Origin of the sequence: Streptomyces sp. NPDC050085 (genome assembly GCF_044460595.1) — a bacterium.
GTDB lineage: Bacteria > Actinomycetota > Actinomycetes > Streptomycetales > Streptomycetaceae > Streptomyces.
In genome coordinates, this window is sequence record NZ_JBITJZ010000004.1 from 1 (window position 1) to 56,597 (window position 56,597).

The window sequence follows — 56,597 nt, forward strand, 5'->3', positions numbered from 1 at the left end:
GCCGATTTCCTCGGGGTCTTGCTTCGCTTTCCGGCCTTTCGGCTTTCCGGCGAGTCCGACTCTATCAGATCCTTTCGGGCCTGATTCCCAGTCAGCGGGCCCCGCCTTAGCGGAGATTGTTGCTCTGTCTTCCCGGCTGTTGGGCCGTTCCGACGTCCCAAACTTTAGCGGATCTGCAGAGCAGTTCCTAATCGACCTCATCGAATTGAATTCGAGCACGCCAAAGGGCACGTCGAATTCAGTCCCATGAAGGGATCGTGCTGTGGGTTGGGTGCCGCGTGAGCGGCGGAAGGTGCCGCCTCGGAACCTCCGGCTCCGCGACAACTCGAAGGAACTTACGCCATGGACGCTCGTAAGACAAAAGCGGGGTCCGGTGCAGCGCGCACCGGACCCCGCTGCCCGCAACCTCAGGCCCCGACAGGCGTCTTCGCCCCGCCGTCCCGCGGCGCGGGGACGTCCCCGTCGGCCGGCTCGGAGGAGTCGAGGAGGGTCCGCTCGTCGAAGGGGATGTCGCCCGCGAGCACCCGCTTGACCCGGTCCCGGTCGACCTCGCCGGTCCACGTCCCGATGAGGAGCGTGGCGACCGCGTTGCCCGCGAAGTTCGTCAGTGCGCGGGCCTCGCTCATGAACCGGTCGATGCCGACGATGAGCCCGACCCCGTCGACCAGCGCCGGCTTGTGCGACTGGAGGCCGCTCGCGAGCACCGCGATGCCGGACCCCGAGACGCCCGCGGCCCCCTTCGACGCGACCATCATGAACAGGAGCAGCCCGATCTGCTGGCCCACGCTCATCGGCTGGTCCATGGCGTCGGCGATGAAGAGCGACGCCATGGTCAGGTAGATCATGGTGCCGTCGAGGTTGAAGGAGTACCCGGTCGGCACGGTGATGCCGACGACCGGGCGGCTGACTCCCAGGTGCTCCATCTTCGCGATGAGCCGGGGCAGCGCCGACTCCGAGGACGACGTCGACAGGATCAGCAGGAACTCCCGGCCCAGGTACTTCAGCAGGGCGAAGAGGTTGAAGCCGGTCGCGAGCCGCAGGATGAGCGCCAGGACCACTCCGACGAACAGCGCGCAGGTGACGTAGAACCCGACCATGATCGTCGCGAGGGCCTTGAGCGCGTCGACGCCGGTCTCGCCGATGACGGCGGCCATCGCCCCGAACGCGCCGATCGGCGCCGCCCACATGATCATGCCGAGGACGCGGAAGACCAGCTTCTGGATGTGCTCGACACCGCGCAGGACCGGCTCGCCGGAGCGGCCCATCGCCTGGAGTGCGAACCCGACGAGGAGTGCGACGAGGAGGGTCTGCAGGACCTCGCCCTCGGTGAACGCGGAGACCAGCGTCGTCGGGATGATCCCGAGGATGAAGTCGACCGGGCCCTCGGCGGCGTCCTTGGCCGCGGTGTGGCCGACCTCCTTCGTCGCCTCGGTGAGGTGCATGCCGTCACCGGGGTGCAGGATGTTGCCGACGACGAGGCCGATGGCCAGGGCGACCACGGACATGGCGATGAAGTAGCCGAGGGCGAGCCCGCCGACCTTGCCGATCTGGGCGGCCTTGCGCACCGATCCGACGCCGAGCACGATCGTGCAGAAGATGATGGGCGAGATCATCATCTTGATCAGGGCGACGAAGCCGGTGCCGATCGGCTTGAGCTCCGTGGCGAAGTCGGGCCAGATGAAGCCGACGCCGATGCCGAGCAGTACGGCGACGATGACGGCGAGATAGAGATAGTGCGTGCGGTCCCTCTTGGCGGCGGGGGGCGGGGACGGCGTTGCGGCCCCGGTCCGGGTCTCGGCCACGGTTCCTCCTGACGACGACATCGGCGTACTGGCCGTGCGGCTCACGGTCTGCGGATCCCGGTGACTATCTCCCAGGGCGTGACCGCCGTCACCCTTCCGTTCATTTAGTTCGCACTTGAACGGCCAGGCAGACTGGGCGCCATGCGTCTCCCCCTCCCCCGCAGCCTGGCCGGCCAGCTCTTCGCGATGCAGGCCGTCCTCGTGGCGGTCGTGGTCGGGGGCTGCGCGCTGTTCGCGTACGTCAGTGACCGCGGCCAGGCGGAGACCGCGGCGCGGCGGCAGGCGACGGCCGTGGCCAGGGCGGTCGCCGACGCCCCCTCGGTGCGTGCGGCGATCACCGGCGCGGGCGATCCGACGACGCGCCTGCAGCCGTACGCCGATGACGTGCAGCACCACACCGGCGTCGACTTCGTGACGATCATGGATCCGCACGGCATCCGCTGGACGCACCCCAAGCCCGAGTACATCGGCGAGCGCTACCTCGGGCACATCGGGCCCGCGCTCGAGGGACGTACGTACGCGGAGACCTACACCGGCACCCTCGGCCCGTCCGTGCGTGTCATCACCCCGGTCCACGGGCCTGGCAAGCGGGTCATCGGGCTCGTCAGCGCCGGCATCACCATCGACGAGATCACCGCGCAGGCCCGCGGTCAGGTCCTCGCCGTCACCGGGGTGGCCGGTGCGGCCCTCGTGCTCGGCGGCATCGGCACGTACGTCATCAACGCGCGGCTGCGCCGCCACACCCACGGCATGAACGCGACCGAGCTGTCCCGGATGCACGCCTATCACCAGGCCGCCCTGCACGCCGTCCGCGAAGGGCTCGTGATGCTCGACGGGCAGCGGCGCATCGCCCTCATCAACGACGGGGCCCGCGAACTGCTGGGCGTCGGCGCCGACTCGGTGGGTCGCGGCATCGCCGAGCTCGGCCTGCCCGCACCGCTCACCGGCGCCCTGCTCGCCGCCGAGCCCCGCGTGGACGAGGTGCATCTGACGGCCGACCGGGTCGTGGTCGTCAACACCTCGCCGGTGGCCAGCGGCGAGCGGCGCGGCACGGTCGTGACCCTGCGCGATCACACCGAACTGCAGTCGGTGATGGGCGAGTTGGACTCCGAGCGGGGCTTCACGCAGGCGCTGAGGTCGCAGGCCCACGAGGCCGCCAACCGCCTCCACACCGTCGTCTCGCTCATCGAGCTGGGGCGCGCCGACGAGGCCGTCGACTTCGCCACCGCCGAGCTGGAGCTCGCCCAGGCGCTCACCGACCAGGTCGTCGGCGCCGTCAGCGAACCCGTCCTGGCCGCCCTGCTGCTCGGCAAGGCGGCGCAGGCCAACGAGCACGGCGTCGAGCTGGTCGTCTCCCCCGAGACCCGGATCGACGACGGGCTGCTGCCCGAGTCGCTGGCCGCCCGCGACCTGGTCACCGTCCTCGGCAACCTCATCGACAACGCGGTCGACGCGGCCCAGGGCTCCCCGCGCGCCCGCGTCACCGTGACCGCCCGCGCCACCGCCGAGGCGCTGCTGCTGCGGGTCACGGACACCGGCCCCGGCGTGGACCCGGAGCACACGGACGCCGTCTTCGAGCGTGGCTGGTCGACGAAACCGGCAGGGCCCGGCGGCCGGGGCCTCGGCCTCGCCCTCGTGCGCCAGGCTGTCCACCGCAACAACGGCACACTGAAGCTGGACCAACCTCCGGGCGGCGGCGCCGAGTTCAGGGTGACCCTGCCGCTCGAGGCCGCCGCGACCACTCTCCAGGACGGCTGATCATGACCCACCCGCACATCAGAGTCCTGGTGGTGGAGGACGACCCCGTCGCCGCCGACGCCCACGCCCTCTACGTGAACCGCGTGACCGGCTTCACCACCGTCGCCAAGGCCCACTCCGCCGCCGAGGCCCGTCGTGCCCTTGACGGCGCTGCCGTCGACCTGATCCTCCTCGACCTGCACCTGCCGGACGGCCACGGCCTCGCGCTCGCCCGCTCGTTGCGCGCCGCCGGGCACCAGGCGGACGTCATCGCCGTCACCTCGGCCCGCGATCTGACGGTCGTACGCGAAGGGGTGTCGCTCGGTGTCGTGCAGTACGTCCTCAAGCCGTTCACGTTCGCCACGCTCCGCGACCGTCTGGTGCGCTACGCCGAGTACCGCACATCGACGGGCGTGGCCACGGGGCAGGACGAGGTCGACCGCGCCCTGTCGCACCTGCGCTCCCCGGCCCCGGCCGCGCTGCCCAAGGGCCTGAGCGCGCCCACCCTGGAGCGGGTCACGCAGGCCGTGCGCGAGGCGGCGCCCGAGGGCGTGACCGCGATGTCGACCGCCGAGACGGTCGGCATCTCGCGCATCACGGCCCGCCGCTATCTGGAGCACCTGGTCGACGCGGGGCTCGCCGAGCGCAGCCCGCAGTACGGACAGGTCGGCCGTCCCGAGCTCATCTACACCTGGAAGTAGCCCGCGCCCCGGTCGGCTACGGGTGACTCCGGACGATTACGGCGTCGATAACAACGTTGTCTCCAATGCGACGTGGGACGTCGCACGCCCATTGACCTTGCTCGGAACAGGACCGTACGTTCACGGGCAGCCCCGCGAGTCGACGAAGCCCGCGGACGCTCCGTAGGAGGTCGTTCACGTGCGCCCCACCGCCCCGATCCTCGTCGCCACCGCCCTCTTGGCGGCCGGAACGCTGACCGCCTGCGGCGGCGGCTCCGGCAGCGACTCGAACACCATCAAGGTGTCCTACAAGCAGTCCATGGACAACTCGGTCAGGGTCCCGGACATCTACCTGGCCGCGATGAAGAAGCAGTTCGAGAAGGAGCACCCCGGCAAGAAGGTGGAGCTCGTCCCGATCAAGGCCCCGGACTCCGAGTACTACACCAAGGTCCAGCAGATGCTGCGCTCGTCGAAGACGGCGCCGGACCTCGTCTACGAGGACACGTTCCTCATCAACTCGGACATCACCAGCGGGTACTTGAGGCCCCTGGACCCGTATCTGAACAAGTGGTCGGACTGGAACCAGTTCATCGACACGGCGCGGACCGCGGCGAAGGCCGAGGACGGCAAGACGTACGGCGTCCCGGACGGCACGGACACCCGCGGCCTCTGGTACGACAAGGCGATCCTGGCGAAGGCGGGCATCAAGACGCCCTGGCAGCCGAAGAGTTGGGACGAGGTCCTGGATGCGGCCCGCGCCATCAAGGCGAAGGTGCCCGGCGTCACTCCGTTCAACATCTACACCGGCAAGCCGGCCGGTGAGGCCTCCGCGATGCAGGGCTTCGAGATGCTGCTGTACGGGACGGGCGACGGCACCGCCGACCCGCTCTACGACAAGGGCTCGGGCAAGTGGCTCGCGGGCACGAAGGCGTTCAAGGACGGCCTGAACTTCGTCCACACCGTGTACAGCGAGAAGTTGGGGCCCGACGTCGCCGACGCGCTCGACCCGAACATCGCGACGCGCGTGGCCGGCGAGATGCTGCCGAAGGGCAAGCTGGGCATCGCCCTCGACGGTTCCTGGCTGCCGCAGTTCTGGGGCCAGGGCAGCGGCCACGGCTGGCCCGACTGGTCGAAGAAGCTGGGCCTCGCCTACATGCCGACGCAGAACGGCCAGGCGCCCGGCAAGGTCTCCATCTCCGGCGGCTGGACCTGGGCGATCCCGACCAAGGCGGGCAACCCGGACCTCGCGTTCGACTTCATCAAGACGATGCAGACGAAGGCGAACGCCCAGCGCTGGTACCTCGCCAACTCCGGCATCTCGGTGCGCAAGGACGTCGCGTCCGACCCGTCGTACATCAAGGCGCAGCCGGGCATCAAGTTCTTCACGGACCTGGTTCCGACGACGCACTACCGCCCGGCGTACCCGGCGTACCCGAAGGTCTCCACGGCGATCCAGGAGGCGATGGAGTCGGTGACGACGGGTGACGCGTCGGTGGACAAGGCGGCGTCGACGTACGACGAGCAGCTGAAGACGGCCGCGGACGGCAAAATTGTCACGCGTCCGTAAGCAGGCGGGGCAGCGGGAGCAGGCGTCAATCGGCCTACGGCACAAGCCTGTTGGGCGCGCGGCCCTGCGCGCCCTGCCCATCGCCCCGGCGACGGTCATCATGGTCCTGTTCCTCGCGGGCCCGATCGCCTACTGCGCCTACATCGCCTTCACCGACCTCCAGCTCACGGGCCAGGCCCACTCGTCGTTCATCGGCTTCGACAACTTCCGCACCGCGTTCAAGGACGACGCGTTCCTGAACGCGGTCAGGCTCACGCTCGTCTTCACGTTCCTGTCGTCGATCGTCGGCCAGAACACGCTGGGCCTGGCCCTCGCGGCCCTGATGCAGCGCGCCTCGAAACCGGTCCGCACGATCACCGGCGCCGTCGTCGTCACGGCCTGGGTACTGCCGGAGGTCGTCGCCGGTTTCCTGCTGTACGCGTTCTTCCGCCGCGAGGGCACGCTGAACGCGATCCTCGACTGGCTCGGGCTTCCCGGCCAGAACTGGCTGTACACGCTGCCGATCCTGGCGGTGTCGTTCGCGAACATGTGGCGCGGCACCGCCTTCTCGATGCTCGTCTACTCGGCGGCGCTCTCCGAGATCCCCACGGAGATCACCGAGTCCGCCGAGGTGGACGGCGCGAACGCCTGGCAGCGCCTGTGGCACATCACGCTGCCGATGATCCGCCGCTCCATCGGCACGAACCTGATGCTCAACACGCTCCAGACCCTGTCGGTCTTCGGACTGATCTGGGTGATGACGCGAGGCGGTCCCGGCAACCGGTCGCAGACCCTCCCCCTGTTCATGTACGAGCAGGCCTTCCAGAAGAGCATGATCGGCTACGGCACGGCGGTCGCGCTGCTGCTCCTCGTGGTCGGCTCGCTGTTCTCGGTGGTCTACATGCGCCTGCTGCGCACGGAGGCATGAGTGAACGCCCGTATGAAGACGAGCCGTCGCACTCGCAGGCGGCTCACCGCGGACGCGGCCCTGGTCCTCGTCGCGCTGCTCTTCGTCCTCCCGCTGGCCTGGGTGGTCCTGTCGTCCATCGACAGCGAGGCCGGCCTGAAGGTGAAGCTGCCCTCGCATCCGACGTTCGACAACTTCGACGCCGTCCTCAAGCCGGACATCACCTACACCCCGCTGCTCAACTCCCTGATCCTGTGCGGCGGAGCGACCCTGCTCACGGTCGCCTGCGCCGCGCTCGCCGCGTACCCGCTCTCCCGCTACCGCTCGCGTCTGAACAACCCGTACCTGGCGACGATCCTGTTCGCGACGTGCCTGCCCATCACCGCGATCATGGTCCCGGTCTACGCACTGTTCGTACAGGTCAATCTGATCGACACGATGGCGGGCACGATCTACTTCTTCACCGCGTCGAACCTGCCGTTCGCGATCTGGCTGATGAAGAACTTCATGGACGGCGTGCCCAAGGAGCTGGAAGAGGCGGCCTGGACGGACGGCGCGAACACCTTCCAGTCCCTGGTGCGCATCGTGCTGCCGCTGATGGGCCCGGGGATCGCGGTCGTCACGGTGTTCTGCTTCGCGATGATGTGGGGCAACTTCTTCGTGCCGTTCATGCTGCTGCTCTCCCCCGACCAGATGCCGGCGTCGGTCAGCATCAACGACTTCTTCGGCAACCGCGGCCAGGTCGTCTACGGCCAGCTCGCCGCGTTCTCGATCCTCTACTCGACCCCGGTCCTGCTGCTGTACGTCCTGGTCTCGCGCCGCTTCGGCGGGGGCTTCGCGCTCGGCGGCGCGGTCAAGGGGTGACGTGCTCCCGCGTCCGTGCCGTCCCCATCGAAGTCCCTGACGCCCCCCATCGAAGTCCGTGCCGTATCCATCGATGGGCTGTACGTTCCTACGACATGTCACGCAAGACGAACGCACCGTAGCCAACTGGCCCGTACACCCCTACTTTGTGCCCGTGCAGCACACCGCCGCGGCGAACCAGCCCACCCCGCCGTTCAACGCCCCCGCCGCCCGCCGCCTCCGCGAGGCGCTCGGGATGGCCCCGGGCCATGTCGCCTACGGCATGCGCGCCAGCTACGGGCTCGCGCACGTCACCCCGGACACGATCATCGCCTGGGAGCGCGGCGACGCGGCCCCGACGGCCGGTGAACTGACCGCGCTCGCCGGGGCGTTGTGGTGCTCCCCCGGCGAACTCATCGGCGCACCAAGGACCCTGCGCGAGCACCGTCTCGCCCTGGGGCTCGCCCCGGAGGACGTGGCCCGCGACGTCGGTCTGGAGATCCACTCGTATCTGCACATGGAGGAGACGGGCGAGTGGCGCGGCAACGACCGCCAGTCGTCCGCGCTCGCCGGGATCCTGCGACTGCCCCCGCGCGCGTTCGCGACGGTGACGGGCCGGGACGGGCGGCTCGCGGACCTGCTGCGCAGCGCGGCGACCACCCGCTGGCAGGCGTACGTGCGCCCGCTGACCCGGCTCGTGCCGGTGCAGCGCCGTGAGGTGGAGGACGTCCTGCACGAAATGCACCTGGAATACCAGGCGTTGATGGCCGCGACCCTGAGCTGGGGCGGCGGTTCGTCACCGGAGTCGGGGGACGCGGGGAAGCTCTTCCTGGAGCGGATCCTGGACGAGTTCTGGTCCAGGATCCGTAATCCGTAGCCTCCGCCAGGCAGTTGGCCTAGAAGACCGACTCGGCCTCGTCCATGCGGTCCTTGGGGACCGTCTTCAGCTCGGTGACCGCGTCGGCGAGCGGCACCATCCGGATGTCGGTGCCCCGCAGCGCGGTCATGTTGCCGAACTCGCCGCGGTGCGCGGCCTCCACGGCGTGCCAGCCGAACCGGGTCGCGAGCACCCGGTCGTACGCGGTCGGCGTACCGCCGCGCTGGACGTGGCCGAGGATGACGGGCCGCGCCTCCTTGCCGAGGCGGGACTCGAGCTCGTAGGCGAGGGCGGTGCCGATGCCCTGGAAGCGCTCGTGGCCGAACTGGTCGATGGCGCCCTTGCCGTAGTCCATGGTGCCGTCGGCGGGGTGCGCGCCCTCGGCGACGCAGATGACGGCGAACTTCTTGCCGCGCGCGAACCGCTCCTCGACCATCTTGACCAGGTCGGCCGGGTCGAAGGGACGCTCGGGCAGGCAGATGCCGTGGGCGCCGCCGGCCATGCCGGACTCCAGGGCGATCCAGCCCGCGTGCCGGCCCATGACCTCGACGACCATGACGCGCTGGTGCGACTCGGCGGTGGTCTTGAGGCGGTCCATCGCCTCGGTCGCGACGCCGACGGCGGTGTCGAAGCCGAAGGTGCGGTCCGTGGACGAGATGTCGTTGTCGATCGTCTTGGGGACGCCGACGACGGGCACGCCCGCGTCCGACAGCATGCGGGCCGCGGTCAGCGTGCCCTCGCCGCCGATCGGGATGAGGACGTCGAAGCCGCTCTTCTCCACGAGCTCCTTGGCGTTGTCGCACGCCGCGCGGAACTTGTCGCGCTCGAGGCGGGAGGAGCCGAGGATGGTGCCGCCGCGGGAGAGTATGCCGCTGACCGCGTTGAGGTCGAGGGGGCGGTAGCGGCCGTCGAGCAGTCCCGCGTAGCCGTCCTCGAAGCCGAGCACCTCGTCGCCGTAGTGCGTGACCGCTCGGTGCACGACCGACCGGATCACTGCGTTCAGGCCCGGGCAGTCGCCGCCTGCGGTGAGAACTCCGATACGCATCGTGCTGTGTCTCCTGCTCGCTGCTGGTACGTGTGAGCCACTGGCGATTGTTCCACGCTCCAGGGGTCCGCGCGTTCGCGCGCGGCCACAAGGGGAACTTCGGCAGGCCACGAGCGGGCCCTAGGACCCTGTTGTCCAGGGCGTTTGTCCGGCGGGCGACCTAGCCATGCCCGGAGGTATTGTCAAGAGGGCACAGCTTCCATTACGGCCATTTTTTTCGGCCTCACGAGGGAAACGGAGAGCACGCGTGACGCGCAGCGTGTACGTGACCGGGATCGACCGGGGCGACGGCCGCCAGGTCGTCGAGCTGGGAGTCATGGAACTCCTGACCCGCCAGGTCGACCGGGTGGGCGTCTTCCGCCCGCTCGTCCACGACGGCCCCGACCGGCTCTTCGACCTGCTGCGGGCGCGCTACCGGCTGTCGCAGGACCCGGCGACCGTGTACGGCCTCGAGTACCACGAGGCGTCCGCCGTCCAGGCCGAGCAGGGCACGGACGAGCTCGTCTCGCGCCTGGTCGACCGGTTCCACGCGGTGGCCCGTGACTACGACGTCGTCCTCGTGCTCGGCACCGACTTCTCCGACACGCAGCTCCCCGACGAACTGGCCCTCAACGCCCGCCTGGCCAACGAGTTCGGCGCCTCCGTCCTGCCCGTCGTCGGCGGCAGGAAGCAGACGGCTGAGTCGGTGCGCGCCGAGGTGCGCAACGCCTACCGCGCCTACGACGGCCTGGGCTGCGACGTCCTCGCGATGATCGTCAACCGGGTCGCCCCCGAGGACCGGGACGACGTACAGGAGCGGCTGTCCACCCGGTTGCCCGTGCCCTGCTTCGTACTGCCCGACGAGCCCGCCCTCGCCGCGCCCACCGTCGCCCAGATCACCCACGCCCTCGGCGGCACGGTGCTCCTCGGCGACGACGCGGGCCTCGCGCGCGACGCCCTCGACTTCGTGTTCGGCGGCGCCATGCTGCCCAACCTGCTCAACGCCCTGACGCCGGGCTGCGTGCTCGTCACCCCCGGCGACCGGGCGGACCTCGTGGTCGGCGCGATGGCCGCGCACAGTGCGGGGACCCCGCCGATCGCGGGCGTCATCCTCACGCTGAACGAGCGGCCCGGCGAGGAGATCCTCAAGCTCGCCGACCGGCTCGCACCCGGCACCCCGGTGATCGCCGTCACCGGCGGCTCCTTCCCGACCGCGGCCGAACTCTTCGCCCTGGAGGGCAAGTTGAACGCCGCGACACCGAGGAAGGCCGAGACGGCGCTCGGTCTCTTCGAGCGGTACGTCGACACGGCCGGGCTGCTCAAGACCATCCAGGCCCCGTCCTCCGACCGCGTCACGCCGATGATGTTCGAGCACAAGCTGCTCGAGCAGGCCCGCGCGGACAAGCGCCGCGTCGTCCTGCCCGAGGGCACCGAGGAGCGGGTGCTGCGCGCTGCGGACGTGCTGCTGCGCCGGGGGGTCTGCGAACTCACCCTCCTCGGCCCGGTCGAGCAGATCCGCAAGAAGGCCGCGGACCTCGGCGTCGACCTGGTGAACTGCCAGCTCATCGACCCGGCGGTGTCCGAGCTGCGGGACCGTTTCGCCACCAAGTACGCGGAGCTGCGCGCCCACAAGGGCGTCACCGTCGAGCTCGCGTACGACGTGGTGGCCGACGTGAACTACTTCGGCACGCTGATGGTCCAGGAGGGCCTGGCCGACGGCATGGTGTCTGGCTCGGTCCACTCGACGGCGGCGACGATCCGCCCGGCCTTCGAGATCATCAAGACCAAGCCGGAGGCCGCGATCGTCTCCTCCGTCTTCTTCATGTGCCTGGCCGACAAGGTCCTCGTCTACGGCGACTGCGCCGTGAACCCGGATCCGAACGCCCAGCAGCTCGCCGACATCGCGACCCAGTCCGCGGGCACCGCGTCCCAGTTCGGCGTCGAGCCGCGGATCGCGATGCTGTCGTACTCGACGGGCACGTCCGGCTCGGGCGCGGACGTCGACAAGGTCCGCGAGGCCACGGAGATCGTCAAGGGTGCGCGTCCCGACCTGAAGATCGAGGGACCGATCCAGTACGACGCCGCGGTCGAGCCGTCCGTCGCGGCCACCAAGCTGCCCGGCTCCGAGGTCGCGGGCCAGGCCAGCGTGCTGATCTTCCCGGACCTCAACACCGGCAACAACACGTACAAGGCCGTGCAGCGCTCGGCCGGCGCGATCGCCGTCGGCCCGGTCCTGCAGGGCCTGCGCAAGCCGGTCAACGACCTGTCCCGCGGCGCGCTCGTCCAGGACATCGTCAACACGGTCGCCATCACGGCGATCCAGGCCCAGACCCCCACCGAAAAGGCATGACACCCGTGGCAGCGACCCGCATCCTCGTCCTCAACTCCGGCTCGTCGTCGGTGAAGTACCAGCTGCTCGACATGGCCGACCACTCCCGGCTCGCCGTCGGCCTGGTCGAGCGCATCGGCGAGGAGACCTCGCGCCTGAAGCACACCCCCGCCGGCGGTGAGTCGCGCGAGCAGAACCGGCCGATCGCCGACCACAAGGTCGCCCTGGAGGCGGTCGCCGACGAGCTGGCGGCGGACGGCCTCGGCCTGGACTCCCCCGAGCTGGCCGCGATCGGCCACCGGGTGGTGCACGGCGGCCTGTTCTTCTCGCAGCCGACGGTCATCGACGACACCGTGCTCGCCGAGATCGAGCGGCTCATCCCGGTCGCGCCGCTGCACAACCCGGCGAACCTGACGGGCATCCGCACGGCCCAGACCCTGCGCCCTGACCTGCCGCAGGTCGCCGTCTTCGACACCGCGTTCCACACGACGATGCCGGAGTCCGCGGCGCGCTACGCGATCGACGTGAAGACCGCCGACGAGCACCGCATCCGCCGCTACGGCTTCCACGGCACGTCGCACGCGTACGTCTCCCGCAAGACGGCCGAACTCCTCGGCAAGCAGCCGGAGGAGGTCAACGTCATCGTCCTGCACCTGGGCAACGGCGCCTCGGCGTCGGCCGTGCGCGGCGGGGTGTGCGTGGACACGTCGATGGGCCTGACGCCGCTTGAGGGCCTGGTGATGGGTACGCGTTCAGGAGACGTCGACCCGGCCGTCATCTTCCATCTGATGCGGGTGGGCAACATGTCCGCGGACGAGATCGACGTCCTGCTCAACAAGAAGTCGGGTCTGATCGGTCTGTGCGGCGACAACGACATGCGTGAGATCCGCCGCCGCATCGACGAGGGCGACCAGGAGGCGCAGCTCGCCTTCGACATCTACATCCACCGTCTGAAGAAGTACATCGGCTCGTACTACGCGGTGCTCGGCAGGGTGGACGCGATCGCCTTCACTGCCGGGGTCGGCGAGAACGCGGCGCCGGTGCGCGAGGCTGCGGTCGCGGGCCTGGAGGAGCTGGGTCTGGCGGTCGACGGGGAGCTGAATTCCGTACGTTCCGACGAGCCCCGGATCATCTCGCCCGAGTACGCCAGGGTGGCCGTCGCCGTGGTGCCCACGGACGAGGAGCTGGAGATCGCCCAGCAGACCTACGCACTGGTCGAGGGACCGTGACACCCGTCACACCTGAGCGCACATCCGCCCATTTGTAGATTCCGCCAGACGGAATATTCCGTAGCGAAACAAACCGATAGGATCGCCCCTATGCGCCGTTCCAAAATCGTCTGCACGCTGGGCCCCGCCGTCGACTCCGAAGAGCAGCTCGTCTCGCTGATCGAGGCCGGCATGAACGTGGCCCGCTTCAACTTCAGCCACGGCACGCACGCCGAGCACCAGGGTCGCTACGACCGGGTGCGCGCCGCTGCCGAGAAGACCGGCCGCGCGGTGGGCGTCCTCGCCGACCTGCAGGGCCCCAAGATCCGCCTGGAGACCTTCGCCGAAGGCCCCGTCGAGCTGGTGCGCGGTGACGAGTTCACCATCACCACCGAGGACGTGCCCGGCGACAAGTCGATCTGCGGCACGACGTACAAGGGCCTGCCCGGTGACGTCTCGCGCGGCGACCAGGTCCTCATCAACGACGGCAACGTCGAGCTCAAGGTGATGGACGTCGAGGGCCCCCGGGTCAGGACGATCGTCATCGAGGGCGGTGTCATCTCCGACCACAAGGGCATCAACCTGCCCGGCGCGGCGGTGAACGTCCCGGCCCTGTCCGAGAAGGACATCGAGGACCTGCGCTTCGCCCTGAAGATGGGCTGCGACATGGTCGCCCTGTCCTTCGTGCGCGACGCCGACGACGTCAAGGACGTCCACAAGGTGATGGACGAGGAGGGCCGCCGGGTCCCCGTCATCGCCAAGGTGGAGAAGCCGCAGGCCGTCGCCAACATGGAGGGCGTCGTCGCGGCGTTCGACGCGGTCATGGTGGCCCGTGGCGACCTGGCCGTCGAGTACCCGCTCGAGAAGGTCCCGATGGTGCAGAAGCGCCTCGTGGAGATGTGCCGCCGCAACGCCAAGCCGGTGATCGTCGCGACCCAGATGATGGAGTCGATGATCACCAACTCGCGTCCCACGCGCGCCGAGGCGTCCGACGTCGCCAACGCGATCCTGGACGGCGCCGACGCGGTCATGCTCTCCGCCGAGTCGTCCGTGGGCGCGTACCCGATCGAGACCGTCAAGACGATGTCGAAGATCGTCCAGGCGGCCGAGCAGGAGCTGATGGCCAAGGGCCTGCAGCCGCTCGTCCCGGGCAAGAAGCCGCGCACGCAGGGTGGTTCGGTCGCCCGTGCCGCGTGCGAGATCGCGGACTTCCTCGACGGCAAGGCCCTCGTCGCCTTCACGCAGTCCGGCGACACCGCGCGCCGCCTGTCCCGCTACCGCGCCTGCCAGCCGATCCTGGCCTTCACCACGGACGCCTCGACCCGCAACCAGCTCTCGCTGAGCTGGGGCGTCGAGACGTACGTCGTCCCGCACGTGGACTCCACCGACGCGATGGTCGAGCTGGTCGACGCCGAGCTGATCAAGCTCAGCCGCTTCGGCGACGGCGACACCGTGATCATCACGGCGGGCTCGCCCCCCGGCGTCCCCGGCACCACGAACATGGTCCGGGTGCACCACCTGGGCGGCGGCAACCGCGACTGACGGTCCGCTCACGGCAATGACTGAGGGCGCCCCCCTGATGGGGGGGCGCCCTCAGTCATGTGCGGCTCCCGGAACGGGTCTTCGGTGGTGCCGGTCAGCTGTCCTCGACCGTGGTGCGCAGTCCGGGTACATGCAGGTCGCCGCCGAACTGCGCGGCCTGCGTCACCTTCACGTTCGTGAAGTACAGGATCGGCAGGTTGATCGGCGGCGGGTTCTTGGCGTTGAACGTCAGCGGGATGAGCCCGAGCAGATTGCCCGAGAGCTCCTCCGTGTACATCGTCGTCTTCCCGTTGCGGATGGTGGACGTGGAGCCCTTGTCCGAACGGATGTGGAAGAACTTGCCGTTGGGGCCGGGGGCGATCTGATGCAGATCCCCGATGTCCGTCCCGTCCGAGATGATGTACTTCATGACGCGCTTGGTGGAGCCGTCCGCCATCTTGACGTCGACCAGGCCCTTGTAGTCCGCGCCCTTGAGCAGCAGCGAACTGGCCTCCAGCTTCCAGGACTTGTCCGGAAGCCGGACCGGGGTGGCCTCATCGGCCCCCTCGGCGTCGGTGGCGACCGGGCAGTTCTCCGGCACGTCACCGCTGGCACTCGGAGACGGCGTGGCCGCGTCCTTGACCTTGTCGGTGGCGTCCTTGGCCGTGTCCCCCACCTTGTCGGTGGTGTCCTTGACCGCCTCGCCTGCCTTGTCGGTCGTGTCCTTGACCGTGTCGCCGACCCCGTCGACGGTGTCCTTGACGGCGCCGCCCAGGTCCTTGGAGTCCGACGCCGAAGCCGAGGCCGAGGGGCTCGGGGTCGGGCTGGCCGACTCCTTCTCCTGCGGCGTGAACAGCTTCTTGAGCGCGTCACCGACACCCAGCGGGTCGAGCGGGTTCTTGGTCTCGGACGGCGAGGGCGACGGCGTGGCCGTGTCCTTGCTGTCGGCCGAGTCCGTGGAGCTCGACTTGGTCCCGGCGGAGGCCGAGGGCGTGGGAGAGGGCGTGGCCCCGTCCTTGCCCGCGTCCTTGTCGGTGGCCTTGTCGTCGGCCGAGTCCTTGGAAGCCGAGGCGGACGGCGACGGAGTCGACGACTCCTTCGCCTTGTCCTTGGCGTCCTTGGCGTCCTTGTCGGCGGTGGTCTTGCCGTCCCGTTCCGCCTCGACCGCGTCGGCGCACGCCTTGTAGTCGTCCACCGAGAACTTGGTCGGGTTGTCCTTGGCCGACGCCAGCGTGGGCGTGAGACCAAGTCCCATCAGTACGGCCGTGGGCATGGCCGCGATGGCTATCGCCTTGCCCGCGGGCATGTGCAGCCTGGTGAAAAGATGCTTCCTCGGCGCTGCATGCCGCGGCCCGGTTCTCGCACGGGACTCCCCCGCGGAGCCCTCGTGGTGCACCTCGTCAGCCGGCACGGTGCCTCCCGTTCGTCCCGTTGTCCGGGCTCGTCCCTGACTCGTCGTCGTTTGCGCCCGCGACCCGATAGGTGGCACCCGCGATGGGCGGCACGACGGCCGAGTCGTCCGATCCGGCGTGGTCACCACCCTGAGCGACCGGCTCTTCCTTCGGCTTGCCCGGAGCCCAGGAGACGCTGAGTGCGCCGCCGATGAGGGCCAGCAGGAAGCCGATGACGAATCCACCGAAGTTGGAGACCACCAGGGAGACAAGGGCGAGAAGAATCGCCGCCACACCCGCGAAGACCCGGGAGTGCGGCTGGAACCACATCGTCAGGCCGAGCACGACGAGCAGCACGCCGATGATGAGCGACCCGGCACCGGCCGTGGTCGACATCCTGATCGTCAGGGTGCCCATCGTCAGATTCGCGTACGGGAAGTACATGATCGGGATGCCGCCGAGGATCGACAGCAGTCCACCCCAGAATGGGCGCTGACCGCGCCACCCTCGGAACGATTGGCGCATGTGACCAAGCTTCGTGCCCAGTCCTGCCTGCGCTGCGGCGCTCATGTCGTACAGCTCCTCGGGTAAGGCGTTGTTCTGTGGTGATGGTGGCTGTCCGGATACGGGCACGGGGACGACTCGGAGCATGTCCCGTGCGCCCCCGCGCCCGGCCGTTCAGCACGTCAAGTGATCAGTTCCCGGCCCGAGTTCGGACCTGAGGGAACTAGAAGCACTCGATCTTGTCTCCACTGCCCTTCTTGACTGCCATGTGGAGACCGGACAGCTTGAACGAGGCCGCCGTGGTGGCCCACGCCTGCTGCCTGACGTTCTCGAAGTGCACCGAGTCGGCCTGCTGGGCGAACGAGTTCGGGTCGGCCTTGTCGCCCTGGTGCATACCGGGGCCCTTGCCACCCTTGCCATCGCCACGGTTCGTGTCGCCCGCGGCAACACCGATGTCGATGTTGTTGAAGGTGGCATCGGCGTCGAGCTTGTCGGCGTCGATGTAGATGTTGCCGGCCTCGACCGCCTTGCTACCACCGGCCTCGAGGCGCATCGTCACGTCGCCGAAGACGGGCACCGGGACGACCACGGACTGGCACAGGTCGTGGATGGTGGCCGACTTCATGCCGACGACGGCAACCGGGTGGGCACCCGTCTTACCGGTGTCCAGTGCGCCGTACTGGACGAAGTCGGTGCCGTCGATCGACGACGCTCCGACCTTGAACGACTGCCCCGAAACGCTGAACGACGCCGCGAGCGCACCCTGCGCCACGGCAACGCCTATCGCGGCGGTAGCCGCAACGCTCGGAACCATGACAACGGCGAACCGCTTCCATCTGGTTCCACCACGAATCATGGAATTCACGACTGTTCCTCCTTCTCGGACGTACATCTCCGGCCCTGACTGCCCCTTACGGCGGCTCAGCCGGGCAGGGATGGGAGAAGTGCTACGTCCTCGGGAAGGAGAGCGCCCGCATCGGAGGCGCGACTCAACCGCACCTTGATCACCGGCGATCACCCCCGAGCGACAACCACTGGTCGCACCTGAGCCATCACGCGCAACCTGCCGGACAGGCCCAGCCAGGCGGCTGAGACCCCCCTGTCCTGAGACCGACGGCGCTCCCCAAGGCTTCACCGTCGACCTGCTCGGTGGGGACCCTGAATTCCCGCTGTCCGAGTGGCTGTCGGACGGTGGGGAGAGGACCGAGCGTGCCCGATCGTGGTCCATTCCCGTCGCTCGCACAAGGGGGTTCGTTACTCACGGGTAACGGACGGATAACCGAACCACGACCGCCCGGCATCGGACAGCAACACAGGGTGCCGTCAAGCGAGTTGGCATAGCGGTGGAATCCGGTACGGAACGGGACAGAAGACAGCCCCTGACTTACTCCAAGTAACAGCGGCCGCGTTTACCAAGTTTTGGTAAAGCGCGGCCGCTGTGCGCCCCTGGGGGCAGAACTTTCACCCCGGCATCACAAGCCGTGGCGTTTAAGAACAGGTCACCGACGGCTCAGAAGAGAACGCGGGCCAAGGCCGTACGCGCGGTGGTCACGCGGGGGTCGTCGCCGCCCACGACCTCGAACAATTCGAGCAGTCGAACGCGCGCCGCGTCCCGCTCATCGCCAGCCGTACGGGCAACGGCATCGACCAGCCGCCCGAAGGCGTCGGCGACGTGCCCACCCACGAGATCAAGGTCGGCGGCGGCGATCTGCGCCTGCACGTCACCGGGGTTCTGCGCGGCCTCGGTACGCACCTTCTGCGGATCCATGCCCTGCACGCGCTGCAACAGCTCGGCCTGGCCGAGGCCGAGCTTGGCCTCGGTGTTGCCGGGGTCGTCCGACAGCACGTTCTTGTACGCCTGGACGGCGCCGCCCAGGTCACCCGCGTCGAGCGCCTGCACGGCGGCTTCGAGCAGCGCGTCGTACGGACCGGCCGGAGCCTCCACGACCGGGGCAGCGCCCTCCGCATCGGGGGCGACGGTGATGCCGGTGAGCCCGAAGCGCTCCTCGGCGACCTGGATCAACTGGTCGAGGGTGGCGCGGATCTGCTCGGCCGGGGCGGCTCCCTGGAAGAGGGGCAGCGCCTGCCCGGCCACAACGGCGAATACAGCCGGGATCCCCTGGACCCCGAACTGCTGCATCAGCATCTGATTGGCGTCGACGTCGATCTTGGCGAGCACGAAGCGCCCGCTGTACTCGACGGCAAGCTGCTCAAGCAGAGGACTCAACTGCTTGCAGGGCTCGCACCACTCGGCCCAGAAGTCGATGACGACGGGCACCTCGGTGGAGCGCTGCAGTACGTCACGCTCGAAGCCGGCCTCATCGACGTCGATGACGAGGCTCGACGGCGACACGGCGGCGGGCCCGCCACCCTGCCGGGCCGCTTCGGCGCGCGCCTGCTCCGCCTTGGCCTTGGCCTCCTGGGCCGCCTTCACCGCGGCGAGATCGACGACTCCGCTCATGGACATGTTCCGTGGCTGCATGCGTGCATTCTCCCCCTTCCGCGGTCGCTTGTGGGCCGGGTCCTCCCCGGACGCCTCCCGCCGGATTGCGAGACGTGCGGAGCGGACTCGGCCGGGTCACGCCGTGCCGGGTCCCCACCCGGCACCTGTGGTTGCCGCTCGTCGGGGCGACGCCGGGTGCAGATCGGTGCCGTGCCGTACGAGATCGAGCTTTCGCTACGGGTCGTAGCGTAACTGCCGACGCCGCCGCGTGGGGAGCCGCCCCGCACCTGGCTCCGGTGATCTGCCTCACGCAGGTCACACGGGTCACTCCTGGCCTACCGGCCGGTATGGTCCATGACCATGCAGAGCCGCACGCCCCTTCCCCGTACAGGCCGCCCCAGATCCGCCGCGGCGGACGAGGCGATCCTGGAGGCGACGCGTGCGGCACTCGTCGAACTCGGCTGGTCGAAACTGACGCTCGGCGACGTGGCAACGCGGGCCGGAGTCGCGAAGACGACCCTCTACCGCCGCTGGGCCGGCAAGAACGAGCTCGTGGTCGACGCGGTGGCGGTCCTCTTCGATGAACTCGAACTCCCCGACAGAGGTTCCCTCGCGGCGGACATCGAGGGCGTGGTGCTGCAATTCGCGGCGATCCTGGACCGCCCGGAGACGAAGACGGCCCTCATGGCGGTGGTGGCGGAGTCGACGCGGGACGCGCCTCTGCGCGAACGCATCCGCACGTCGATCGTGGACCGCCAGAAGCGCCTGGTCCTGGAGGGCCGAGCACGGGCCGAGCACCGAGGAGAGCTGCCCGCTGCGGAGGACCCGTGCGTCGCGGAGGCGACCGCGGACCTCATCTTCGACGTGGCGGCGGGCACGGTGGTGCACCGGACGCTGGTGAGTGCGGAGCCGGTGGATGCGGAGTGGGTACGCAGGTTCACGGCGCTGCTGCTGGGGGGACTGGCTGCGGCGTCGGACTGAGCAGCCCGGGCCGTGGGCCGCGCGAGAAAACCCCGCCAGGGATTACCCGGCGGGGTTCGACGCGGCCTCACGGATCCGCCGCGGTCACTCTTCGGTCAGGGCCGTTCGCAGGTAGGCGATCAGATCGGCGGTCGGTACGTCGGTCCAGACGTCTCCTGGGACGCCGACGCGCTTGACCTCGTAGCGTTCCCCGGTCTCCTCGGACACCAGAATCTGACGGCTCGTCGCATCCATCGGTGCGATCCGCAGGCGCACCGCTCCATGCGTGATCGTCGGAAACATTCGCCGCAGCACCTCATCCGCGTACAGGCGGCGCAGAAGTGCCCATCGCTTCCGGTGGAAGTCGGACGACAGGAGCTCGCTCCGCTGCGAAGCGAATTCATCGAGCTCCAGGAACTCGAAGCGTTCCGCCAACACGTCGAGCGGAAGGCCTTCGCGCCAGGCGGCGACGGCCTCCACAAGCAGCCCGAGATCCCCCGCCGCTTCCACGAAGCTGCGCCTCCGTCCTCATGGCGGAGGCGAGATCTCCCGAGGCGGTCACGTCCGGATACAAGCTCGGCCCGTTCCGCTCAGGTCTGGTCTGGTCTGGTCCCGATTCAGACCTGGTACCGCCCCGGCGCGAACAGCGACAGATTATCCGCCACCCACTCCGACGTCCGCTCAAGACCCTCCCCCAGCGTGAACTCCGGCTCCCACCCGGCCCATTCGCGTGCCCGGGAGTTGTCCGACAGGAGCCGGTGGACCTCGCTGCCCGACGGGCGCAGGCGGGACGGGTCGACCACGACGCGGGCTTCGCGGCCCGACGCCGCGATGAGTGCCTCGGCCAGGTCGCCGATCGCTATCTCCTGGCCCGTGCCGAGGTTGACCACCTCGCCGAGCGCCTTGTCGCACTCGGCCACCGCCATGAAGCCGCGGGCCGTGTCCGTGACGTACGTGAAGTCGCGCGTCGGGGTCAGCGAGCCGAGCTTGATCTCGCGGGCGCCCGCGTGGAGTTGGGCCAGGATCGTGGGGATCACCGCTCGGGCGGACTGGCGCGGGCCGTACGTGTTGAAGGGGCGGACCACCGTCACCGGCAGTTCGAAGGCGTGCCAGTGCGACAGCGCCATCATGTCCGCGCCGATCTTCGAGGCGGAGTACGGAGACTGGGGCTGGAGCGGGTGGGATTCGGAGATCGGGGCCGTGAGCGCCGTGCCGTAGACCTCGCTCGTGGAGGTGTGGACCAGGCGGCGGACGGAGTGGCGGCGGCAGGCCTCGGCGATGTTCTCGGTGCCGACCACGTTCGTCTGGACGTACGCGCCCGGGGAGTCGTACGAGTACGGGATGCCGATCAGGGCGGCGAGGTGGAACACCGTGTCGCAGCCCGCGACGGCGTCGGAGACGCGGCCCGGGTCGCGGACGTCGCCCGCCACCATCTCGACCCGGGGGTCACCGATGAGGTGCGCCAGGTGGCCCTTCTCGGCGTACGGCTTGTAGTGGACGAAGGCGCGGACGTGCGCGCCCGCGTCCAGGAGCAGGTCGACGAGGGTCGAGCCGATGAAGCCCTCCGCGCCCGTGACGAGGACCGTACGGTCCGTCCAAGTGCTGTTCATGTCTACCGCGCTCATGCTTGCTGCAACTCCCTTTTCATGTGGGCCAGTTCGAGTACGTGGTTCGCGAGGAGGTCCGCCGCTCGCGCGTGCGGGCCGTGGGGTGCCGACGCCGACATCGCGGCCAGCCGTGCCGGGTCGGCGAGCAGGGGTTCGAGGAGGGCGGCGAGCGCGTCCGGGGTCGTGTCCGCGTCGGGCAGCAGGAGGCCCGCGCCCGCGTCCGAGAGGACCCGTGCGTTGTGGGTCTGGTGGTCGCCGGGGGCGTGCGGGTACGGGACGAGGACAGAGGGGACGCGGGTCGTGGCGAGTTCGGCGACCGTCGCCGAGCCGGCCCGGCAGACGACCAGGTCGGCGGCCGCGTACGCCAGGTCCATCCGGTCCAGGTAGGGCACGGCCACCGCGGAGGTGGACAGCAGACGGCGGCGGGTCTCCTCCAGCGCCGCCGGGCCCGTTTTGATCAGCAGGTGTACGTCCGTGCGACCCCGCCAGCGTGCCGCCAGACCGATGGCCGCCTCCGTGAGCCGCGCGGCGCCGAGGCTGCCGCCGTTGACCAGGACGAGCCGGGCGCCGTCGGGGACGCCGAGCGAGCGCCGGGCCGTGTCGCGCAGGGCCGCCCGGTCGAGCGCGGCGAGCTCCGCGGAGATCGGCATGCCCGTCGTGAACGCCCGTGTGCCGCCCGGGAGATGGGCCCTGCTGCGGTCGAAGGCGACGGCGATGTGCGGGGTGAGGCGGGCGGCGAAGCGGTTGGCCCGGCCGGGGACGGCGTTGGACTCGTGGATGAGGCTGGGCAGGCCTGCCATGCGGGCGCCGACGATCACGGGCGCGCTGGGGTAGCCGCCCATGCCGACGGCGACGTGCGCGCGCTGCTCGCGCAGGATGGCCTTGCACTGGGCGCCGGACTTCATCAGCGCGGCGGGCAGCAGGTAGCGGCGGGCGCCGAGGGAGGGGTCGAAGGGGATCATGTCGACCGTGTGGAGGCGGTACCCGGCGTCGGGGATGAGCCGGGTCTCCAGGCCGCGTTCGGTGCCGACGAACGAGATCACCGCGTCCGGGACGGCCCGGCGCAGCGCGTCGGCGAGGGCGAGCCCGGGGTAGATGTGCCCGCCGGTGCCGCCCGCGCCGATGACGACGGAGAGAGGTGTTCGCGTGAGTTGGGGCATGGCACGGAAGCGTGGCGAGCCGCTCTAAGAGGGTGATAAGAGTCGAATTTGGCACTGTGGTGCCATGACGACAGGAAGTACGGCGGCGGGTGCGCGCGGTGGGACCGGTTCCGGCGAGGCCAGGATCCTGGTCGTGGACGACGACCCCGAGGTCCGCTCGGCCGTGCAGGACGCGCTGACCGTCGAAGGGCACGTCGTACGGGGCGTGGCCGACGGCCAGCAGGCGCTGACCGCGCTCGCGCGCTGGGAGCCGGACGCCGTGGTCCTCGACGTGATGATGCCGGTCCTCGACGGGCTCGCGGTGTGCCGCCAGATGCGGGCCGTAGGGGATCGCACGCCGGTCCTCGTGCTCACGGCGCTCGACTCGGTGAGCGAGCGGGTGGACGGCCTGGACGCGGGCGCCGACGACTACCTCGTCAAGCCGTTCGCGCTCGACGAGCTGACGGCACGGGTGCGGGCGCTGCTGCGCCGGGCGGCACCGGAACCCGAGCCGGACGACTCCCCCGACGTCCTCACGTACGCCGATCTCGTCCTGGACCCGGCCACGCGTACGGGCCGGCGCGGCGGCCGCGCCCTCGACTTCAGCCGCACCGAGTTCGCCCTCCTCGAGGTGCTCGTGCGCAACGCGGGACAGGTCCTGCCGCGCGGCGTCATCCAGGAGGCGGTGTGGGGACGGGACTTCGGGCCCGACTCCAACTCCCTTGCGGTGTACGTGGGTTACCTGCGCCGCAAGCTGGAGGCGCCCGGCGAGCCGCGCCTCGTCCACACGGTCCACGGCGTCGGTTACCGCCTGGGCACGCCGTGAGCGGGCGGCGCCGATTGAAGGACCGCACCCCGCTGCGGACCCGCCTCGCGCTCCTCGCCTCCGGCACGGTCGCGCTGATCACGGTGGGCGTGTGCGTGGCGTCGTACGCCGTGATCCGTTACGAGCTGGGGCACCAGCTCGATCTCCAGCTCACCCAGGCGGCGACGCTGGCCACGCAGCAGAACCGGGACGAGGGGCCGGGGGTCAAGGACGGCGAGTGCCGCTATCTGGCGGCCCCTGCCTGTGCCCAGATCGCACCGGCCGACCCGGCGGACGACCCGAAGGGCGCGTACCTCCTGCCGGTGACGGACACCACGCGCGAGGTGGCGGCGGGCACCCGCGCCCCCTACTACACGAACCTGACCCTCCAAGGGCATCGGGTGCGGATGCTCACGACGCCGTACACGGGCGGGGGCCGGGACAAGGCCCTTCAGGTGGCGCTGCGTTCGGACACGGCGGCGCGGGGTCTGCGGCAGGCGACCGCGCTCCTGGCCGCGATCAGCGCGGCCGGGGTCGCGCTCGCGGCGGCGGGCGGCTATTGGATCTCACGCCGGGGCCTGGCCCCGGTCGCCCGTCTGACGGCGACGGCGGAGCGGATCGCGGCGACGCGGGACGCCCGGACGCGGATCGACCTGCCGCCGGGGCGGAGGGACGAGGTGACGCGCCTGGCGGCCTCGTTCAACACGATGCTGGGCGAGTTGGAGGACTCGGTGACGGCCCGCCGCCGCCTGGTCGCGGACGCCTCGCACGAACTCCGTACGCCCCTGACGGCACTGCGCACGAACGCCGAACTCCTGGCCCGCGCCGACCGTTTGACGCCTGCTCAGCGCGAGCGGGCCTCCTCGGCCCTGGGCCGCCAGATCCATGAAGTGACGTCCCTGGTCAACGACTTGATCGAGCTGGCCCGGGACGAGGAGCCGCAGCCGCTGGTGGAGGACGTGGCCCTGGCGCCGCTCGTCACGCACGCGGTGGAAGCGGCCCACGCCCATTGGCCGCAGGTCACCTTCACGCTCACGGTCCACCCGGAGGCGGCCTCGACGACCCTCCCCGGCGTCCCGTCCCGCCTCTCCCGCCTGCTGGCGAACCTGCTCGGGAACGCGGCGAAGTTCACCCCACCGGGCGGCGCCCCGGTCGAAGTGACGTTGTCCTCACGGGACTTGACGGTTCGGGACCACGGCCCCGGCATCGCCCCCGAGGACCTGCCCTACGTCTTCGACCGCTTCTACCGCGCGGAGGCGTCCCGCGCCCTGCCCGGCTCGGGCCTCGGCCTGGCGATGGCCCAGCAGATCGCCCGGGCACACGGAGCGGAACTCACGGCGGAACGGGCCTTGGGGGGCGGGGCGCTGTTCCGGCTGGCGTTCCCGCCGGCCACGGCCGTGCCCGCGGCGGGAGCGCCCGCCGCGGGCACCTGACCCGGCTCCCTCAGAACCCCGCGGGCTCCGTGTACACCCCCCACTCGTCCCGCAGCACCCCGCAGATCTCCCCCAGCGTCGCCTCCGCGCGCACCGCGTCGAGCATCGGCCCGATCATGTTCGACCCGTCGCGCGCGGACGCGAGCATCGCGTCGAGTGCCGAGCGGACCTTCGCCTCGTCCCGGGCCGACTTGCGGTCGCCGAGGACGCGCACCTGCTCGCGCTCCACCTCGTGGCTGACCCGCAGGATCTCGAGGTCGCCGGTGACCGAGCCGTGGGCCACGTTGACCCCGACGACCCGCTTGTCGCCCTTCTCGAGCGACTGCTGGTACTGGAACGCCGACTCGGCGATCTCGCCCGTGAACCAGCCGTCCTCGATGCCGCGCAGGATGCCGGACGTGATCGGGCCGATCGGGTGCTGCCCGTCCGGATGCGCCCGCAGGCCGCGCTCCTTGATCTGGTCGAAGATCTTCTCGGCGTCGGCCTCGATGCGGTCGGTGAGCTGCTCGACGTACCAGGAACCGCCCAGCGGGTCCGCCACGTTGGCGACGCCCGTCTCCTCCATCAGGACCTGCTGCGTGCGCAGGGCGATCTCCGCCGCCTGCTCGGACGGGAGCGCGAGCGTCTCGTCCAGTGCGTTCGTGTGGAGGGAGTTGGTGCCGCCGAGGACCGCCGCCAGCGCCTCCACCGCCGTACGCACGACGTTGTTGTACGGCTGCTGCGCCGTCAGGGAGACCCCTGCGGTCTGCGTGTGGAAGCGCAGCCACTGGGCCTTGTCGGTCTGTGCCCCGTACACGTCGCGCATCCAGCGGGCCCAAATGCGGCGCGCCGCACGGAACTTGGCGATCTCCTCGAAGAAGTCGACGTGCGCGTCGAAGAAGAAGGACAGGCCCGGCGCGAAGACGTCGACGTCCAGGCCGCGGCTCAACCCCAGCTCCACGTAACCGAATCCGTCGGCCAGCGTGTACGCCAGCTCCTGCGCGGCCGTCGCACCCGCCTCACGGATGTGGTAGCCGGAGACCGAGAGCGGCTTGTACGCGGGGATGGACGCGGCGCAGTGCTCCATCAGGTCGCCGATCAGGCGCAGGTGCGGCTCGGGCTGGAAGAGCCACTCCTTCTGCGCGATGTACTCCTTGAAGATGTCCGTCTGGAGCGTGCCGTTGAGGACCGTCGGGTCCACTCCCTGGCGCTCCGCCGCCACCAGGTACATGCAGAAGACGGGCACGGCGGGCCCGCTGATCGTCATCGACGTCGTGACGTCGCCCAGCGGGATGTCCTTGAACAGGACCTCCATGTCCGCGGCCGAGTCGATCGCGACCCCGCAGTGGCCGACCTCGCCGAGCGCGCGCGGGTCGTCCGAGTCGCGGCCCATCAGCGTCGGCATGTCGAAGGCGACGGAGAGGCCGCCGCCGCCCGCGGCCAGGATCATCTTGTAGCGCTCGTTCGTCTGCTCGGCGTTGCCGAACCCCGCGAACTGGCGGATGGTCCAGGTGCGGCCGCGGTAGCCGGTCGGGTACAGGCCGCGGGTGAACGGGTACTCGCCCGGCCAGCCGATCCGCTCGAAGCCGTCGTACGTGTCCCCGGGCCGCGGCCCGTAGACCGGCTCGACCGGGTCGCCCGAGAGCGTCGTGAAGTCGGCGTCGCGCTTGCGTGCGGCGTCGTAGCGGGCCTGCCAGCGGCGGCGGCCCTCCTGGATGTCAGCGTCCGTGCTTCCCGTGCTTCCCATGCTGTCAATTTACTAGGACGTCCTAGTAAATGTCGACGATCGGCTTTGTGATCCTGCTGACCGGTGCACCGCCCGCCGCCGCGACCCGGACCATGGCCACCCCTGCACGAAAGGCGGCGCACCCCCGGTCTTCCGGGGGTGCGCCGCCTCGGGCGTCCGCTGCGGCGAAGGCGCTCGCTACGCCTTCGCCAGGTTCGTGCCGTCGTCGGCGACCTTGGCCTCCAGCTCCGCGGAGACCTTGCGCTCGACGAAGAACGCGGCGGTCGGGATGGTGCCCGCGATGAGCACCCACAGCTGCTTGCCGACCGGCCACTTCGCCTTGGACCCGAGGTCGAAGGCGAAGACCAGGTAGATCACGTAGAGCCAGCCGTGCGCGATGGCGATGACGCGCGTGGCGTCCGCCGCGCCGTCCATGTCGAACGCGTACTTGGCGATCATGCCGAGACACAGGAGGACCAGGAGCACACCGGTCACGTAGGCCATGATCCGGTAGCGGGTCAGCACGGATTTCTTCATGGGTCGAGCGTAACCGCCCGATTTGCGCGATCTTCAGGCAGGCCCGGCCCAAGCGGAACCGGCCCCTTCACTCCTCGGCGAAGTCGGCCGCGGCCACCCGCAGCGGCCGCAGCATCGCGAAGATCTCGCCGCACTCCTCGGCGTCGTACACGCCGAGCCCGAAGTCCATCGCCATCAGGTCGCGCGTGGCCGCCTCGACCACCTCGCGACCCTTGTCCGTGATGGTGGCGAGCGTGCCGCGCCCGTCGTTCGGGTTGGGCCGCTTGTCGACGAGGCCCGACTTCACCAGCCGGTCGACCGTGTTCGTCACGGACGTCGGGTGCACCATGAGGCGCTCGCCGATCTTGGACATGGGCAGGTCGCCGGCCTTGGAGAAGGTGAGCAGGACCAGTGCCTCGTAGCGCGCGAAGGTCAGACCGTACGGCTTGACGACGGCGTCGACCTCGGCGAGCAGGATCTGGTGCGCGCGCATGATCGAGGTGATCGCGGCCATGGAGGGCACGGATCCCCAGCGCTGCTTCCAGAGTTCATCGGCGCGGGCGATCGGATCGAAGGCAAGGCTGAGCGGCTTCGGCACGCCCTTGACCTTACCGGCCGGTCATATTGCGGTCAGCCCCGTCTCGCCCTTTGACCGCGCGGCCCGGTCCGCGCCCGCTGCCCCGGCCCGTTCCGCGGCTCGGGCCTCCAGGGCGAGCGCCACGCAGCAGGCCCCGCCGAGCGCCCCCGCCCCGGCGACGGTCGCGGCGACCCCGAACGCCTCGGCGGCCGCGCCGCCCAGGGCCGCGCCCACGCCCTGGACCGTCATCAGGCCCGCGTTGTGCACGGTCATGGCGCGGCCGCGCAGTTCTTCCGGGACCGCGTCGACGAACCAGCGGTCGACGCCCAGCGTGTACGCGGATCCGAACCCGGCGAGGACGAGGAGCGGCAGCGCGGCGCCGAGGCCGGGCGCCGCCGCGTAGCCGATCAGCGGGAGCAGCGTCAGACAGGCCAGCGGCAGGGCGATCCGGGAGCGGGTGGCGGGCGACAGGACGGAGCCCGCGAACAGTTCGCTGGACACGGTGCCGACCGCCATGGCGCACATCAGCAGCCCGACGGCCGTGGTGCCCGCCCCGATCTCGTCGGCGTACGCGGCCGCGAGCACCTCCGGTACGACGGCGAACAGCGGCGGCACCCAGAGCAGCAGGAGCAGGACGCGGATGCGGCGGTGGGCGAAGAGCTGTCGGGCCCCGGCGAGCGAGTAGCGCAGCAGGGGGCGCCGTTCGACGGTCCGCGCCGGGCGTCTGCGCGTGCCGAGGCGCAGCAGCGCGGCCGAGGCGAGGAAGGTCGCGACGGTGAGGGTGAGGGCGCCGCGCGGCGACACGACGGTGAGCAGGACGCCGCCGAGGCCGAGCCCGCCGAGCACCGCGCTCTGCGAGACGATCCGCAGCAGGGACCGGCCGAGCACGAACAGGTCGCCGTCGCCGAGGACGTCGGTGAGCGTGGCCATGCGGGTGCCGTTGAAGACGGGCGCGACGAGCGCGATGGCGAAGCGCAGGGCGAGCAGCGCGGCGACGGGGGTGACGGGCAGCGCCATGAGCGCGGCGCAGGCGGCGCAGAGCAGGTCGCAGGTGACGAGGACCCGCCGCGGCGCGTACCGGTCGGCGATGCCGGACAGCAGAGTGCCGCCGATCGCGTACGGCAGGAACCCGAGCGCGAAGGTCAGGGCGCTCAGCAGGGGCGACCCCGACAGCCGGTACACGAGCACGCTGAGGGCGATCTCGGCGACGACGACGCCGAACAGGGAGGCGGCGTGCGCGACGAAGACGGCCCGGAACTCGGGTATGCGGAACAGCCGTCGGTAGCCCGCCGTGCGGTGTTCGTCCGTGCCTGCGGCTTTAGCCCGCTCGTGCGGCGGGTGCGGGGGTGCGTCGTCCGTCGTCATGCCCGCACCCTGACGCCGCCGGGGCCGTCGACGTAGTGTTTCGGCCCACGCCGAATGTTCCGTCGTACGCCCGGGGGGCCGTCGCACCATGCCGCTGCATCTGCACCTGGGCGAGAGCGATCTGCTGCACTGCCGCTTCGCGATATCGCCGCTGTGGGAGACGCAGGAGGCGATCCGCACGCTCAAGCGGCCGGAGCGGCACGGGTACCACCTGCCCTGGCTGCGCCGGATCCGCGCCGCGGCCCGCACGGTGGATCTCGCGGCGGTGTGGCTGCTGATGCCGCAGCGCGGGCACACCCCGGACTTCATGGGGCCGCCGCCGATCGGCCCCGCGGCCACGTTCGACGAGGAGATCGCGGCGGTGCGGGCGACCCCCGCCGAGGTCGCCCGGCACGACATCGCCCTGTCCCTGGCCTGCACCCCGGGCGCCGCGGACACCGCGACCGGGCGTGGTCTGCTGGCCGAACCCGCCCGCGCCGTACGGGAGTTGGCAGACGCCCTGGAGCACGCCTGGCACGTGCTGGTCGAGCCGGAGTGGCCGCGGCTTCGCGCCCTGCTCGAGGCGGACGTGGCGTACCACTCGCGGCGCCTCGCGCAGATCGGGCTCGAAGGGCTGCTCGGCGAGCTGCATCCGCGGATCGACTGGGACCCGGCGACGCTCACGCTCACCGCCCGGGCCGGCAGCCATCGCCGCAGTCTCGACGGGCAGGGCCTGGTGCTGCTGCCGAGCGTCTTCTCCTGGCCCGACGTGGTCAGCGGTTTCGAACCGCCGTGGCAGCCCACCGTCGCCTACCCGGCGCGCGGCATCGGCAGCCTGTGGACGCAGCCGTCCGGTGCCACGCCCCAGGCGCTCGCCGGCATCCTGGGGCGCCGCCGCGCCGACGTCCTGTCCGCCCTCGGCGCACCCACGTCGACCAGCGCCCTCGCCCACGCGCTCGGCCTCGCCCCGTCCTCCGTGTCCGCGCACCTGACGGCCCTGCGGGCGGCGGGCCTGCTCACCGCCCAGCGGTACGGGCATCAGGTGCTGTACGAGCGGACGCCGCTGGGCAGCGCCCTGGTGACGGGCGGTCAGGACACCTGACGAGACGTTCGGGGAGAGACGGCTAATACGGTGGATCAGGCGCCCCTTATGTCACGATTGCCGGAATCATACGCGCTCCGACCCAGGGGGCAGGATGCCCGTCCCGTCCATCCGCACACAGGCCCGCACACCGGCCCGCGCCGTCGCACTCGCGGCCGCCGCCCTCCTCCTGTCCGCCCTCACGACGGGCTGCTCCGACAGCGGCAGCGGCGGCGACCCCACCGCCCAGGCCGCCGGGCAGACCGCCCCGACGCACGACGCGAACTCCTCCCCGTTCTGGGTCGACCCCGCATCGGCCGCCGCCGTCCAGGCCGACCAGTGGGAGAAGCAGGGCCGCGCCTCCGACGCCGCGGTGATCCGGCGCATCGCCCAGCACCCGCAGGGCATGTGGGCCCCGGGCGACTATCCGCGCCCGGCCATCGCCGAGGCCGCGGCCCAGGCCAAGAAGGCGGACAAGACGCTGGTCCTGGTCGCGTACAACATCCCGCACCGGGACTGCGGGCAGCACTCGGCGGGGGGCGCGCACAGCGCCGAGTTCTACTACCAGTGGATCGACGCCTTCGCGACGGGCATCGGCGACGCCAAGGCCCTCGTCGTCCTCGAACCCGACGCGCTCGGCCACATCGTCGACGGCTGCACCCCGGCCGAGTACCAGGAGGAGCGCTACCAGCTGATCTCCGGCGCCATCGACCGGCTGAAGAAGCAGCCGAACACGAAGGTGTACGTCGACGCGGGCAACCCCGCGTGGATCCCGGACGCCGGCAAGCTCGTCGAACCGCTGCGCCGGGCCGGCATCGCCAAGGCCGACGGGTTCTCGCTGAACGTCTCCAACTTCCAGACGGACCAGGCCAGCCGGGCGTACGGCCACCAGCTGTCCGGGATGCTCGGCGGCGCCCACTTCGTGGTGGACACCAGCCGCAACGGAGCCGGCCCCTACGCCGACGGCGGGGCCGACTCCTGGTGCAACCCGCCCGGCCGCGCGCTCGGCTCCGCCCCGACCACGAACACGGGGGACCCCGTCGTCGACGCGCTCCTCTGGGTCAAGCGGCCCGGTGAGTCCGACGGAACGTGTCGGGGTGGGCCCGGGGCCGGGACGTGGTGGGCGGAGTACGCGCTGGGGTTGGCGCGGTCAGGCGCCTCCGGCAATTGAGGAGCGGGTCCCGGGGCAGCGCCCCGGGACCCGCTCACCAGCACGGCCTGAGACTCACTTCACCTGGATCCACTTGGCCTCGGAAGAGACCCCGTCCGCGTCCGTCGCGAACAGCATGTACCACCCCGGCGGCACCAGCGCCCGGTCCTTGGGGACGTCGACCGTCACGGAACCGTTGCCCTTGGTCAGGCCCAGTTCGATCGACCGCTGCTCCACGTCCGTCGTGTGCGTCACGGCGGACGGCCGCATCAGCCGGGCCTTGACGATCCGGTCCGGATGATCCGTCTTGTACGTGGCCTTGTGGTTGTCCGCCAGCTCCTCGGGACCCGCCCCGAGCACCGGGCGCTTGTCACCGCCGCGGTGCAGCGCGGGCGGCGTGTAGATCTCCATCCGCTGCTCGAAGTGGCCCAGCTTGGTGTTCTGCTGGTCGTCGTAGAGCGGGTCGGAGCCGAACGTGGCGACCCGCCCGTCGGGCAGCAGCAGCGCCTCCGAGTGGTAGTTGCGCCCGACCTTCGGGGACGCGGCCTCGCGGAAGACGTTCTCCTTGGGGTCGTAGAACTGCGCCTTGAGGATGTTGCTGGCGCTGCGCCCGCGGTAGTCACTGGAGCCGTTCGACGTGAAGACGGAGTCGTCCGGCATGATGACGCTGTTCAAGTAGCGGGTGCCCTGCGGGAGTTGGGGCCCCGTCTTGAAGGACGGGTTGTCCTCCTTCAGGTCGATGACCGCGGTGCGCGACGTCGCCTTCTTGGACTCGCCGACGCCACCGCCGCCCATGATCATGACCTTCTGGTCCTGCGCCGGGGGCAGCAGCAGGGACGCCGAGGTCTCCGTCTCGTCCTGGTCGGTGAGCCCGGGCACCTTCTCGAACTTGTTGGTCTTCAGGTCCCACAGACCCGGCTCGCGGCCCTTGTCGGCGGGCCCGTACCCGGCGTTGGAAGCGGGGTAGAAGAGCTTGCCGCCCTTGGTCAGGAAGAGGGCCGGGTACGTCGGGAAGTACCGCTTGGGACCCATCGTCCACTTCTTGGTCTTCGGGTCGTAGATCTCGTTGTCGCCGGGGTCGATGACGCCGACGTCGTCGAGTCCGGAGACAGCGAGCACCTTGCCGTCCTCGAGACCGACCAGCGTCGGGTACCAGCGGGCCTTGGCCATCGGGTCGACGGGTACGTACTTCTCGGCGACGGGGTCGAACTCGTAGGCCGCCTTGATCCCCTGGAAGTCCTGCTTGTCCATGGTGATCTTCTCGGAGAGGCCGTAGACGTTGTCGGCGTCGTCGCCCTTGAGGCCCTCGATCTCGTACTGGGCCTGCTTGTCGGTGACGAACTGCTTGCCGTCCGCGGCCGCCTCGACGAAGACGCGGGCCTCGCTCGCCTTGACCGTCGTCCGCCACGGCTGCATGACGCCGGCCGCGTTGTACGTGATGTGGTTGACGCGCTTGGCCTTGGGCACGGTCACGTCGAACTTCGACACGTACTCGACACCCGACGGGGAGCGGAACTTGGTCCCCTTCTTCAGGACCATCACCTTGTCGGGGCTCTCGTTCTTGACGCGCATGCCGCCGCCGGCCCGCTTGACCTCGCCGTCGAGCAGCTCGTAGCGGGCGGTGCCGCCCGCCACCAGCATGCGTCCGTCGGGGAGTTGGGCGTGCCCCGAGCAGAAGAAGTCCTCGGGGGTGGCGATCTTCTTGAAGGTGTTGGCCTTCGGGTCCCACAGGACGGTGTCAAAGGAACCCGCGTCGAACTTCTTCTGCTCGTTGCCCGACCCGGCCACGATGAGCACCTTGCCGGTGTGCAGGAGCGCGGCGTGGATGGCGTTGGTGCGGTACTGGTCGGGGATGTCGACCGACGACCAGGAGCCGTACTTGGCCTGGTACCCGGGCTGGGTGATCTTCCAGTCGTAGTACTGCTCGGAGGCGAAGTTCCACGCCGCGGGGGCGTTCAGGCCGAGGAGGAGGGCGATGCCGCCCGCGCCCAGGACCGTCTTCTTCGTCCGCTTCGAGGGCTTGTAGGAAAACGGTGCCATCGGGTCAGTTCCCTCCTGTGCTCGTGCTGGTCACCCTCGCGGGGACGGCGGCGAGGGCCGCCGGCTCGGGTTCGGCCTCCGCGGCGGGGGCGGTGCGGCGCCGGCCGACGGCCCACACCACGACCGGCGCGAGCGCGATGCACAGGGCGAGCACCGCCCACGTGCGCATCGCCACATGGGTGTGGACGAGGACGACGGAGGCCGCGAGGGACGCGGCGAGCACGGTCGCCCAGAAGAGGTGGATGCGGAACGTCAGCAGCCGGTCGGGGCTGGCGTCACCGCCCTTGGGGGTGACGACGAAGCGGCTGGGGCGGCGCAGCAGGGCGGCGCCCAGCGACTTGAGGTAGATCGGCGCGGAGATCGCCGACATCGCCATCCCGGCGAGTCCGCCCGAGCCCTCGGGCTCGTGGGGCGAGACGTTGTGCCGCCTGTTCCACAGGTAGAGCCCGATCTGGAGGGCGGCCGCGTCGCTGTAGAGCATGAGCCACACGGAGGCGGAGACTTCGGTGCCGCTCGCCCCGAACCACAGGAAGAGCACACAACTCAGCACGCCCAGCAGCCAGTTGACGGCCGTCATCGGGTAGTAGACGAGCATCATGGTGTACGAGAACAGGCGCCCGGGCGGCATCGTGAACGGTGCCTTCCAGTACTGCTTGAACAGCGTCTCGTACGTCCCTCGCGACCAGCGCATCTGCTGCGTGAAGAAGTCCGTCCAGGAGGCGGGCCCCTCGCCGACCGCGAGCACGTCGGGGGTGTAGACGGAGCGCCAGTTGTGTCCGGTGCCCGGATTCTTGTGCCGGTGGATCTCGAAGCCGGTCGCCATGTCCTCGGTGACGGAGTCGACGAGCCCGCCGATCTGCTGGAGCGTGGAGATCCGTACGACGTTGTTGGTGCCGACGAACATGGGCGCCCGGTAGCGGTTGCCCGCACGCTGGATCAGCGCGTGGAAGAGGAACTGCTGCGACTCGGCGGCCTTGGTGACCGGGGAGTCGTAGTTGCCGTACACCTGCGGGCCGACGACGAACGCGACGTCCGGGTCGCGGAAGTAGCCGAGCATGCGCTCCAGGAACTCGGGGAGCGGCACGTGGTCGGTGTCGACGGAGGCGAAGAAGTCGTAGTCGTCGCCGTGCATCGCGAGCCAGGCGTTGTAGTTGCCGTGCTTGGTGCGGGCCTTGTGGGGGCCCTTCTTCTGGTTCCACTCCGGGACGCCGAAGCGGGTGAAGTGCCGCACGCCGAGTTCGGCGCAGAGGGCCTTCGCGGAGACGTCGTTGCCCTCGTCGAGCAGCCACACGTCCAGCGGCCCGTCGTGCCTGAGGCGGACGGCGCCCTCGAGGGTGGCCCGCACCATCGCGAGGGGTTCCTTGCCGGGGACGTACGTCGTCAGGAACGCGACGCGGGTGCCGGGTTCGGCGACGACCGGGACGGGGTCCCTGGCGACCATCGTCGCGTGGGCGATGGACAGGACGTTGATGAGCATGAACAGCTCGATGAGCCCGATCGCGACGAGCATCGCGATGTCGAGCGAGACGAGCCAGCGGTCGCCGCCCTCGCGTTCCACCCAGTGGGTGGGCCACACGAGATACACGAGGAGCACCGCGGTGAGCACAGGTGCCAGGCTCATCAGCAGGACAGCGCGTATTCGGTGGGGCTCACGCGAGAGCAGCGATATGTACTGCACCTTGTAGCTGCCGTCGCGCGGCGGCTCGGTGAGCGGCCCCGCAAGCCTGCTGTAGGTGTCGTAGTCATAGCCCTCAGGCCGCACAGCGCCCTCCAGGTTCTGGTGATCCAGCGTGCCGATACCCTCACAAAAGGTGAGATTCCTCGGCGTGTCGAACCAGAAGGGGCGTACGAGTGAGGTATCAACACCCCCGGGTGACCCCGTGTCAGCAGAACGGCCCGGCACCCCCTCGGGGCACCGGGCCGGCGACGAGCACGCGCGGCTACGCGGAGAGGTGTCGCTCCACCGTCGCGACCTTGGACGTCAATCCGTCCGTCACACCCGGCCTGATGTCCGCCTTGAGCACCAGCGAGACCCGCGGAGCGCGTGCCTCCACCGCCGCGACGGCCCGCCGGACGACGTCCATGACCTCGTCCCACTCGCCCTCGACGGAGGTGAACATCGCGTCGGTGCGGTTCGGCAGGCCGGACTCGCGGACCACGCGGACCGCGTCGGCGACGTACTCCCCCACGTCCTCGCCGACCCCGAGCGGGGTCACGGAGAAGGCGACGATCATGCGTTGACCACGCCTTCCTTGCGGGCGCGGGAGGCGATCGCTGCGTTCACGGCGTTCTCGGCCTCGCGCTTGAGCTTGCGCTCGGCGAAGAAACCGCCGGTGGGCAGGACGGACAGGACGAAGTAGAGCGCGGCCTTGCCGAAGGTCCACTTCGTACGGTTCCAGGCGTCCAGCCAGAAGAGCACGTACAGGATGAACAGGACGCCGTGCACCATGCCCATCACCGGCACCGCGTCGAAGTCCGTCGTCCGCTTCAGCACCGAGCAGACGAGCAGGAGGATGAACGAGACGGCCTCGGGCGCGGAGACCAAGCGGAGGCGGCGGAGGGCGGAGGCTGTCTTGATGTCCACGGGGCACCTTCGGCAGAAGCGGAGAGCGGGGGCTGACGGGAGAACTGATTGATCTTGTGAATGCGCGCACAAGCGTTCCCCATTGTGGCATCGGGTCTTTCGGGCCCTGTCGGGGGGCTCCCCCTGCCAGCTACCTTCGACGTCGTGGCAACGTTCCGACTTCAGGGCAGCAAGATGCTGGCCGTCGACATGACGGGCGACAGCGTCAAGGCGAAGAACGGCGCGATGGTCGCCTACGACGGCCGGATGACGTTCAAGAAGCTGAGCGGGGGTGGCGAGGGGATACGGGGCATGGTGACCCGCCGCATCACGGGCGAGCAGATGACCGTGATGGAGGTGAAGGGGCAGGGCACCTGCTGGTTCGCGGACCGGGCGAGCGAGATCAACCTGGTGCAGCTCCAGGGGGACAAGCTGTACGTCGAGGCGAGCAACCTGCTGTGCACGGACGCGGGGCTGCGGACCGGCACGACGTTCACGGGGATGCGCGGCGCCTCCCAGGGCAACGGCCTCTTCACGACCACGGTCGAGGGCCACGGCCAGGCCGCGATCATGAGCGACGGGCCCGCGGTCGTGCTGCGCGTCAGCCGCGACTACCCGCTGACCGTGGACCCGGGCGCCTACATCGCGCACCAGGGAAATCTGCACCAGTCGTTCCAGTCGGGAGTCACCTTCCGTACCTTCCTGGGGGAGGGCGGCGGCGAGGCATTCCAGATCCTCTTCGAGGGCGACGGGCTCGTCTACGTACAGCCCAGTGAGCGCAACACGATCGCCGGGGATGTGTGAGATGCCGTCGGACTTCCGTGAGATCAATTCGAAGATGGTCGAGGTGACCGTCGTCCCCGGGCAGCGGCTCTACAGCCAGCGCGGCGCGATGCTCGCGTACCGCGGCGACGTCTCCTTCACCCCCAACGTCCAAGGCGGGCAAGGGGGGTTGATGTCCATGCTCGGCCGGCGGGTGGCCAATGAGGCGACCCCCTTGATGACGGTGGAGGGCAGCGGGACCGTCCTGTTCGGGCACGGCGGCCACCACGTCCAGGTGATCCATCTGTCCGGCGACACCCTGTACGTCGAGGCGGACCGGCTGCTCGCCTTCGACGGGGCGCTGCAGCAGGGAACCATGTTCATGGGCTCGCAGGGCGGCGTCATGGGCATGGTGCGCGGCCAGGTCACGGGACAGGGCCTGTTCACGACGACGCTGAAGGGGCACGGGGCGGTCGCCGTCATGGCGCACGGCGGGGTCATCGAGGTCCCGATCACACCCGGCCGCGAGGTGCACGTCGACCCGCAGGCCTACGTCGCGCACCACGGCGACGTGCGCAACAAGCTGTCCACGGCGCTGGGCTGGCGGGACATGGTGGGCCGCGGCAGCGGCGAGGCGTTCCAGCTGGAGCTCAGCGGGAGCGGTGCGGTGTACGTCCAGGCGTCGGAGGAGAAGCTGTGACACCCCACATGGCGGGCGGTCCTGTCGTGTACGACCCGATGACGCTGCCGGTCGACGACAACGTCAACAACTACACCTTCTGCGTGGAGCTCAAGAGCAGCCAGTGGTTCCTGCAGAAGGGCAAGATGATCGCCTACTACGGGCGCATGGAGTTCAACGGCATCGGGCACGGCCGCCTCGACCGTCTCGTCCGTACGTCGTTCCACTCGCCGCTGCACGCGAGCGACTGGGTGGTCGCGGAGGGCAGCGGCAAGATGCTGCTCGCGGACCGGGCCTTCGACGTGAACTCGTACGACCTGGATGACGGCAATCTGACCATCCGGGCGGGCAATCTGCTCGCTTTTCAGCCAACTCTCGCGCTCAAGCAGTCGATCGTGCCCGGCTTTCTCACACTCATTGGCACCGGCAAATTCGTGGCGGCCTCGAACGGGCCGGTGGTGTTCATGGAACCGCCGCTGCGCGTGGACCCGCAGGCGCTCGTCGGCTGGGCGGACTGCCCGTCGCCGTGCCACCACTACGACCACGGGTATCTGACGGGCGTGATCGGCGGTCTACGTGCGATGACGGGCGTCGGCGGGGTCTCCGGCGAGGAGCACCAGTTCGAGTTCGTGGGCGCCGGGACCGTACTGCTGCAGTCCAGCGAGGCGCTGATGCCGGAGCTGGCCACGGGTGACGTGCCTCACCAGGCGGGCGTTCCGGGCGGCGGACCGGGCATGGGCACAGGTCAGCCACAGGCACCGCGCCTTCCCGGACAGCTGGGAGACCTCCAGCGTCGCTTCGGGCTGTGAGCGGTAGTCTGCGGAGTGTGACGTCGAACGCGTGACCCACTCCCGTTTGTTCGCCTTTCAACTTCTTAGGTAGAATCGATTTCATGGAGACCGAAACGGCCACGCCGTGGCTGACCGACGAGGAACAGTGCGCCTGGCGCACCCACCTGGAGGTCAACAGGCTGCTGAACTACCAGCTGGAGCGAGACCTCCAGCCCTTCGGCCTGACGATGAACGACTACGAGATCCTGGTGAACCTCTCCGAGGCCGAGGACCACCGGGTGCGGATGAGCGATCTGGCTGCGGCGACCCTGCAGTCCAAGAGCCGCCTCTCGCACCAGATCACCCGCATGGAGAACGCGGGCCTGGTGCGCCGCGAGAACTGCGAGTCGGACCGGCGCGGCCTGTACACCGTGCTCACCGACTTCGGCCTCGAGACCATGCAGAAGGTCGCCCCGCACCACGTGGCGTCCGTGCGCCGGCACTTCGTCGACCTCGTGTCGCCGGAAGACCTCGGCGGCCTGAGCAAGGCGCTCGGCCCGATCGCCGACCACCTGCGTTCGCAGCGCGGCAAACCGTGACACCTGCGAATCCCCCGGGGCCGCGGCGGACCGCCGACCTTCTCCGCGACCCCGCGCGAGACGCGCTCAACTAGCACACCGGGAGCCCCAGTTCGAACAGGGCTCCGCCGTCCGGCGCCGTGCGCACCGTCAGCGTGCCACCGTGCCGGACGGCCACGTCCCGGGCGATGGCGAGGCCGAGACCCGCCCCGCCGCCGTCCCGGGACCGCGCGTCGTCGAGCCGTACGAACCGCTCGAAGATCCGCTCCCGCTCCGCCCGGGGCACCCCGTCCCCGTCATCGGCGACGGCGAGCGTCGCCCGACTCCCTTCCACGGCAAGCGTGATGCGGACGGCTGTGCGGGCGTGCCGCTGCGCGTTGTCCAGGAGATTGCCGAGCACGCGCGCCAACTGGCCCCGGGATCCCGCGACATGGGCGGTGGTCGCCGACGTACGTACGGTCACGGGGATCCGGTCGCCGGCGCGCTGGGACACCTCCTCACGGACGAGGGCCGCGAGATCGACCTCGGCGCCACCCGGCTTCTCCCCCGCGTCGAGCCGGGCGAGCAGCAGCAGATCGGCGGCGAGTTCCTGCAGGCGTACGGTGTCCTCGACCGCGCCCTCCACATCGAGCAACTCCGGGTGCGCGGCGCCGACTTCGAGCTGTGTGCGCAGGCTCGCGATCGGGCTGCGCAGCTCGTGCGAGGCGTCCGCGACGAACCGGCGCTGCCGCTCCACGGAGTCCTCGAGCGCGGCGAGCGTCTCGTTCGTCGTCCGGGCCAGGCGGGCGACCTCGTCGTGCGTGTCCGGTTCCGGTACGCGACGGGCCAGGTCCCGGGAGGCCGTGATGGCGGCCATCTCCGCACGGATGCCCTCGACGGGCCGCAGCGCGCGCCGGGTCACCAGGTACGTCACGCCACCGACCACCACGAGCAGCACCGGGAATCCGATCAGCATCGCGGTCAACGCCGTTGCCACAGCGCTCTGTTCGGCGGACAGGGGCGCACCCGCGTACACCGTCAGATCGCCGTACGCGGTGTCCTCGACCTCGACCGCCGCGAACCGGTGGTCGGCGCTGTCGCCGTCGACGGTCGCGGTGCCGTCGGTGTAGGCGGTCTTGTCGGAGACCTTCCCGTTGCCGGGGTCGTCGTCACCGTCGTCACTGTCGTCGCCGTCACCGGCGGGCGCGGCCGCTGCCGGGCGTACGTCCGTCGTGCCCGTACCCGTGATCCGCTCCAGGTCGTCGGAGACGGCCAGCAACGTGCCCTTGTCGCCCACGACTTGGACCGGCCGGTCGTCGTCCAGGTCGAGGGCGTCGGGCGCGGTGCCGGTGGCCAGGGACGTGGCGACGCGGCGGGCCGCGGAGTCGGCGGCGTTGCCCGCCTGCTCGGTGAGGTTCGCGCGCAGGGCGAGCAGGACGGCGGCCCCCGCCACCACGAGAGCGACCGCGACCACCAGGGTGGCGGCCAGCGCCGCGCGCGCCCTGACCGAGCCGAAGACCCGCCTCACCTGGGGATCTCCAGCCGGTAACCGGCGCCGCGCACGGTACGGATGAGCGAGGCGTCGAGCTTGCGGCGCAGGGCGCTGACGTAGACCTCGACGATGTTCGGATCGCCCTCGTACGCGAAGTCCCACACGTGCTCGAGGATGTCGCCCTTGGACACCACTTCGCCGGCGCGCGTCACGAGCTGCTCCAGGACGGAGAACTCCTTTGCGGTCAGGGCGACTTCACCCTCCTCGACGTGCGTGACCCGGCGGGCCGCGGTGTCCACCTCGTACGGCCCGACGGTGCGCACGGGGTTCGCGCCGCCCGCACTCCCGCGGCGCCGCAGCAGCGCTTTGACCCGGGCGACGAGGACGACGTACGAGAACGGTTTCGTCAGGTAGTCGTCGGCGCCCGTGTCGAGCCCCTCCGCCTCGTCGTACTCGCCGTCCTTCGCGGTGAGCATCAGGATCGGTACGTCGTTGCCGGCGGCGCGCAGGGCGGCGCAGACCCGGTAGCCGTTCAGGCCGGGCAGCATGATGTCGAGGACGACCAGGTCGTACGGGGACTCGCTCGCGCGGTGCAGTCCTTCGAGCCCGTCGTGGACCACGTCGACGGCGTAGCCCTCGGCGGTCAGTCCCTTGGCGAGCGACAGGGCGAGCCGCTTCTCGTCCTCCACGATCAGGAATCGAAAGGGGCGGCGCGCAGCGCCTCGGGCAGGGTGGTGGTGGGAGACGGGTGGGCGCATGTGAGCAAGGGTGGCAGGCCGTTCCTGAAGGATCCTTCAGGCTTCTTCAGCGGGGCTTCAGGATCACTCGGGCAGGTTGGTACCCAACGAACCCGACGAAGGGACCGACCTCATGAAGCGCCGTACCACCGTCATCTCCGCCGTCACCGCCGTCGCGCTGCTCGGCGGAGGCGCCGCCACCGCGGTCGCCGTCTCCGGCTCGGACTCCGACGCCGCCCGGTCCAGCGTGCACGTCGAGGACGACGGCGTGAGCGACGCGCAGGAGAACGCCGCCGAGGCCAAGGGCGCCGAGGTGAAGGCCGAGGACGCGATCGCCGCCGCCCTGAAGAACACGCGGGGCGTCGCGACCGGCGCCGACCTCGACTCCGACGACGGCCGCCTGGTCTGGGAGGTCGACATCGCGGGCGCCGACCACCGCTGGCACCACGTCGACGTCGACCCGGGCACGGGCAAGGTGCTCGGCTCGCACGTCTCGCGCGACGGGGACGGGGACCCGGCGCGCGTCGCGAAGGCCCTGCAGAACGTGCCGACGTCGGCGCGGGACGCCGCGCTCGCCGGGGCCGCCAAGGGCACCGTGACGTCCGTGGACGCCGACGACGACGGCTCGGTCCGCGTCTGGGAGGTCGAGACGACGTCGGCGAACGGGGCCCAGCAGGACTGGCACGTGGACGTCCGGTCGGGCGCGGTCACCCCGGACCGCACGTCGGACGACGACTGACAACTGGCGACTGACGACTGACGACTGACGACTGGCGACTGACGGCTGAGGGCTGGCGACTGGCCGACCGGGGTCAGCCCCCCGTCGTGAGTCCCTCCACCAGCTCGTCCGCCGCCCGGTAGGGGTCCAACTCCCCCGCCACGATCCGCTCCGCGAGTGCGCCGAGGCGGCGGTCGCCGGAGAGGTCGCCGATGCGTTCGCGCAGGGCCGTCACCGCGATCGTCTCGACCTCGCGGGCGGCCCGCGCGGCGCGGCGCTCGGTGAGTGCGCCGTGCTCCTCCATCCACGCACGGTGCTTCTCCAGCGCCTCGACGACCTCGTCGATGCCCTCGCCGCGCGCCGCGACGGTCTTCACGATCGGCGGGCGCCAGTCGCCGGGCGCGCGGGATTCGCCGAGCCCGAGCATGTGGTTGAGCTCGCGGGCGGTGGCGTCGGCGCCGTCCCGGTCCGCCTTGTTGACGACGTACACGTCGCCGATCTCCAGGATTCCGGCCTTGGCCGCCTGGATGCCGTCGCCCATGCCGGGGGCGAGCAGCACGACGCTCGTATCGGCCTGGGAGGCGATCTCGACCTCCGACTGACCGACGCCGACCGTCTCGACCAGGATCACGTCGCAGCCCGCCGCGTCCAGGACCCGGATCGCCTGGGGCGCGGCCCACGCGAGGCCGCCGAGGTGGCCGCGCGTGGCCATCGAGCGGATGTAGACGCCGGGGTCGGAGGCGTGGTCGGACATCCGGACACGGTCGCCGAGCAGCGCGCCGCCGCTGAACGGGGACGACGGGTCGACGGCCAGGACGCCGACCCGCTTCCCGGCCCGCCGGTACGCGCTCACCAGCGCCGACGTCGACGTCGACTTGCCGACGCCGGGTGATCCGGTGAGCCCGACCACGTACGCGTTCCCGGTCAGCGGGGCGAGTGCGGCCATGACCTCGCGCAGCTGCGGGGACGCCCCCTCCACCAGCGAGATCAGCCGGGCCACGGCCCGCGGCCTGCCCTCTCTCGCCTGGGCGACCAGGGTGGGGACGTCCTGCATCAACAGCTCCGTTCACTCATGCCCGTACGAACAAATGACGGTTACGCCTTGGGTACCCGCACGATGAGCGCGTCACCCTGACCGCCGCCGCCGCACAGCGCGGCCGCGCCGACACCGCCGCCGCGCCGCTTCAGCTCGAGGGCGAGGTGCAGCACGATACGGGCGCCGGACATCCCGATCGGGTGGCCGAGGGCGATCGCGCCGCCGTTGACGTTCACCTTTTCCGAGGACACGCCGAGGTCCTTCATTGACTGCACGGCGACCGCCGCGAAGGCCTCGTTGATCTCGATGAGGTCGAGGTCGTCGGCCGCGATGCCCTCCTTCTTCAGGGCGTGCGCGATGGCGTTCGACGGCTGCGACTGGAGCGAGTTGTCCGGGCCCGCCACGTTGCCGTGCGCGCCGATCTCGGCGATCCAGTCCAGGCCGAGCTCCTGCGCCTTGGCCTTGCTCATCACGACCACGGCGGCGGCGCCGTCCGAGATCTGCGACGAGGTGCCCGCGGTGATCGTGCCGTCCTTGGCGAAGGCCGGGCGCAGCTTGCCGAGGGACTCGGTGGTCGTCTCGGCGCGGATGCCCTCGTCCTTGCTGAACAGGACCGGGTCGCCCTTGCGCTGCGGGATCTCGACCGGGGTGATCTCGGCCTCGAAGATGCCGTTCTTCTGCGCGGCCGCGGCCCGCTGGTGGGAGAGCGCCGCGACCTCGTCCTGCTCGGGGCGTGCGATGCCGAGGCGGGTGTTGTGCTTCTCCGTCGAGGCGCCCATCGGGATGTTCTCGAAGGAGTCCGTCAGCCCGTCGTACGCCATCGCGTCGAGCATCTCGATCGCGCCGTACTTGTATCCCTCGCGGGACTTGGGGAGCAGGTGCGGCGCGTTCGTCATGGACTCCTGGCCGCCGGCCACGACGACGTCGAACTCGCCGGCGCGGATCAGCTGGTCGGCGAGCGCGATCGCGTCGAGGCCCGACAGGCACACCTTGTTGATGGTGAGCGCCGGGACGTTCATCGGGATGCCGCCCTTGACCGCGGCCTGGCGTGCCGGGATCTGCCCTGCCCCGGCCTGCAGCACCTGGCCCATGATCACGTACTGCACCTGGTCGCCACCGATCCCCGCACGGTCGAGGGCGGCCTTGATCGCGAAGCCGCCGAGGTCGGCTCCGGAGAAGGACTTGAGCGAACCCAGCAGTCGTCCCATGGGCGTACGTGCGCCCGCGACGATCACTGAGGTGGTACCGGTCGTTCCAGACATGAGGCACGGCCCCTTGGAAATGAGGAGTGAACGAGGGTTTACCCGAATGTACTGAGCGGTACGCCGCACGTCACCGGCCGAAGAATGTGATCGCGCGCACGTTGCGTAACCGCCGCGAACCGCGCTGCACTTACAACATGCTGACGCGAATCGACCACATCGGGATCGCCTGTCACGACCTCGACGCGACCGTCGAGTTCTACAAGGCCACGTACGGCTTCGAGGTGTTCCACTCCGAGGTCAACGAGGAGCAGGGCGTGCGCGAGGCCATGCTCAAGATCAATGAGACCAGCGACGGGGGCGCCTCCTACCTGCAGCTCCTCGAACCGACCCGGGAGGACTCCGCGGTCGGCAAGTGGCTGGCCAAGAACGGCGAGGGCGTGCACCACATCGCCTTCGGTACGGCGGACGTCGACGCGGACGCGGACGCCATCAAGGACAAGGGCGTACGCGTGCTGTACGAGGAGCCGCGGCGGGGTTCGATGGGGTCGCGGATCACGTTCCTGCACCCCAAGGACTGCCACGGCGTGCTGACCGAACTCGTCACCGCAGCACCACAGGGATCGGTGGAGCACTGACCTCCCGTTACTCGGGCCGGTAGGGTTGGGGGGCGGCTGTCGCGTGCGAGCGGATGCAAGCGGGCATGACGGGGCAGCCGTGGGCCGGGGTCCGGGTTTCGGGGGACGAAGGTCGGGGCAGTCGGGCGGCAACCAGTGAGCCCGGGGCACCGACTGCGCCGTCGTTGTCGATCTGACACCATTCCCCGGGGGCCCCGTTCGGCGGACGGTCGGGGCTCGTAAGGAAGAACTTGCGACCAGGGGACGGATGGGACCGCGCAGTGCGGGGCTACGAGAGCCAGGACGGCCACAAGCCGGCTGAGACCGACCATCTCTCGCGGTTCGAAGCCGAGATGGACCGGCTGAAGACCGAGCGGGAGAAGGCCGTCCAGCACGCCGAGGACCTGGGCTACCAGGTGGAGGTGCTGCGCGCCAAGCTGCACGAGGCGCGGCGCAACCTCGCGTCCCGCCCTGCCTATGACGGCGCCGACATCGGCTACCAGGCCGAGCAGTTGCTGCGCAACGCCCAGATCCAGGCCGAGCAGCTGCGCGCCGACGCCGAGCGCGAGCTGCGCGAGGCCCGCGCGCAGACGCAGCGCATCCTCCAGGAGCACGCGGAGCAGCAGGCCCGTCTCCAGGCGGAACTGCACAGCGAGGCGGTCAACCGGCGCCAGCAGCTCGACCAGGAGCTGGCCGAGCGCCGCCGCACCGTCGAGAACCACGTCAACGAGAACGTGCAGTGGGCCGAGCAGTTGCGCGCCCGCACCGAGCAGCAGGCCCGCCGGCTGCTCGACGAGTCCCGCGCCGAGGCCGAGCAGGCGCTCGCCACCGCCCGCGCCGAGGCCGAGCGCGTCGCCGCCGAGGCCAGCCGCCGGCTGAGCGGCGAGGCGGAGCAGGCCACCTCCCAGGCCCAGGCGCTCCTGGCCCGCGCACGGCAGGACGCCGAGCGCCTGCTGAACGCGGCGTCGACGCAGGCCCAGGAAGCCACCGACCACGCCGAGCAGTTGCGTACGTCGACGACGGCCGAGTCGGACGAGGCGCGCCGCCGGGCCTCCGAGCTGAGCCGGGCCGCCGAGCAGAAGATCGCCGAGGCGGACACCGCGCTGCGCGAGGCACGCGCCGAGGCCGAGAAGGTGCTCAGCGAGGCCAAGGAAGCGGCGACCAAGCAGCTCACGAGCGCCGAGTCGGCCAACGAGCAGCGCACGCGCACGGCCAAGGAGCAGGTGGCCCGCCTCGTCGCGGAGGCCACCAAGGAGGCCGAGACCGTCAAGGCGGACGCCGAGCAGGTCGTCGCCGACGCCCGCGCCGAGGCCGAGAAGGTGATCGCGCAGGCCAAGGAGAAGGCCCGTACGGTCACGGCGGAGGAGACCGCGGGCGAGCTCGCGAAGGCCGCCCGCACCGCCGAGGACGTGCTCAACAAGGCGTCCGAGGAAGCGAAGTCGACGACGCGGGCCGCCACCGAGGAGGCCGAGCGGATCCGTTCGGAGGCCGAGGCCGAGGCGGACCGGCTGCGCGCCGAGGCGCATGACATCTCCGAGCAGCTCAAGGGCGCGGCGAAGGACGACACCAAGGAGTACCGCGCCAAGACGGTCGAGCTGCAGGAGGAGGCGCGGCGCCTGCGCGGCGAGGCCGAGCAGCTGCGCGCCGAGGCCGTCGAGGAGGGCGAGCGGATCAGGGCCGAGGCCCGTCGCGAGGCCGTCCAGCAGATCGAGGAGGCGGCCAAGACCGCCGAGGAACTGCTGTCGAAGGCGCGCACGGACGCCGACGAGCTGCGTGCCAAGGCCGAGGCGGAGAGCGATCGCGTACGGACCGAGGCCGTCGAGCGGGCCACGTCGCTGCGCAAGCAGGCCGAGGAGACGCTGGAGCGCACGCGCGCGGAGGCCGAGCGGTACCGCACCGAGGCCGAGGAGCAGGCCGAGGCCACCAGGGCCGAGGCGGAGCGCGCCGCACAGGCCCTCAAGGAGGAGACGGAGCGCGCCCTCGACGCCCGGCAGGAGGAGGCGGCCCGCGAGCTGACCCGCCTGCACACGGAGGCCGAGGAGCGGCTGACCGCGTCGGAGACGACGCTCGCCGACGCGCGCACCGAGTCGGAGCGGCTGCGCAAGGAGGCCGCCGACGAGAGCGAGCGGCTGCGCACCGAGGCCGCCGAGCGCGTACGGACGTTGCAGGCGCAGGCCGAGGCGGAGGCCGAGCGGCTGCGCACGGAGGCCGCGTCGGACGCCTCGACGACCCGTTCCGAGGCGGAGAACATCGCCGTACGCCTGCGGTCCGAGGCCGCGGCCGAGGCGGAGCGGCTCAAGACCGAGGCGCAGGAGTCCGCCGACCGGATGCGCGGCGAGGCGCAGTCCGCGGCCGAGCGGATCGCCGCGGAGGCCGCCGAGACGCTGGCCGCCGCACAGGAGGAGGCCGGACGCAGGCGCCGCGAGGCCGAGGAGACGCTCGGCAGCGCGCGCCAGGAGGCCGACCAGGAGCGCGAGCGGGCCCGCGAGCAGAGCGAGGAGCTGCTCGCCGTCGCCCGCGCCCGCGTCGAGGAGGCCCAGACCGAGGCGACGCGCCTCGTCGAGGAGGCCGACCGGCGGGCGACCGAGCTGGTGTCCGCCGCCGAGCAGACCGCCCAGCAGGTCCGCGACTCGGTGGCCGGGCTGCAGGAGCAGGCGCAGGAGGAGATCTCCGGACTGCGCAGCGCCGCCGAGCACGCGGCGGAGCGCACGAAGCAGGAGGCGCAGGAGGAGGCCGACCGGGTCCGCTCGGACGCGTACGCGGAGCGCGAGCGCGCCGCCGAGGACGCGAACCGGGTCCGTGCCGAGGCCACCACGGAGTCGGAGGCCGCCAAGTCCCTTGCGGAGCGCACCGTTTCGGACGCGATCGCGGAGGCGGAGCGGCTGCGCTCGGACGCCTCCGAGCACGCCCAGCGGGTGCGCACGGAGGTCGCGGACCTGCGGACCTCGGCCGACCAGGACGCCTCCCGTACGCGCGCCGAGGCCCGCGAGGACGCCAACCGGATCAGGTCGGACGCGGCCGCGCAGGCCGACACCCTGATCACCGAGGCGACGTCCGAGGCCGAGCGCCTGACCACCGAGACGCAGACCGAGACGGACCGGCTGCGCGCCGAGTCCGTGGCGAAGGCCGAGAAGCTGATCTCGGACGCGACCGGGGACGCGGAGCGGCTGCGCGCCGAGGCCGCCGAGACGGTCGCCTCCGCGCAGCAGCACGCCGAGCGGATCCGCACGGACTCCGAGCGCGTGAAGGCGGACGCCGCGCAGGAGGCCGAGCGCATCACGACGGCCGCGCGCGACGAGGCCGAGCGCACCCTGGACGAGGCCCGCCAGGACGCCAACAGGCGGCGTACGGAGGCCGCGGAGCAGGTCGACAAGCTCATCACGGAGTCCGCCGCCGAGGCCGACAAGCTGACGCGCGAGGCCCAGGAGGCGGCGCAGAAGACGACGGCGGACGCGGAGGCGCAGGCCGACACGATGGTCGGCGCGGCCCGCACGGAGGCGGACCGCCTGATCTCCGAGGGCACGGTCGAGGGCAACGCGCTGGTGGAGAAGGCCCGTACGGATGCGGACGAACTGCTCGTCGGCGCCCGCCGGGACGCGACCCAGATAAGGGAGCGCGCCGAGGAGCTGCGCGACCGCATCACGGGCGAGATCGAGGAGCTGCACGAGCACGCGCGCCGCGAGTCGGCGGAGGCCATGAAGAACGCGGGCGAGCGGTGCGACGCGCTGGTCAAGGCCGCGGAGGAGCAGCTGACCGAGGCGCAGACCAAGGCCAAGGACCTGCTCAACGACGCCAATTCGGAGGCCGGCAAGGTCCGTATCGCCGCCGTGAAAAAGGCCGAGGGGCTGCTCAAGGAGGCCGAGCAGAAAAAGGCCGATCTCACGCGCGAGGCCGAAAGGATCAAGGCCGACGCGGAAGTCGAGGCCGCGGCCATGATCGAAAAGGGTCAGCGCGAGCTGGACGTGCTGGTCCGTCGGCGCGAGGACATCAATGCCGAGATCTCCCGTGTCCAGGACGTGCTGGAGGCGTTGGAATCTTTTGAGGCGCCGTCCGGCGGGGGCAAGACGCCATCCAATAGCGGCTCCGCCGCGGGTGGCGTCAAGGCGGGCGCGACGGCAGGGGCCACACGTTCGAGTGGCAAGGGCGCCGAGGGCTAGCCAGGAGGGCAACTGACGTGCTCAGCAAGGACCTTCGGCCCTTCATCTGGCAAGTACTCCGCCGCCACGCCACTCAAAAGGGGTGACATTCTAGAGCTGAAGCCAGATCAAACGGGCATCTGCTCGATGACACGCCGCTTGGACCCCTAGGATTCCCTCTATCACCTCACCGGTCTCATTCGACAGGAACCCCATGAGCGACACTTCCCCCTACGGCTTCGAGCTTGTGCGGCGTGGGTACGACCGCGCTCAGGTGGACGAACGAATCTCCAAGCTCGTCTCCGACCGTGACAGCGCTCTTGCTCGAATCACTGCTCTGGAAAAGCGCATCGAGGAACTCCACCTCGAGACGCAGAACGCACAGGCGCAGGTGAACGACGCGGAGCCGTCGTACGCCGGCCTCGGCGCCCGCGTCGAGAAGATCCTCCGCCTCGCCGAGGAGGAGGCGAAGGACCTGCGCGAGGAGGCCCGCCGGGCCGCCGAGCAGCACCGCGAGCTCGCCGAGTCGGCGGCCCAGCAGGTGCGCAACGACGCGGAGTCGTTCGCCGCCGAGCGCAAGTCCAAGGCCGAGGACGAGGGCGTCCGGATCGTCGAGAAGGCCAAGGGCGAGGCGGGCGCGCTGCGCACCGAGGCCCAGAAGGACGCGCAGCAGAAGCGCGAGGAGGCCGACGCCCTCTTCGAGGAGACCCGCGCCAAGGCCGCCCAGGCCGCCGCGGACTTCGAGACGAACCTGGCCAAGCGCCGCGAGCAGTCGGAGCGCGACCTGGCATCGCGTCAGGCCAAGGCCGAGAAGCGCCTCGCGGAGATCGAGCACCGCGCCGAGCAGCTCCGTCTCGAGGCGGAGAAGCTGCGCACCGACGCCGAGCGTCGTGCCCGGCAGACGGTGGAGACCGCGCAGCGCCAGGCCGAGGACATCGTCGCCGATGCCAACGCCAAGGCGGACCGTATCCGCAGCGAATCGGAGCGCGAGCTGGCGGCGCTGACGAACCGCCGCGACTCGATCAACGCCCAGCTGACGAACGTGCGCGAAATGCTGGCCACGCTCACGGGTGCGGCTGTCGCCGCCGCCGGTGCGCCGGTCGAGGACGAGCCGATCTCGCGCGGGGTGCCCGCGCAGCAGTCCCGCTAGTCCGATCCGGCGTCCGACCGGGCGTCCGATCCAGCGTCAAGGCCAGAGCCCCCTGCCCCATCTAAGTGGCAGGGGGCTTTTGCCCGTTTTAGCGTGGCTCCATGATCGAGCTCGAGGGGCTGACCAAGCGGTACGGCGAGAAGACGGCCGTCAACAATCTGACGTTCACCGTGCGGCCGGGCATCGTCACCGGCTTCCTCGGACCGAACGGCGCGGGCAAGTCGACCACCATGCGCATGATGCTGGGCCTCGACAACCCGTCCGCCGGGACCGTGCGCATCGACGGCAAGCACTACGCCCAGCTGAAGGACCCCCTCAAGTACATCGGGGCGCTCCTCGACGCCAAGGCGATGCACGGCGGCCGCAGCGCCTTCAACCACCTGCTGTGCCTCGCGCAGTCCAACGGCATCCCGCGCAGCCGCGTCAACGAGGTCCTGGACACGGTCGGCCTCACCGCGGTCGCGAAGAAGAAGGCCAAGGGCTTCTCGCTCGGCATGGGCCAGCGGCTCGGCATCGCGGGCGCCCTCCTCGGCGACCCGCAGATCCTGATGTTCGACGAGCCGGTCAACGGGCTCGACCCCGAGGGCATCCACTGGATCCGCAACCTGATGAAGTCCCTCGCGGCGGCGGGCCGCACCGTCTTCGTCTCCTCGCACCTCATGAGCGAAATGGCGCTCACCGCCGACCACTTGGTGGTCATCGGCCAGGGCCGCCTGCTCGCCGACACCTCCATGGCGGACTTCATCCGCGACAACTCGCGCAGTTACGTGCGTCTGCGCTCCCCGCAGCGCGAGCGCCTCCTCGACGTCCTGCACCAGGCGGGCATCACGGTCGTCGAGTCCGGCAACGGCTGTCTGGAGGTCGACGGCGGCTCCCCCGAGCAGCTCGGCGAGCTCGCCGCGAGCCACCAGCTCGTCCTGCACGAACTCAGCCCCCAGCAGGCCTCGCTGGAAGAGGCGTTCATGCAGCTGACGGCGGAGTCGGTCGAGTACCACGCGCACACCGGCACGCCCGTCGACGGCGGTGCGCAGCCCGCGCCGCCGCAGGGCTGGGGCGAGACCTGGCAGAACAACGACAAGAAGGGGGCCTGAGATGCCCGCGGCGCAGGTCCTCCGGTCCGAATGGACCAAGATCAAGTCAGTGAACTCGACGGCGTGGACGCTCGCCCTCGCCGTGATCTTCTCGGTCGGGCTCGGCGCGTTGATCAGCGCGCTGACCAAGAACGACTTCAAGAACCTGTCCGTCGAGGACAAGCTGACCTTCGACCCGACGTTCATCTCGTTCTCCGGACTCAGCCTCGGCCAGCTCGCCCTGGTGGTCTTCGGGGTCCTCGTGGTGGCCAGCGAGTACAGCACGGGCATGATCCGCACCTCGCTCGCGGCGGTCCCGCAGCGCGGCACGTACCTGTTCTCCAAGGTGGCCGTCGCGGCGCTGCTCACCCTGGTCGTCGCGCTGATCACGGCCTTCGCCTCGTTCTTCCTCGGCCAGGCGATGCTGGGCGACCACCACACGACGCTCAGCGCACCGAACGTCCTGCGCGCCGTCCTCGGAGCCGCCCTCTACATGACCCTGATGGCGATGTTCTCCATGGGCGTCGCCTCGATGCTCCGCTCCCCCATGCTGGCCCTCGGCATCCTGATGCCGTTCTTCTTCCTGGTCTCCCCCATCCTCAACAGCGTCTCGGCCACCAAGAAGGTCGCCCGCTACTTCCCCGACCAGGCGGGCCAGCGCATGATGCAGGTCGTCACGCCGAACGACGACGTCCCCTACGGCCCCCTGGGCGGCCTCGCGATCCTCCTGGTGTGGGTCGCCGCGTCGTTGCTCGTCGGCTACGTCCTGCTGAAGAAGCGGGACGCCTGACGCGGGCGCGGGCTAGTCTGCGGCGCCATGGCGCACACGGAACCCGGCCGCACCCTCCGCACCTTCCGCACCCTCGAGGCCCTCGGCTACGACACGGTCCCCGCCCTGGCCCCGCTCACCTACCCGGGCCGTCCGGTGACGGCCCCCTCCCTGCTGCTCGGCGACGAGCTCCACGACCTCGACCCCGGTGACCTGCCCCGCTGGACCACGGACCGCACCCCGGTCCTGGCCGTCGGCTCCAACGCCTCCCCGGCGCAGGTCGCGCACAAGCTCGGGCGGCTCGGGCTGCCGGTGGCCGTGCCGATGGTGCCGATGACCGTGCGCGGCATCGGCGTCGGCTGCTCCGCCCACATCGGGCGCAACGGATACGTGGCGGCGGCCCCGTACGACGAGCCCGGGGCCGTCCGCACGCTCGTCGTCTCCTGGCTCGACGCCGCCCAGCTGGCGGCCGTCGACGCCACCGAGCTGCCCAACTACCAGCGGCTGCCGGTCCCCGACGCCCCCGTCCCCGGACTCCAGCTGTACGTCAGTGAGCACGGCGTCCTGCGCGATCCCGCCACCGGTGGCCCGCGCCCCGGCGGCGGCGACCAGGCGGCTCTGCTCACCGCCCTCATGGCCGGAACCCCGGCACTGCACACCCTGCTCGGGCCGACCCCGGCGGACTGGGTACGCCGGGCCGCCGCCCGTGCCGACGTACGGGACGAGGGCACGCGGCTGCTCCGCGCACTGGCCGTGCACCACTGAACCCTTTACTCACTCTTGGCCGGAACCGTCAGCTCCCGGATATCCTCCTAAGCCTTACGGGGGGCGTGCGCCCCGACGTCCCGCGCTCGTCCGGCCGGGGCAGAACCTTCCGATGGGTGCGGAGAATGATCGAGGCAGTCGGCCTGACGAAGCGCTACGGCGCGAAGACAGCCGTGTACAACCTTTCCTTCCAGGTACGGCCGGGGACCGTCACCGGCTTCCTCGGACCCAACGGTTCGGGCAAGTCGACGACGATGCGCATGATCCTCGGCCTCGACCAGCCGACGTCCGGTCACGTGACCATCGGCGGCTACCCGTACAGCAAGCTTCCGAACGCGCCGCGCCAGGTCGGCGCGCTGCTCGACGCCAAGGCGATGCACGGCGGCCGGCACGCCCGCAACCACCTGCTGTGCCTGGCCCAGCTGGCCGGCATCCCGGCCCGCCGGGTCGACGAGGTGCTGGGCGTCGTGGGCCTCCAGGAAGTCGCCAAGAAGCGCTCCAAGGGCTTCTCGCTCGGCATGGGCCAGCGGCTCGGCATCGCGGCCGCGCTCCTCGGCGACCCGCAGGTCCTGCTCTTCGACGAGCCGGTCAACGGGCTCGACCCCGAAGGCATCCTCTGGGTCCGCAATCTCATGAAGTCGCTCGCCGCCGAAGGCCGTACGGTCTTCGTCTCCTCGCACCTGATGAGCGAAATGGCGCTCACCGCCGAGCACTTGATCGTCATCGGGCGCGGGCAGCTGCTCGCCGACATGAGCGTCAGGGACTTCATCTCGCACAACTCGGCCGACTTCGCCCGGGTCCGTACCCCCGACAGCGAGCCGCAGCAGCGCGAGAAGCTGAGCGCCGCGCTGACCGAGGCCGGTGGCCAGGTGCTGCCCGAGCAGGACGGGGCGCTGCGCGTCACGGGCCTGCCGCTGCCCCGCATCAGCGACCTCGCGCACGGCGCGGACGTCCGCCTCTGGGAGCTCTCCCCGCACCAGGCGTCGCTGGAGGAGGCGTACATGCGGATGACGCAGGGCGCCGTCGACTACCGCTCCACCATCGACCAGCGGGCGGGCCTGCAGCAGCCGGTGCAGCCGATGCAGCCGGGCATGATGCCGCCGCAGCAGCACATGCCGGTGCCCGGCCAGGGCCAGCCGGGCTGGTACGCCCCGCCGCCGCCCCAGGCGCAGCCGCAGCCCCTTCAGCAGCAGCCGGTCGCGGACCAGCAGAACCCGTACGCGGCCGCTCCGCCCGCGCCGCAGCCGCCCGCCGCCGCTCCGGCCCCGACCCCGGCCCCGGCCCCGGCCCCGGCCCCGACGACCATGGACAAGGACGCCCGATGAGCACGCCGCCCCCGCCCTACGCCGCCCCGCAGCAGCCCCCGGCGACGCCCGACTGGCAGGCGGCCCCGGCCGGACCCGGGTACACCTCGCCGATCCCCGTGCGCCGCGCGCACCTCGGCGACGCACTCGCCTCGGAGTGGACGAAGATCCGCTCCGTGCGCTCCACGATGTGGACGCTCGGCGTGATGATCGTGCTGATGCTCGGCATCGGCCTGGCCTCGGCGGCGGTCGTCTCCGCCGCCGACACCACGAAGCCCAACTCCGACGAGGTGCTCGGCCTCGGCTTCTTCGGTGTGCTGCTCGGCAGCATCTGCGTGATGACCCTCGGCGTCCTGACCATCGCGTCGGAGTACGGCACGGGCATGATCCGTACGACGATGACGGCCTGCTCCAGCCGCAGCCGGGTGCTCGCCGCCAAGGCGATCGTCTTCTTCGGCCTCGTCTTCGTCCTGACCACGGTCCTCGCGGGCGTGGTCGGCGCGCTCCAGGTGAGCATCCTGGACGTGGAGTCGCCGGACGGCTCGGCCTGGCTCAAGGCGACCGTCGGCGTCGGCCTGTTCGTCGCGCTGCTCGGGCTGCTCGGCCTCGCCATGGGCACGCTGGTGCGGCACTCGGCGGGCGCGATCACCATCATGATCGGCGTCGTGCTGCTGCCGCTGGTGCTCGCGATGTTCATGTTCTCGGAGTCGCTGAAGGACCTGCAGCAGGCCCTGTTCGAGTACTCGGTCCCGAGCCAGCTCGCGGTGCTCTACGGAAACGCGGTGTCCGGCTCCGACTCGGGCCCGACCGGCTGGGACCCGCTGTGGATCATCCTCGTGATCACGGGCGTGGCCATCGGCGGCGCGTTCGCGACGCTCAACAGCCGCGACGTGTAAGGCAGTTGCTCTGCGTTCCCGGTCAGTACCGGGGCGCGTTCCTGGACCGCTGCACCTTCGTGGTGCGGCGGTCCTTCGCGTTCCAGCACGCCTTGTGCCAGTGCCGCCGGTCGTCCACGCCGCCGAACTCCGGCCAGGCCACGACATGCGCGACCCCGGACGCGATCTCCTGGTCGCAGCCGGGGCAGCGGTACGTCTTGCCGGCGGCGCTCGCCCCCGCGACGTGGCGCACGCTCCACTCCTCGCCCTGCCAGCTCTCGGTGGACTGGAACCCGCCGTAGCGCCGCCCCTCGTCCTCGCTGCTGCCGGTGGACGACCCGGCGGCCTTCGGGCGGTTGCGACGCGGGGACACGGCTCACCTCACGGGGTGTACGTACGGGGTAGGGGGTCGGGTCAAGCGTACGCCGACGGCTCAGGGGTACTCGCCGGGCTCACCCCTTGCACCCCCGCCGAGATTCTCCGGAAAATCTGCCAATCTTCATGCCAAGCCGTGTCTTTGGCACTTGCCAACCGTTAATGCCTTACAGGGGGAGTGCCCGCGTCGGTGCCAAGGAGGCAGGAGTGCGATGCGCGTAGGAACTTTTGTACTGGCCGCTCAGTTCCCGGGCCAGGGCCAGGGGGAGGCACTGCACCGCGCGGTGCGGTCGGCCGAGGTGGCCGAAGAGGCGGGCCTGGACGCGGTGTGGCTCGCCGAGCACCACTTCGTGCCGTACGGGACGTGCCCGTCGGCCATCACGCTGGCCGCGCTGCTGCTCGGCCGCACCCACCGCATCCGGGTCGGCACCGCGGTCAGCGTGCTGCCGACCGCCCATCCCGTGGCCCTCGGCGAGCAGGCGGCGCTGCTGCACCTCACCTCGGGCGGGCGGTTCTCGCTGGGCGTGGGGCGGGGCGGACCGTGGGTGGACCTGGAGGTGTTCGGGGCGGGCCTGGAGGCGTACGAGCAGGGCTTCCCGGAATCGCTCGACCTGCTCCTGCGCTGGCTTCGCGCATCCCGTGTGGCGGGCGAGGGGGATCGATTCGCCTTCCGGGAGGTCCCCGTCGTGCCCCGCCCCGCGGAGGCGATAGGCGGCACGGACCCGGCGGGTCCCGAGGTCGTCGTCGCCTGTACGTCGCCCAAGAGCGTGCGGCTCGCCGCCGAGCGCGGGCTTCCGATGCTGCTCGGCATGCACTGCGGGGACGAGGACAAGGCGGAGATGGTCGCCCTGTGGCGGCGCTGCGCGCGCGAGGCCGGACGCTCGCCCGAGGAGATCCTCTCCGCGCCCCACGTGTCCGCCGGTGTCGCCCAGATCAGTGACCGCGGGACGGAGGCCGCGGAGGCACTCCTGAAGGCGATGCCGGGCTGGCTGAAGCAGGGCCTGGACGCCCATGTGACGGTCGACGGACGGAAGCGGGCGATGCGCGACCCGCGCGCGTACACGGAGCTGCTGTGCGGTCTGCACCCGGTCGGCACCCCGCAGTTGTGCGCGGACCGGCTCGCCGCCACGTCGGAGCGGACCGGCATCTCCCGGTTCGCCCTGCTCGTGGAGGGCTCGGGCGACCTCGCGGCGACGGAGGAGAACGTGCGACGGCTCGGCGCCGAGGTCCTGCCCCAACTGGGTTGACCTCACCCGCAGTTGAGCCGCAATGCCTGCCGTCCCGTACAGATGCACCTCCCGCGCACGGGACGACAGGCAGTGGAACTACGGCATCAGCCGTCAGCAGTCACGAAGCTCCGGTGACTGGTTGAGCAGCTGGTTGCGGGCCGAGGTGAAGCGGGCCAGCGTCCCGTCCACCGCCGGGTCCTGCGGGAACACCGCGACCCGGTGGCAGTTCTGGAAAGCGAGCCGCACACCGAAGTGCCGCTGCAGTGCGCCACGTATCGCGTCACTCGCGAGCGCACGCAGCAACTGCCCACGTGCCTGCTCGTCCGGCGGCGGCGTCTGGTTGTCGGCGAACTCTCCGCCGTCGACCTTCAGCTGGGCCACCAGGGAGCTGATCATCTCCCACGCGTAAGGCAGGGAGGTCCGGACGCAGTCGACGAAGTCCGCTTCGTCAACCTCGCCTCGCTCGGCCTGTTCCAACAGTGCCGGTGAGACGTCGAGCGACATGGGTACTCCTCTCGCACCCCCGCGGCGCGGGGGTTGACGGACAGGCCAGGAGCCCACGGCCGTACGACCCTCCGAACACGCAGCGTGCACGCGCCGCGACCTCCTGCTTCTACGGTAA

Annotated in this window: 51 protein-coding genes; 28 read left to right on the forward strand and 23 right to left on the reverse strand. The window is 70.6% G+C overall.

The window, feature by feature from the left end; all coding sequences use genetic code 11:
* Positions 1–407: 407 nt before the first annotated feature.
* Positions 408–1,823, reverse strand: coding sequence for a cation:dicarboxylate symporter family transporter (locus tag ACIBUY_RS16075; protein WP_365563324.1), 1,416 nt, complete (start codon positions 1,821–1,823; stop codon positions 408–410).
* 120 nt (positions 1,824–1,943) lie between these two features.
* Between ACIBUY_RS16075 and ACIBUY_RS16080 the strand changes: the two genes are divergently transcribed.
* The 6 genes from ACIBUY_RS16080 (at position 1,944) to ACIBUY_RS16105 (ending at position 8,392) form a co-directional block, all read left to right on the forward strand.
* Positions 1,944–3,560: an ATP-binding protein gene (locus ACIBUY_RS16080; RefSeq protein ID WP_399152883.1), complete on the forward strand. Its 1,617-nt coding sequence runs from the start codon at positions 1,944–1,946 to the stop codon at positions 3,558–3,560.
* A 2-nt stretch (positions 3,561–3,562) separates the two neighbouring features.
* On the forward strand, positions 3,563–4,240 hold the full coding sequence (locus tag ACIBUY_RS16085; protein WP_399152884.1) for a response regulator: 678 nt from the start codon (positions 3,563–3,565) through the stop codon (positions 4,238–4,240).
* A 178-nt stretch (positions 4,241–4,418) separates the two neighbouring features.
* Positions 4,419–5,786, forward strand: a complete 1,368-nt coding sequence (locus tag ACIBUY_RS16090) for an extracellular solute-binding protein (protein ID WP_365563275.1) — start codon at positions 4,419–4,421, stop codon at positions 5,784–5,786.
* Between the two features lie 100 nt (positions 5,787–5,886).
* Positions 5,887–6,693 carry a sugar ABC transporter permease gene (locus ACIBUY_RS16095; RefSeq protein ID WP_365563321.1) on the forward strand — a complete coding sequence of 269 codons (807 nt, stop codon included), beginning with the start codon at positions 5,887–5,889 and terminating at the stop codon, positions 6,691–6,693.
* A gap of 12 nt (positions 6,694–6,705) precedes the next feature.
* Positions 6,706–7,536 (forward strand): carbohydrate ABC transporter permease, encoded by an 831-nt coding sequence (locus tag ACIBUY_RS16100; protein ID WP_365563317.1) that lies wholly within the window; start codon positions 6,706–6,708, stop codon positions 7,534–7,536.
* A 154-nt stretch (positions 7,537–7,690) separates the two neighbouring features.
* Positions 7,691–8,392 carry a helix-turn-helix transcriptional regulator gene (locus ACIBUY_RS16105; protein ID WP_365563274.1) on the forward strand — a complete coding sequence of 234 codons (702 nt, stop codon included), beginning with the start codon at positions 7,691–7,693 and terminating at the stop codon, positions 8,390–8,392.
* Between the two features lie 19 nt (positions 8,393–8,411).
* Here ACIBUY_RS16105 and ACIBUY_RS16110 read toward each other — a convergent pair whose 3' ends face one another.
* Positions 8,412–9,437 (reverse strand): ATP-dependent 6-phosphofructokinase, encoded by a 1,026-nt coding sequence (locus ACIBUY_RS16110; RefSeq protein WP_365563271.1) that lies wholly within the window; start codon positions 9,435–9,437, stop codon positions 8,412–8,414.
* Between the two features lie 247 nt (positions 9,438–9,684).
* Between ACIBUY_RS16110 and pta the strand changes: the two genes are divergently transcribed.
* The 3 genes from pta (at position 9,685) to pyk (ending at position 14,495) form a co-directional block, all read left to right on the forward strand.
* Positions 9,685–11,766: a phosphate acetyltransferase gene (gene pta, locus ACIBUY_RS16115; RefSeq protein ID WP_365563268.1), complete on the forward strand. Its 2,082-nt coding sequence runs from the start codon at positions 9,685–9,687 to the stop codon at positions 11,764–11,766.
* A 5-nt stretch (positions 11,767–11,771) separates the two neighbouring features.
* Entirely contained in the window at positions 11,772–12,974 is a 1,203-nt protein-coding gene (locus ACIBUY_RS16120; protein ID WP_365563314.1) for an acetate kinase, read from the forward strand.
* Between the two features lie 90 nt (positions 12,975–13,064).
* On the forward strand, positions 13,065–14,495 hold the full coding sequence (gene pyk, locus ACIBUY_RS16125; RefSeq protein WP_365563266.1) for a pyruvate kinase: 1,431 nt from the start codon (positions 13,065–13,067) through the stop codon (positions 14,493–14,495).
* 94 nt (positions 14,496–14,589) lie between these two features.
* Here the strand turns inward: pyk and ACIBUY_RS16130 are convergent, their stop codons facing one another.
* From ACIBUY_RS16130 to ACIBUY_RS16145, 4 genes are all read right to left on the reverse strand, one after another.
* Entirely contained in the window at positions 14,590–15,780 is a 1,191-nt protein-coding gene (locus tag ACIBUY_RS16130) for a hypothetical protein (RefSeq protein ID WP_399152885.1), read from the reverse strand.
* Positions 15,781–15,874: 94 nt separating this feature from the next.
* Positions 15,875–16,435 (reverse strand): DUF6114 domain-containing protein, encoded by a 561-nt coding sequence (locus ACIBUY_RS16135; RefSeq protein ID WP_365563261.1) that lies wholly within the window; start codon positions 16,433–16,435, stop codon positions 15,875–15,877.
* Positions 16,436–16,592: 157 nt separating this feature from the next.
* On the reverse strand, positions 16,593–17,234 hold the full coding sequence (locus tag ACIBUY_RS16140; RefSeq protein ID WP_399152886.1) for a DUF6230 family protein: 642 nt from the start codon (positions 17,232–17,234) through the stop codon (positions 16,593–16,595).
* Positions 17,235–17,879: 645 nt separating this feature from the next.
* On the reverse strand, positions 17,880–18,851 hold the full coding sequence (locus ACIBUY_RS16145) for a tetratricopeptide repeat protein (RefSeq protein WP_399152887.1): 972 nt from the start codon (positions 18,849–18,851) through the stop codon (positions 17,880–17,882).
* Between the two features lie 321 nt (positions 18,852–19,172).
* Between ACIBUY_RS16145 and ACIBUY_RS16150 the strand changes: the two genes are divergently transcribed.
* Positions 19,173–19,793 carry a TetR/AcrR family transcriptional regulator gene (locus ACIBUY_RS16150; RefSeq protein ID WP_365563254.1) on the forward strand — a complete coding sequence of 207 codons (621 nt, stop codon included), beginning with the start codon at positions 19,173–19,175 and terminating at the stop codon, positions 19,791–19,793.
* Between the two features lie 84 nt (positions 19,794–19,877).
* Here the strand turns inward: ACIBUY_RS16150 and ACIBUY_RS16155 are convergent, their stop codons facing one another.
* The 3 genes from ACIBUY_RS16155 to ACIBUY_RS16165 all read right to left on the reverse strand — a co-directional run bounded on the left by ACIBUY_RS16155 (position 19,878) and on the right by ACIBUY_RS16165 (position 22,539).
* Positions 19,878–20,282 (reverse strand): hypothetical protein, encoded by a 405-nt coding sequence (locus tag ACIBUY_RS16155; RefSeq protein WP_365563251.1) that lies wholly within the window; start codon positions 20,280–20,282, stop codon positions 19,878–19,880.
* A gap of 107 nt (positions 20,283–20,389) precedes the next feature.
* Positions 20,390–21,382: a GDP-mannose 4,6-dehydratase gene (locus ACIBUY_RS16160; protein ID WP_365563311.1), complete on the reverse strand. Its 993-nt coding sequence runs from the start codon at positions 21,380–21,382 to the stop codon at positions 20,390–20,392.
* Positions 21,383–21,393: 11 nt separating this feature from the next.
* Positions 21,394–22,539 carry a UDP-N-acetylglucosamine--N-acetylmuramyl-(pentapeptide) pyrophosphoryl-undecaprenol N-acetylglucosamine transferase gene (locus tag ACIBUY_RS16165; protein ID WP_365563249.1) on the reverse strand — a complete coding sequence of 382 codons (1,146 nt, stop codon included), beginning with the start codon at positions 22,537–22,539 and terminating at the stop codon, positions 21,394–21,396.
* A gap of 64 nt (positions 22,540–22,603) precedes the next feature.
* On the opposite strand from ACIBUY_RS16165, the gene ACIBUY_RS16170 reads away from it, so the two are divergent.
* On the forward strand, positions 22,604–23,344 hold the full coding sequence (locus tag ACIBUY_RS16170) for a response regulator transcription factor (protein WP_365563246.1): 741 nt from the start codon (positions 22,604–22,606) through the stop codon (positions 23,342–23,344).
* Entirely contained in the window at positions 23,341–24,756 is a 1,416-nt protein-coding gene (locus ACIBUY_RS16175) for a sensor histidine kinase (RefSeq protein ID WP_399152888.1), read from the forward strand. Before ACIBUY_RS16170 ends, ACIBUY_RS16175 begins: the two co-directional genes overlap by 4 nt.
* 10 nt (positions 24,757–24,766) lie before the next feature.
* On the opposite strand, the gene ACIBUY_RS16180 is transcribed toward ACIBUY_RS16175, so the two are convergent.
* The 4 genes from ACIBUY_RS16180 to ACIBUY_RS16195 form a co-directional block, all read right to left on the reverse strand.
* A complete protein-coding gene (locus ACIBUY_RS16180; RefSeq protein WP_399152889.1) occupies positions 24,767–26,482 on the reverse strand; it encodes a methylmalonyl-CoA mutase in 1,716 nt (571 codons plus the stop codon).
* A 177-nt stretch (positions 26,483–26,659) separates the two neighbouring features.
* Positions 26,660–26,998 carry a DUF3817 domain-containing protein gene (locus tag ACIBUY_RS16185; RefSeq protein WP_365563239.1) on the reverse strand — a complete coding sequence of 113 codons (339 nt, stop codon included), beginning with the start codon at positions 26,996–26,998 and terminating at the stop codon, positions 26,660–26,662.
* A gap of 67 nt (positions 26,999–27,065) precedes the next feature.
* Positions 27,066–27,575 carry a MarR family transcriptional regulator gene (locus ACIBUY_RS16190; protein ID WP_365563236.1) on the reverse strand — a complete coding sequence of 170 codons (510 nt, stop codon included), beginning with the start codon at positions 27,573–27,575 and terminating at the stop codon, positions 27,066–27,068.
* A gap of 21 nt (positions 27,576–27,596) precedes the next feature.
* Positions 27,597–28,919, reverse strand: a complete 1,323-nt coding sequence (locus tag ACIBUY_RS16195; protein ID WP_399152890.1) for an MFS transporter — start codon at positions 28,917–28,919, stop codon at positions 27,597–27,599.
* 88 nt (positions 28,920–29,007) lie between these two features.
* Here ACIBUY_RS16195 and ACIBUY_RS16200 point away from each other — a divergent pair, with 88 nt between their 5' ends.
* Together ACIBUY_RS16200 and ACIBUY_RS16205 are read left to right on the forward strand one after the other, a co-directional pair.
* Positions 29,008–30,000 carry a DUF5937 family protein gene (locus ACIBUY_RS16200; protein WP_399152891.1) on the forward strand — a complete coding sequence of 331 codons (993 nt, stop codon included), beginning with the start codon at positions 29,008–29,010 and terminating at the stop codon, positions 29,998–30,000.
* A gap of 94 nt (positions 30,001–30,094) precedes the next feature.
* The gene (locus ACIBUY_RS16205) at positions 30,095–31,150 is read left to right on the forward strand and encodes a glycoside hydrolase family 6 protein (protein ID WP_399152892.1); all 1,056 of its coding nucleotides are present in this window, start codon (positions 30,095–30,097) and stop codon (positions 31,148–31,150) included.
* Positions 31,151–31,204: 54 nt separating this feature from the next.
* Here ACIBUY_RS16205 and ACIBUY_RS16210 read toward each other — a convergent pair whose 3' ends face one another.
* The 4 genes from ACIBUY_RS16210 to ACIBUY_RS16225 all read right to left on the reverse strand — a co-directional run bounded on the left by ACIBUY_RS16210 (position 31,205) and on the right by ACIBUY_RS16225 (position 35,753).
* A complete protein-coding gene (locus ACIBUY_RS16210) occupies positions 31,205–33,169 on the reverse strand; it encodes a kelch motif-containing protein (RefSeq protein WP_365563225.1) in 1,965 nt (654 codons plus the stop codon).
* Positions 33,170–33,173: 4 nt separating this feature from the next.
* Positions 33,174–34,931, reverse strand: coding sequence for a cellulose synthase catalytic subunit (locus ACIBUY_RS16215; RefSeq protein WP_365563222.1), 1,758 nt, complete (start codon positions 34,929–34,931; stop codon positions 33,174–33,176).
* Positions 34,932–35,109: 178 nt separating this feature from the next.
* Positions 35,110–35,403, reverse strand: a complete 294-nt coding sequence (locus ACIBUY_RS16220) for an MTH1187 family thiamine-binding protein (protein WP_365563221.1) — start codon at positions 35,401–35,403, stop codon at positions 35,110–35,112.
* Positions 35,400–35,753: a DUF3817 domain-containing protein gene (locus ACIBUY_RS16225; RefSeq protein WP_365563218.1), complete on the reverse strand. Its 354-nt coding sequence runs from the start codon at positions 35,751–35,753 to the stop codon at positions 35,400–35,402. Before ACIBUY_RS16225 ends, ACIBUY_RS16220 begins: the two co-directional genes overlap by 4 nt.
* Positions 35,754–35,897: 144 nt before the next feature.
* Here ACIBUY_RS16225 and ACIBUY_RS16230 point away from each other — a divergent pair, with 144 nt between their 5' ends.
* The 4 genes from ACIBUY_RS16230 to ACIBUY_RS16245 all read left to right on the forward strand — a co-directional run bounded on the left by ACIBUY_RS16230 (position 35,898) and on the right by ACIBUY_RS16245 (position 38,542).
* Positions 35,898–36,536 (forward strand): AIM24 family protein, encoded by a 639-nt coding sequence (locus ACIBUY_RS16230; protein ID WP_365563215.1) that lies wholly within the window; start codon positions 35,898–35,900, stop codon positions 36,534–36,536.
* On the forward strand, positions 36,529–37,194 hold the full coding sequence (locus tag ACIBUY_RS16235) for an AIM24 family protein (RefSeq protein WP_399152893.1): 666 nt from the start codon (positions 36,529–36,531) through the stop codon (positions 37,192–37,194). The genes ACIBUY_RS16230 and ACIBUY_RS16235 overlap by 8 nt, the downstream gene beginning before the upstream one ends.
* 8 nt (positions 37,195–37,202) lie before the next feature.
* Positions 37,203–37,982, forward strand: a complete 780-nt coding sequence (locus ACIBUY_RS16240) for an AIM24 family protein (protein ID WP_365563307.1) — start codon at positions 37,203–37,205, stop codon at positions 37,980–37,982.
* A gap of 83 nt (positions 37,983–38,065) precedes the next feature.
* Positions 38,066–38,542, forward strand: coding sequence for a MarR family transcriptional regulator (locus ACIBUY_RS16245; protein WP_365563212.1), 477 nt, complete (start codon positions 38,066–38,068; stop codon positions 38,540–38,542).
* Between the two features lie 70 nt (positions 38,543–38,612).
* On the opposite strand, the gene ACIBUY_RS16250 is transcribed toward ACIBUY_RS16245, so the two are convergent.
* Together ACIBUY_RS16250 and ACIBUY_RS16255 are read right to left on the reverse strand one after the other, a co-directional pair.
* Complete coding sequence (locus ACIBUY_RS16250) at positions 38,613–40,028, reverse strand: HAMP domain-containing sensor histidine kinase (RefSeq protein WP_365563210.1); 1,416 nt, start codon at positions 40,026–40,028, stop codon at positions 38,613–38,615.
* Complete coding sequence (locus ACIBUY_RS16255; RefSeq protein WP_365563208.1) at positions 40,025–40,750, reverse strand: response regulator transcription factor; 726 nt, start codon at positions 40,748–40,750, stop codon at positions 40,025–40,027. The genes ACIBUY_RS16250 and ACIBUY_RS16255 overlap by 4 nt, the downstream gene beginning before the upstream one ends.
* A gap of 112 nt (positions 40,751–40,862) precedes the next feature.
* Between ACIBUY_RS16255 and ACIBUY_RS16260 the strand changes: the two genes are divergently transcribed.
* Entirely contained in the window at positions 40,863–41,468 is a 606-nt protein-coding gene (locus tag ACIBUY_RS16260; RefSeq protein WP_365563205.1) for a PepSY domain-containing protein, read from the forward strand.
* A gap of 73 nt (positions 41,469–41,541) precedes the next feature.
* Here ACIBUY_RS16260 and meaB read toward each other — a convergent pair whose 3' ends face one another.
* Entirely contained in the window at positions 41,542–42,501 is a 960-nt protein-coding gene (gene meaB, locus ACIBUY_RS16265; protein ID WP_365563203.1) for a methylmalonyl Co-A mutase-associated GTPase MeaB, read from the reverse strand.
* A 41-nt stretch (positions 42,502–42,542) separates the two neighbouring features.
* Positions 42,543–43,745 carry an acetyl-CoA C-acetyltransferase gene (locus ACIBUY_RS16270; RefSeq protein ID WP_365563201.1) on the reverse strand — a complete coding sequence of 401 codons (1,203 nt, stop codon included), beginning with the start codon at positions 43,743–43,745 and terminating at the stop codon, positions 42,543–42,545.
* A gap of 137 nt (positions 43,746–43,882) precedes the next feature.
* Between ACIBUY_RS16270 and mce the strand changes: the two genes are divergently transcribed.
* The 8 genes from mce (at position 43,883) to ACIBUY_RS16310 (ending at position 54,392) form a co-directional block, all read left to right on the forward strand.
* Positions 43,883–44,323 carry a methylmalonyl-CoA epimerase gene (gene mce / locus ACIBUY_RS16275; protein ID WP_365563199.1) on the forward strand — a complete coding sequence of 147 codons (441 nt, stop codon included), beginning with the start codon at positions 43,883–43,885 and terminating at the stop codon, positions 44,321–44,323.
* 260 nt (positions 44,324–44,583) lie between these two features.
* Complete coding sequence (gene scy / locus ACIBUY_RS16280) at positions 44,584–48,459, forward strand: polarized growth protein Scy (protein WP_399152894.1); 3,876 nt, start codon at positions 44,584–44,586, stop codon at positions 48,457–48,459.
* Between the two features lie 193 nt (positions 48,460–48,652).
* Complete coding sequence (locus ACIBUY_RS16285; protein WP_365563193.1) at positions 48,653–49,588, forward strand: cellulose-binding protein; 936 nt, start codon at positions 48,653–48,655, stop codon at positions 49,586–49,588.
* A gap of 101 nt (positions 49,589–49,689) precedes the next feature.
* Positions 49,690–50,679, forward strand: a complete 990-nt coding sequence (locus tag ACIBUY_RS16290) for an ABC transporter ATP-binding protein (RefSeq protein WP_399152895.1) — start codon at positions 49,690–49,692, stop codon at positions 50,677–50,679.
* Position 50,680: 1 nt separating this feature from the next.
* Entirely contained in the window at positions 50,681–51,448 is a 768-nt protein-coding gene (locus tag ACIBUY_RS16295) for an ABC transporter permease subunit (protein WP_365563187.1), read from the forward strand.
* A 27-nt stretch (positions 51,449–51,475) separates the two neighbouring features.
* Positions 51,476–52,192 carry a hypothetical protein gene (locus ACIBUY_RS16300; protein WP_365563185.1) on the forward strand — a complete coding sequence of 239 codons (717 nt, stop codon included), beginning with the start codon at positions 51,476–51,478 and terminating at the stop codon, positions 52,190–52,192.
* A 125-nt stretch (positions 52,193–52,317) separates the two neighbouring features.
* Entirely contained in the window at positions 52,318–53,517 is a 1,200-nt protein-coding gene (locus ACIBUY_RS16305) for an ABC transporter ATP-binding protein (protein ID WP_399152896.1), read from the forward strand.
* Positions 53,514–54,392 (forward strand): ABC transporter permease, encoded by an 879-nt coding sequence (locus tag ACIBUY_RS16310; protein ID WP_365563179.1) that lies wholly within the window; start codon positions 53,514–53,516, stop codon positions 54,390–54,392. The genes ACIBUY_RS16305 and ACIBUY_RS16310 overlap by 4 nt, the downstream gene beginning before the upstream one ends.
* Before the next feature lie 22 nt (positions 54,393–54,414).
* Here the strand turns inward: ACIBUY_RS16310 and ACIBUY_RS16315 are convergent, their stop codons facing one another.
* Positions 54,415–54,744 (reverse strand): ATP/GTP-binding protein, encoded by a 330-nt coding sequence (locus tag ACIBUY_RS16315; protein ID WP_365563177.1) that lies wholly within the window; start codon positions 54,742–54,744, stop codon positions 54,415–54,417.
* A 214-nt stretch (positions 54,745–54,958) separates the two neighbouring features.
* On the opposite strand from ACIBUY_RS16315, the gene ACIBUY_RS16320 reads away from it, so the two are divergent.
* Entirely contained in the window at positions 54,959–55,993 is a 1,035-nt protein-coding gene (locus tag ACIBUY_RS16320) for an LLM class flavin-dependent oxidoreductase (RefSeq protein WP_399152897.1), read from the forward strand.
* A 93-nt stretch (positions 55,994–56,086) separates the two neighbouring features.
* On the opposite strand, the gene ACIBUY_RS16325 is transcribed toward ACIBUY_RS16320, so the two are convergent.
* Positions 56,087–56,479 (reverse strand): SCO5389 family protein, encoded by a 393-nt coding sequence (locus ACIBUY_RS16325; RefSeq protein ID WP_365563172.1) that lies wholly within the window; start codon positions 56,477–56,479, stop codon positions 56,087–56,089.
* Positions 56,480–56,597: the final 118 nt, after the last annotated feature.

Coding starts and splice junctions, on each gene's coding strand:
- ACIBUY_RS16130 (WP_399152885.1), bottom strand. CDS start 15,780: ATGCCCGCGGGCAAGGCGATAGCCATCGCGGCCATGCCCACGGCCGTA.
- pyk (WP_365563266.1), top strand. CDS start 13,065: ATGCGCCGTTCCAAAATCGTCTGCACGCTGGGCCCCGCCGTCGACTCC.
- ACIBUY_RS16305 (WP_399152896.1), top strand. CDS start 52,318: ATGATCGAGGCAGTCGGCCTGACGAAGCGCTACGGCGCGAAGACAGCC.
- mce (WP_365563199.1), top strand. CDS start 43,883: ATGCTGACGCGAATCGACCACATCGGGATCGCCTGTCACGACCTCGAC.
- ACIBUY_RS16255 (WP_365563208.1), bottom strand. CDS start 40,750: ATGCGCCCACCCGTCTCCCACCACCACCCTGCCCGAGGCGCTGCGCGC.
- ACIBUY_RS16150 (WP_365563254.1), top strand. CDS start 19,173: ATGCAGAGCCGCACGCCCCTTCCCCGTACAGGCCGCCCCAGATCCGCC.
- ACIBUY_RS16210 (WP_365563225.1), bottom strand. CDS start 33,169: ATGGCACCGTTTTCCTACAAGCCCTCGAAGCGGACGAAGAAGACGGTC.
- ACIBUY_RS16270 (WP_365563201.1), bottom strand. CDS start 43,745: ATGTCTGGAACGACCGGTACCACCTCAGTGATCGTCGCGGGCGCACGT.
- ACIBUY_RS16165 (WP_365563249.1), bottom strand. CDS start 22,539: ATGCCCCAACTCACGCGAACACCTCTCTCCGTCGTCATCGGCGCGGGC.
- ACIBUY_RS16205 (WP_399152892.1), top strand. CDS start 30,095: ATGCCCGTCCCGTCCATCCGCACACAGGCCCGCACACCGGCCCGCGCC.
- meaB (WP_365563203.1), bottom strand. CDS start 42,501: ATGCAGGACGTCCCCACCCTGGTCGCCCAGGCGAGAGAGGGCAGGCCG.
- ACIBUY_RS16200 (WP_399152891.1), top strand. CDS start 29,008: ATGCCGCTGCATCTGCACCTGGGCGAGAGCGATCTGCTGCACTGCCGC.
- ACIBUY_RS16320 (WP_399152897.1), top strand. CDS start 54,959: ATGCGCGTAGGAACTTTTGTACTGGCCGCTCAGTTCCCGGGCCAGGGC.
- ACIBUY_RS16085 (WP_399152884.1), top strand. CDS start 3,563: ATGACCCACCCGCACATCAGAGTCCTGGTGGTGGAGGACGACCCCGTC.
- ACIBUY_RS16240 (WP_365563307.1), top strand. CDS start 37,203: ATGGCGGGCGGTCCTGTCGTGTACGACCCGATGACGCTGCCGGTCGAC.
- ACIBUY_RS16180 (WP_399152889.1), bottom strand. CDS start 26,482: ATGGGAAGCACGGGAAGCACGGACGCTGACATCCAGGAGGGCCGCCGC.
- ACIBUY_RS16110 (WP_365563271.1), bottom strand. CDS start 9,437: ATGCGTATCGGAGTTCTCACCGCAGGCGGCGACTGCCCGGGCCTGAAC.
- ACIBUY_RS16135 (WP_365563261.1), bottom strand. CDS start 16,435: ATGAGCGCCGCAGCGCAGGCAGGACTGGGCACGAAGCTTGGTCACATG.
- ACIBUY_RS16300 (WP_365563185.1), top strand. CDS start 51,476: ATGGCGCACACGGAACCCGGCCGCACCCTCCGCACCTTCCGCACCCTC.
- ACIBUY_RS16160 (WP_365563311.1), bottom strand. CDS start 21,382: ATGAACAGCACTTGGACGGACCGTACGGTCCTCGTCACGGGCGCGGAG.
- ACIBUY_RS16290 (WP_399152895.1), top strand. CDS start 49,690: ATGATCGAGCTCGAGGGGCTGACCAAGCGGTACGGCGAGAAGACGGCC.
- ACIBUY_RS16195 (WP_399152890.1), bottom strand. CDS start 28,919: ATGACGACGGACGACGCACCCCCGCACCCGCCGCACGAGCGGGCTAAA.
- ACIBUY_RS16145 (WP_399152887.1), bottom strand. CDS start 18,851: ATGCAGCCACGGAACATGTCCATGAGCGGAGTCGTCGATCTCGCCGCG.
- ACIBUY_RS16260 (WP_365563205.1), top strand. CDS start 40,863: ATGAAGCGCCGTACCACCGTCATCTCCGCCGTCACCGCCGTCGCGCTG.
- ACIBUY_RS16235 (WP_399152893.1), top strand. CDS start 36,529: ATGTGTGAGATGCCGTCGGACTTCCGTGAGATCAATTCGAAGATGGTC.
- ACIBUY_RS16185 (WP_365563239.1), bottom strand. CDS start 26,998: ATGAAGAAATCCGTGCTGACCCGCTACCGGATCATGGCCTACGTGACC.
- ACIBUY_RS16245 (WP_365563212.1), top strand. CDS start 38,066: ATGGAGACCGAAACGGCCACGCCGTGGCTGACCGACGAGGAACAGTGC.
- ACIBUY_RS16325 (WP_365563172.1), bottom strand. CDS start 56,479: ATGTCGCTCGACGTCTCACCGGCACTGTTGGAACAGGCCGAGCGAGGC.
- ACIBUY_RS16095 (WP_365563321.1), top strand. CDS start 5,887: ATGGTCCTGTTCCTCGCGGGCCCGATCGCCTACTGCGCCTACATCGCC.
- ACIBUY_RS16285 (WP_365563193.1), top strand. CDS start 48,653: ATGAGCGACACTTCCCCCTACGGCTTCGAGCTTGTGCGGCGTGGGTAC.
- ACIBUY_RS16310 (WP_365563179.1), top strand. CDS start 53,514: ATGAGCACGCCGCCCCCGCCCTACGCCGCCCCGCAGCAGCCCCCGGCG.
- ACIBUY_RS16080 (WP_399152883.1), top strand. CDS start 1,944: ATGCGTCTCCCCCTCCCCCGCAGCCTGGCCGGCCAGCTCTTCGCGATG.
- ACIBUY_RS16075 (WP_365563324.1), bottom strand. CDS start 1,823: ATGTCGTCGTCAGGAGGAACCGTGGCCGAGACCCGGACCGGGGCCGCA.
- ACIBUY_RS16220 (WP_365563221.1), bottom strand. CDS start 35,403: ATGATCGTCGCCTTCTCCGTGACCCCGCTCGGGGTCGGCGAGGACGTG.
- ACIBUY_RS16295 (WP_365563187.1), top strand. CDS start 50,681: ATGCCCGCGGCGCAGGTCCTCCGGTCCGAATGGACCAAGATCAAGTCA.
- ACIBUY_RS16100 (WP_365563317.1), top strand. CDS start 6,706: ATGAAGACGAGCCGTCGCACTCGCAGGCGGCTCACCGCGGACGCGGCC.
- ACIBUY_RS16170 (WP_365563246.1), top strand. CDS start 22,604: ATGACGACAGGAAGTACGGCGGCGGGTGCGCGCGGTGGGACCGGTTCC.